Here is a 56111-nt window from a genome sequence, read left to right as displayed (position 1 = left end):
CGAAGGTGGCGTAGCCGCTGATCTCGCAGTACACGTGCGCGCCACGGGCGCGGGCGTGTTCCAGCTCCTCCAGGACGAGCACGGCGCCGCCCTCGCCCATGACGAATCCGTCGCGGTGCAGGTCGAAGGGGCGGGAAGCGTGCTCGGGGTCGTCGTTGTTGGGGGACGTGGCCTTGATGGCGTCGAAGCACGCCATCGTGATCGGAGAGATGGGCGAGTCGGACGCTCCTGCTATGCACACGTCGACACGGCCGTCCTCCACGGCCTGGAAGGCGTAGCCGACGGCGTCGAGGCCGGAGGTGCAGCCGGTGGAGACGGTCTGCACCGGCCCGTGGGCGCCGAACTGCTCGGCGACCACGGAGGCCAGTGTGCTGGGCGAGAACGCCCGGTGCAGATGGTCCCCGGCCTGGCGGTGGTCGACATCCCACCGCCGGCCGGTCTCACTGACGAGGACGTAGTCGTGCTCGAGGCGCGTGGTCCCGCCCACGGCGGTGCCGAGGGACACACCGATGCGCCACGGGTCCTCCTTCTCCGGGTCGAGCCCGGAGTCCTGCACCGCTTCGCGGGCGGCGACCATGGCGAACTGCACATAGCGGTCGGAGCGCTGGGCCTCCTCCGCGTCGATGCCATGGGCCGCCGGGTCGAAGTCGACTTCGGCGGCGATGCGCGAGCGGAGCCCCACCGGATCGAAGAGCGTGATGCCCCTGGTCGCGGTGCGGCCGCTTGCGAGGAGGTCCCAGAACGCCGGTACGCCCACGCCGCCGGGGGCCACAATGCCGACGCCGGTGACCGCCACGCGTCGGGTCATGACACGGCCTCGGTCGGTTCCGCGGTCCTGGCTTTCCCGGCGGTCTGCGAGGCGCAGGTCTCCTCGGTGTCGACGTGCCCGAGTTCCGGGCGCGGCGCCAGCGGTCCGAGGTGGAAGACCATGCGGGCCTCGGTGTCGCCCACATTGCGAAAGCGGTGCCGCATGTAGGGCGGAATCAGCAGACCCTGGTCGGGCCGGATGGGGTACGTCTCGTCGTCCAGGTCCACCTCGAGGGCACCGCTGACGACGTACACGAATTCCTCGGAGTACGGGTGGTAGTGCTCGCCGATGCGTTCGCCCGGCTGGACGATGGCGAGGCCCATGAAGCCGCTCGTGGCGCCCACCGCCGTGGGGGTGAGCATGGCGCGCAGGTCACCGCCGCGTCTGGTGTTGGGCTGGGTCTCGCTGAGGTCCACGATGCGTGGGCGCTGCGTGGTCATGTGTGCTTCCTCCAGGTGAACGGGTGTCCGATGACGTGTGCGTCCGGTCCCGGTGGGTCCGGCGGCCCGGTCAGTGCTCCGCGCGACGGTCGGTGATCAGCTGCATGTCGGAGTGGGCGAGGAAGCGCGAGACGTCCTTCTCGTTCGCCGGGGCGGCGTCCATGCCCAGTGCGTCGGTGTCGAGCAGCCGGGACAGGACGGCTGCCTTGCGGTCGCCCTTGAGGCCCAGGGAGAGGACCGGGTCGGACTCGATGCGCCCGTGGACGTCGACCAGACGGACCACGATGTCGTCGCGCTGGAAGATCGTGCTGCCGTGCAGCGGGCTGGTCGGGTCGTCCGCGGCGACCTCGTCCAGCTGGGCGAGGAGCTGGGCGAGGGACATGCCGCAGCCCTTCTTGGCCGGGTAGAGCAGGGCGTGCCGCTGGATGTCCGCGCTCTCGTCGGTGCCCATCGCCACGTGGTGCACGGCCGGCAGTGCGGCGCGGGTGAAGAAGACGCGGGCGGAGCCGGGGTCGTTGAGGTCCCGGTCCTGCTCGAGGTAGGGGTTGATGGCCTCCTCGACCGCCCGCACCTCGGGCTGCCTGGCCACGTGGCGCAGTGCGGCCATCAGGTCGCCCTTGACCTCGATCGCGCGGACGACGCGGTTCCCGTGCATGAAGAGGGAGGTACGGCACAGCTTGGTGTTCTCGTCGACCTGCGCCTTCGGCGAGGTGTAGCCGGCGAGGATCTCGGCGACGGTCTCCTCGCTGCCCGGCTTCACGGTGAAGGTGAGGGCGTGGCGCACGACGTTGTCGCCGAGGCGGGCCGAGGGCTGCAGATGCCCCTTGGCCGGCGCGGGCTTCGACGCGGTCGCCTTGCCGGTCTCGCGCAGGATGCTGAATCGCAGCGAGCGGGTGTCACGGACGCAGCTGTGCAGCGGCTGCACCGTCTGGACGTGCTCCTCGCTGTTCACCCAGGCCAGGAAGGGCGGCGCGCTCTCCCACTCGCTGGTGATGAGCCACTGAGAGGGGTTCTCGATGGACTGGCAGAGCTGGTCGCTGATGTGGCCGGGCACGGAGGCCACTTGATTGCGCAGGTGCTCGTAGGCCTCCAGGAACTGCTCCTGGGCTCCGTCGTGGAGGTCCAGCAGCAGGACGACCCGAAGCCGGGAGCCGTCGAACGCAGACTGCGACACTCGTGCGGACTGCGATACACGTTCCGTGATTGTCATCCGGACACATCTCCTTCGGGACCGCGTCGGCGCCACGCCCCTTGTGACGTGACGTCAGGCGTCGGGAATTCACAGTGGGTGATCCCCGGCTGCCCGGGGGCGTCCCCCGGTGGCGAGGGCGAGGATCAGCCCGGAATCCGATCGTGGGTCGGTGCCCGGGACCGCGCGAGTCGCATGAACCACGTGGGTGACGTGCTGGGGAATCCGGGTGAACCAGGTGGGTGACGTGCCGGGTGCGCCGGGCGGCGGGCCGGGGGACGCAGCCGGGTGAATGGGGCGAGCGGACCCTCTCCGGCCGGGCATGGACTCTCCATAGGCGGGGGGTCTGCGGCTGCTGGAGGTACTGATGAACGAACAAGTCGACCACCACGTCCCGGTCCTCATCGTGGGCGGTTCCCTGGTGGGTCTGTCCGCCTCGCTGTTCCTGGCCCGGCACGGCATCGAGCACATGGTGGTCGAGAAGCACGCGGGCACCTCGATGCATCCACGGGGGCGTGGGAACAACGTCCGCACGATGGAGCTGTTCCGGGTGGCGGGCGTGGAGGAGCAGATCCGTGACGCCGCGTCGATCCTCGCGGAGAACCACGGCATCCTGCAGACCCCGTCCCTGTCCGGCGACGAGGGCGAGTGGCTGTTCAAGGAAATCGACCCGGGCGGCGGGCTGGCCCGGATCACGCCCAGCGGCTGGTGCCTGTGCAGTCAGAACGACCTGGAGCCGGTGCTGCTGCGGTACGCGCGTGAGCTGGGCGGAGACATCCGGTTCTCCACCGAGATGCTCTCCTTCGACCAGGACCGGGACGGCGTCACCGCGGTGATGAAGAACCGGGACACCGGCGAGCACAGCACCGTGCACGCGGAGTACCTGATCGCGGCGGACGGGCCGCGCAGCCCGATCCGGGAGCGGCTGGGCATCGGCCAGACGGGTCCCGGGGACCTGTTCCACAACGTCAGCATCACCTTCAATTCCAAGGGCCTCGCGGATGTGGTGGGCGACCGGCGCTTCATCGTCTGCTATCTGACGAACCCCGATGCCGACGGGGCGCTGCTGCCGGTGGACAACGTGGAGAAGTGGGTCATCCACGCGCCCTGGCACCCCGAGAACGGCGAGACGCTGGAGGACTTCACCCCGGAGCGGTGCGCCGATCACATCCGCCGGGCCGTCGGCGCGCCGGACATCGACGTGGAGATCACCGGCAAGGCGCCGTGGCACGCCGCGGAGCGGGTCGCGGCGCGGTACGCGGCCGACCGGGTGTTCCTCGCCGGCGACTCCGCGCACGAGATGTCACCGACGGGGGCCTTCGGGTCCAACACCGGCATCCAGGACGCGCACAACATCGCCTGGAAGCTTGCCGCCGTGCTGAACGGCTGGGCGGGTCCGGGGCTCCTCGAGACCTACGAGGAGGAGCGGCTGCCGGTGGCGAAGGCGACGAGCGAGCGGGCTTCCGCCCGTTCCGTGGAGCACAGCCACCCCGGGTACGCGCCGCCGCCCGGTGCGGGCGGCGGCCCGCAGGGCAACCTGCTCAAGGTGGCGCTCGGCTACCGGTATCCGCGTGGCGCGGTGGCGGGCGCCGACTCGGGGCAGCCGGTGGTGCCCGAGCAGATGCGCTTTTCGGGCGAGCCGGGCAGCCGAGCCCCGCACCTGTGGCTGCTGCGCTCCGGGGTCCGTACGTCCACGGTGGACCTGTACGAGCGGTCCTTCGTGCTGCTCAGCGACGCCGACGACGACGCCTGGCACACGGCGGCGACCAATGTCGCCGAGCGGCTCGCCATCCAGCTGGAGTCGTACCGCATCGGCACCGGTCCGCATGCGGAGCTCGCCCCGGTGGACGGCGCCGACTGGGCCGAGGCCCACGGCGTGACGCGACGAGGGGCGGTTCTGGTACGTCCCGACGGCTATGTCGCCTGGCGCTCGGAGGGCTCCGTCGCCGACCCGCGTGCGACGCTGCACGATCTGATGGCGAGGCTGCTCGACCTGGCCTGACGGCCCGCTTCGGTCACCCCCAGGCCCTCGGAGGCAGTGCTTCCGGGGGCCTGGGCGCTGTGTCGCCGGCCCTCGGACCGCGGCGCTCAGCGCCGGCTGTTGTGGAAGCCGATGGCCACGGCGCCCCACCAGCAGACCTGGGAGACGAGGGCGGTGGCGGCGCCCCGGGCGAGCAGGCCCCGCGCGAGCGGGGCCGCCGGGTCCTGCTGGGCCATGCGTCTGTTGAGGAGACCGGCCTGGAGCCCGTTGAGAGTGAGGGCCACGACGAGGGCCAGCTTGGTACGGGTGAACGCCGAGGAGAGATCGGGCTCAAGTGCCATTCCGCTGACGACGAGGCCCGCCAGACCGGTCCATATCGGCACATGCAGGCGTCCTGCGGTGTCGAGGGCCTCCCGCAGGGTGCACCGGCCCGACATCCAGAGGAGCCCCCAGTAGTCGGCCATGAGCACGGCGCCGAAGCCGAGCACCAGCGAGGCGAGGTGGACGAAGAGGGCGGCGTCGTGCAGGGCCGCGTCGGCGCGGAGGTGCAGGGAGACCCAGGCGGAGGCCGCGAGCACCGCGCAGGCCACGACCGCGACGGCGGAAACGGTCCACCACGAGTCGCCACGCCGAGCCGTCGGCGGGCCGGACCGCTTCCGGCCGACCGGGGCGCGGAAGTGAGCGGAATCGTCGACTCCGAAGGCAGCGCGGACACAGGCTTCTCCCAGGCGGACCACAGAAAAATTTAGGTAAGCCTAACCTTCCCCCCTCCTGTTTCGGCAAGAGCGGTCCCGACCACCGGGACGCGGGCCGTCGGGACCCGCCCGTCCGGCCCCCGCCGCGGCGCCGCTCCACCGCCCCCGGACGGAGGGGCGCTCTCCCGACGACCCCTTGACACCGGTGTGTGGCGCGGGCCACAGTGCGCTCCAACCCCTCTACTGACTGCTCATTCAGTCAGTAGAGCAAGTGCCGTGCCAGGTACGAGTCCGCGCCGTACTGCCGCAGGAGTCCCCGTGACCCAAGCACCCCCGCACCGCTCGCCGTCCTCCCCGCAGACACCGGACCTCTCCCGGGGATGGGGCGAACAGCGCTCCAGGCTCCGCAAGGACCTGCGGCGGCTGGACGTCCTGTTCTTTCTGATCTGCACGCTCGTCGGCCTCGACACCATCGGCTCGGTCGCCGCCCAGGGGCCGCAGGGCCTGACCTGGATGGCCGTCCTCGCGCTGGCGTTCTTCCTGCCGTACGGACTGCTCGTGGCCGAACTCGGCTCGGCGTTCCCGGTGCAGGGCGGGCCGTACGTATGGACCCGGCTCGCGTTCGGACGCCTCACCGCCGGCCTCAACCAGCTGCTCTACTGGATCTCCAACCCGGTGTGGGTGGGCGGCAGTCTCTGCATCATCGCCCTGACCACGTGGGAGGAGTTCTTCACCCCGCTGCCGGGAGTCTGGAAGTACGTGGCCGGGCTGGTCTTCATCTGGGGCGGCGCGCTCGCCGTTGTGCAGTCCGTGCGGGTCGGCAAGTGGGTGCCGATCGCCGGGGCCGTCGCCCGGATCGTGCTGCTCGGCTTCTTCCTGGTGTCGGTGGTGGTGTTCGCACTCCGACACGGTGTGCACACGCTGCCCGCGGGTGACTTCGCACCGACGTACGCCGGGTTCGTGGCCCTCGTCCCCGTACTGATCTTCAACTACGTGGGCTTCGAACTGCCCAGTTCCGCGGCCGAGGAGATGAGGAACCCGCGCCGTGACATCCCCCTCGCCATCCTGCGCTCCGGCATCGCATCGATCGTCCTGTACGGCGGCCCCATCCTCGGCATCCTGTTCGTGCTGCCCAGCAGGAACATCGGCAGCCTCGGCGGGTTCATCGACGCGTGCAAGGCCGTCTTCACCGTGTACGGCGGGTCGATCGCCGCCGACGGCACGGTCACCCTGTCCGGCGCCGGGTCGGTCCTCGGCGGCATCGCCGCTGCCGGACTCGTGGTCGGTCTGCTCACCAGCGGCGTGACCTGGGCGATGGGGGCCCACCGGGCACAGGCCGTCGCCTGCGCCGACGGGGCCGGCCCGGCGTGGCTGGGGGCGATCTCCGAGAAGCACGGCACCCCGGTGCGGGTGAACCTGCTGTCCGCCGTCCTGGCCTCCGTCCTGTTCGTGGTCGCGCTCAACCTCACGGACGGCGACGGCGAGAAGTACTTCGCCGCCGGGCTCGGTCTGACCATCTGCACCACGTTCATCTCGTACGTCATCACCTTCCCGAGCCTCGCCGTGCTGCGCCGCAAGTACCCCGACACGCCCCGCCCGTACGCCGTGCCGGGCGGCCGGGCCGGGGTGTGGGCCGTGACCGCGCTCGCCACCGGTCTGGTCGCCTTCACGGTGGTCGTGCTGATCTGGCCCGGCTTCGGCGTGGGTTGGTTCGGCGCGCCGGGCTCGCCGGCCGACTCGCTCCCCCGGTCCTTCCACGGCCGGCGCCTTGCGTACACGCTCAGCCAGGTGGTTCCGCTCGCCCTGTTCATCGGGATCGGTCTGGTCTTCTTCGCCCTCGGCGCGAAGACACGGCGGGCGAAGGGATGACGCACCCCTTCCGGACGTGACGGGGTGCCGTGACCGCAGGGCGGTGACCGGCACCCCTGTTGCCGTGACCGCCGTCCCGCCTACGCCCGCAGGACGCCATGGGCATCGAGGGCGATCGCGCCGCCCGGGTGGACCTGCAGCGGATTGACGTCGAGTTCGGCCAGCTCCGGGTGCTCCGCGGCGGCCCGGGAGACCGCGCACAGCGCCCGGGCCGCGGCGTCGAGGTCGACGGCGGGGGCGCCGCGCCAGCCGGTCAGCAGGGGTGCGTGGCGCAGCGCGAGCAGCACGGCGCGGGCGCGGTCCGGGGTGAGCGGGGCAAGAGCCACGGCGGTGTCGGCGAGAAGTTCGGCGGTGACTCCGCCGATGCCCGCCATGACGACGGGGCCGAACGCCGGATCACGGCGCGCCCCGACGATGAGTTCGACGGCGTGGGGCGGCGCGCTCATCGCCTCCACGGCGTAGCGGTCGGCACCGGTCGCGGCCCGCATCCGGATGAAGGCGGCCCGCAACGCCTCCCCGTCGGCGAGCCCGAGGGCGACTCCGCCCGCCTCCGTCTTGTGGGCCTGCCCCATCGCCTTGAGGGCGAGCGGGTACCCCACGGACCGTGCGGCCCGTACCGCTTCGCCGGCGGTGGCCACGAACTCGGCTGCGGGGAAGGCGATGCCGTAGGACCGCAACAGGCTCCGCATGGTCTCGTAGCCGCCGTCCGGGACCGCCCGTCGCCCGGGCACGGTCGAGGGCACCCGGAGCTCGGCCTCCAACTCCGGCTCCGGGTGTGCATCGCACGGCGTCGGCGTGGTGGAGGCCAGTCGGGCCAGCGAGTGCAGGGCGGTCGCGGCCTGTTCGACCCGTTCGTAGACGGGTATGCCCCGCTCGCGCAGAACGGCCAGGGCGGGGGTGTCCCGGGCCATGGTGTGGACGACGAGCATCCGGCCCGACTCCTCGGCCGCGTCGGCGAGTTCGTGCGCAACGGCGCATTCCCGTCCGGCCTGGGCCGGGTTGGCGGAGGCGTAGTCGCCGAAGTAGCCGGTCAGGACGGTGGCGTCGGTGTCGCCGCCCGTGAGGAGGGCGCGGGCCACGGCGGTGTACGCCGAGAGGTCGGCCTCACCCGCGCCCGCCAGGTCGACGGGGTTGCCGTGGGCGCCGCGCCCGCGCAGCCGCGCGGCGACCGCGGCGCGGGTGCGCGCGTCCAGCGGCGGCACCTCGATGCCACGTGATGCGAGGACGTCCGCGGCGAGGGCGCCCTGGCCTCCGCTGTCACCGACGACGGCGGCGCGCAGCGCACGGCCCACCGCCCGGCATCGGGGGGCCGCGGGCGACAACAGCCCCACGGCGGTGTCCACCAGCTCGCCCGCCGTGCCGAGCAGGACGGCTCCGGTGTCCCGGCACACCGCTTCCACCGTCGCCCGGGCGCTCACCAGGGCACCCGTGTGGGAGGCCGCGGCCCGGCCCGCGGCCTCGCTGCGGCCGACGGTGAGGAGCAGGACGGGCTTACCTGCGGCGTGGGCGCGGGCGAACGTGCGGGCGAGGGTGCGGCCGTCGCGGAAGTCCTCGACGTACGCGGCGATGACACGGGTCGCCGGGTGGCCGACGAGGGCGTCCACGGCGTCCGCGGCGTCGATGTCACGCTGGTTGCCCAGGGAGACGAAGCGGGAGAAGCCCTGACCGGAGCGGGCCAGCAGTCGGCCGATCTCCAGCGCGAGGTTCCCGCTCTGCGAGACGAATCCGACCGCGCCCGCCGGGAAGTCGCCCCAGCTGAGGCGGAGTTCGCTGGTCGTGTCGACGACACCCATGCAGTTGGGGCCGAGCAGCCGGGCCCCGTGCGCGGTGACGAGGGCGGCCAGAGCGCGTTCGTCGTCGGGGGACGTGCCTCCCGATGTGATCACCGTGAAGCAGCGGGCGCCCGCCGTCAGGCCGTCCTCGACGACCTCGCGCACGGAGGCCGGCGGGACCGCGACGACCACATGGTCGGGCGGACTCGGCAGGGCGGCGAGATCGGGCAGGAACGGCTCGCCCGCGAGCCTTCCGCCACGCCGGTTGACCAGGTGGACGGCCCGGCGTGCGCGCCCGGCGAGCGCGCCGGACGCGAGCCAGTAACCCCACTTCTCGGGGTTCTCCGACGCACCGACCACAGCGACCGAGCGGGGGTCGAAGAGGGCTTCCAGGGAGGCGGCCCGGGCACTGCGCGACGTGGCCGTCCGCGGCGAGCGGACCGGGTGGGCGGTGGAACCCGGGAGGGCCGGGGAGGCCGGGGTGTTCGCGGCCGGGGGGTGCGCGGGGGCCGTCACCGGTACCACCCGAAGCGCTCCGCGATCACCGGCAGCCGGTCCGCGACGATCGCGTGCGCGGCGGCACGCGGCGTGGTGCCGTCGGTCTCGGCGCGCGCGAGCATCTGGTCGATGAGCGCGCGCATCGAGCGGCGGGTGTACGCGAAGGCCTCGTCCGCGTCGGCACCGATGTCGCCGAAGAGGGTCCACCACCACCAGGCGTTCGTACCGGAGTTGACGACGACGTCGGGCAGCACGGTGATGCCGCGTTCGGAGAGCAGGGCCTCCGCCTCGGGCAGGACGGGCATGTTGGCCGCCTCGACGATCCAGCGTGCCGTGATCCGCGCCTGGTTGGCGGTGTCGACCGCGTAGGAGACGGCCGCGGGCACCAGTACCTCCGCGTCCGCCTCCAGCCAGGCGTCGCCGGGGAGTTCGCCGTCGCCGGGGCGCAGGGCCGAGCGGTCCACCGTGCCGTAGGCGTCGCGGGCGGCGAGGAGCGCCTCGACGTCCAGGCCGTCCGGGTTGGCGAGGGTGCCCTTGACGTCGGCCACGGCGACGACCTTCAGACCGGCGCGGTGCAGAAAGCGGGCGGTCGCGCCGCCCATGGTGCCGAAGCCCTGGAGGGACACGCGCGTGCCGGCGTGCGCGACGCCCGCCCGGTCGAGCGCGGCGAGCGCGGCCTCGGCGACCCCGCAGCCGCCGACGAGTTCGTCGAGCCCGATGCCGTCCACGTCGAGGGCGAAGGCGTCGGCGAGCCGTCGCCGTGCCGCGGCCTCGTCGTCGAGGAGCGGGTAGACGGCCTGGACGGAGGAGACGAGGCCGGCCTCGGCGGCGGCACGGTCGACGAGGTCCTGGGTGAGGCCGAGGTCCTCGCCCGTGGTCCACATGCCCTCGATGTACGGCCGCATGGCGCGCAGATAGCGCACCAGGACGCCGTACGCCTGCGGATCCCGCGGGTCGCAGTCGATGCCGCCCTTGGCCCCGCCCAGGGGAACGTAGCGGCTCTCCGGGTTGTAGTGCAGCGCCTCCTTCATGGTCATGCCGCGGGCGAGCCCGGCGACCTCCTCGAGCGTGCAGCCGGCCCGCATGCGGAGCCCGCCGCTGCAGACGCCGCGGACGAGCCGGTCGACGACCAGATGGCCCCGGCGGCCGGTGACATGGTCGGTCCAGGTGATCGAGATCAGGGGGGAGGTCGGGTCGGGCGCGGTCATGTGAGGGGCTCCTCGGGAACGGTGATGACGGTCGGGCCTGGGGTGTCGAGTGCGCGGGCCAGCGCGTCGGCGAGTGCTTCGGGTGACCGGGCTTCGGAGCCATGGCCCCCGTAGGCACGGGAGAGGGCGGGCAGGTCGACGCGTGGCAGGTCGACCGCCGACGGTGTGTCGCCCCGCGCCGCCATCTCGTCGCGTATCTCGCCGTAGCCGCCGTTGTCGAACACGACGACGGGGAGCGGCAGACCCAGCTGGGCGGCGGTGGCGAGTTCCTGCACGGTGAACTGGAGTCCCCCGTCGCCGCTCAGTGCGAGGACCTGCCGGTCGGGGCAGGCGGTCCTGGCGCCGATCGCGGCGGGCAGCGCATAGCCGAGCGTCCCGAACCCGGTGGGGTGCAGATAGCGTCCGCGCGGGCCGATGGGCAGGTGCGGCAGGGCGCCGTAGTAGCAGCACTGGGCACTGTCCGATGTGACGACGGCGTCCTCGGCGAGGACGCCCCGGACCGCCGCGAGATACGGCACCCAGCGGGCGTCGCGCGTACGGCTCTCGTCGTCGCGGGTGCGGCGCAGGCCGCGGACGGCGGCGTGGACGTCGCCGGGGGCTCCGGTGCCGCCTCCGTGGATCCGTACCGCCGCGAGGAGTGCGCGCAGCGTCTCGCGGGCGTCGCCTGTCAGCGCCAGGCCGGCCGGCAGCGCCGCGTACATCTGCGCCGGATCGATGTCGGCGCGGATCAGCGTGCCGTTCAGGGCCGGCGGCGTGGTCCAGAAGTCGGACTCGGCGAGTTCGGAGCCGACGACGAGGACGGCGTCGCGCTCGCTCAGCCACTTCTGCACGGACGGACTGTGCAGGCCGACGCCGAGGGAGAGCGGGTGGCGTTCGTCCACGACACCCTTGCCGTTGGCGGTGGTCAGCACGGGGGCCGACAGTTCCTCGGCCAGTTCCAGGCATGCGGTCGCCGCGCCGCGCGCTCCGCCGCCCAGGACCATCGCGGGGCGGGACGCGGCACACAGCGCCTCGGCGGCGCGGCCGAGTTCGGCGGGCGGCGGCCCCACGGGCGCGAGCGGTGGGCCGAGCCGTACCGGGCCCACCGGCTCCGGGGCGTCGAGGAGATCGAGCGGTACCTCGATGTGCACGGGCCGGGGCCGGCCGGAGGTGAAGAGGGTGAACGCCCGGGCCACGGCGGCGCCGATCTCGTCGGCCGACGACACCCGGTGACTGACGGCCGCTACGCCGCGCAGCGCCTCCGTCTGGCTGCGCATCTCGTGCAGCAGCCCGGTGCTCAGCCGCGGGTGCCGCAGCGGCATCCCCGGCGAGACGACGAGCAGGGGCACACTGTCCGAGTAGGCCTGGCCCACGGCCGCGGCGATGTTGAGCAGGGCCGGACCGGTGGTCGTGATCGCCACGCCCGGCCGGCCGGAGACCCGGGCGTAGGCGTCGGCGGCGTAGCCGGCGCCCTGCTCGTGCCGGGGTGTCACATGCCTTACTCCGTAGGGGTGCAGATGGCGGTGGATCTCCAGGTTGTGCGTGCCGGGGATGCCGAAGACGGTCCGGACGCCGTGCGCGGCCAGTGCGCGCACGACGGCCTCGCCACCGGTCATGGCGGCCTCCGCTCCGAAGCGGCCGTGCCGCACGGGGGGTGGGGGTGTCGGCATGTCACAGGCTCCGCGAGATCACGAGCCGCATGATGTCGGAGGTGCCTTCCTCGATCTCCTCCAGTTTGGCGTCGCGCATCCACTGCTCGACCGGGTACTCGCGGGAGTACCCCCAGCCGCCGAGTGTCTGGACGGCCGCCCAGGTGCAGTAGGCGGCCGTCTCGGAGGCGGTGAGCTTGGCCATCGCCGCCTCGGCGGTCGCGTCGAGCCCGGCGTCCAGCCGCTTGGCCGCACGCCAGGTCATCAGCCGGGCCTGCTCCGTCCTGGTCCGCATGTCGGCGAGACGGAAGGCGACCGCCTGGTGCTCGATGATCGGCTTGCCGAACTGCCGGCGCGTCCTGGCGTAGTCGCGCGCGTACTCGTACGCGGCACGGGCCACCCCGGTCGCGGCCGCCCCGAGCACCACGCGGGAGGTGTCGAAGGTGCGCATGAGCCCGTGGAAGCCCCGGCCCTCCTCGCCGAGCCGGTCCCCCTCGGGGACATGGGCGTCGGCGAAGAAGATCTCCCGGCAGACGATGGCGCGCTGGCCCATCTTCCGCATCGGCTCGCCGAAGGTGACGCCCGGTGTGTCCTTGCGCAGCAGAAAGGCGGTCACACCGCGCGAGCGCTGTCCGGGGTCGGTCTTGGCGAAGACGACGTAGCTCTCGGCCTCGCCGGCGTTGGAGATCCACGCCTTCTGGCCGTTGAGCAGATAGCCCCCGTCGACACGGTGTGCGGTGGTCGTGATCGACGCGGCGTCCGAGCCCGCGCCTGGTTCGGTGGTCGCCAGGGCGGTCATCGGGGTGTCCGGGCCGGCGAGCGGGGTGAGCCAGGCGCGCTTCTGCTCCTCGGTGCCGAGCTCCAGCAGCGGGTCGGCGAAGAAGCCGTTGGAGCAGAGCAGATTGCCGATGCCGAGGTCCCCGACGCAGAGCTCCTCCTGCACCAGGCACTGGGTGAAGACGTCGGTGAAGCCCCCGCCGCCGTACTCCTCGGGCAGCATGAAGCCGGTGATGCCGACCTTGGCCGCCTTGCGCCACAGGTCCCAGGGGGTTTCGACGTCGGCCTCGTCCACGGCGCGTGCCCTGGGCCGTATCTCCTCGCGCGCGAAGGCGCGGCCGAGCTCGACGATGTCGCGCTGCTGCGCGGTGAGCGGGACGAGCTCGGTGGGGAGGTCGGACATGGTGCCTCCAGACGGGACGGGGCGGATCGGCCGGGTGGTGCGCGCTGCCAGAGGGATGCCAACTGAATCGCGAGTCAGTATCCGGAGTCCCCGACGACGCTGTCAACGAGGCCGTCGACTGAACGGGGGATCAGTTGCCCGGCCGGTATCCGCGGGACGGAATCCCCGCAGCGCGCCGCTCGTTGGTACAGGCATGACTGACACCGAAGGACAGGAATCGCTGCTGAAGCTGGTCGCCGACGTGGACGGCGGGGTACTGGCCACGATCAAGCGCGACGGAAGGCCGCAGCTGTCCAATGTGAACCACGCGTACTACCCGGAGGAGCGCGTCATCCGCATCTCGGTCACGGACGACCGCGCCAAGACGCGGAATCTGCGTCGCGACCCCCGGGCCGGCTACCACGTCACCAGCCCCGACCGCTGGGCGTGGACCGTCGCGGAGGGCACCGCGGAGCTGTCGCCCGTGGCGGCGGACCCGTACGACGCCACGGTGGAGGAACTGATCAGGCTCTACCGGGACGTCCGCGGCGAACACCCGGACTGGGAGGACTACCGGCGCGCGATGGTGCGGGACAGGCGGGTGGTGCTGCGGCTGCGGATCGAGCGGGTGTACGGGCAGGCGAGGGCCTGAGCCGGGTCGCGCGGGAACCGGGCCCGGGGCGGGAGGGACCCGTGTCGGCGGACCCACGGTTGTCGCGCATCGAGGTGCGGGAGAGACTGAGGTTCCCCGGCGGCGGTCCCGCCGTCGTCGCGTCCGGTGGCGGAAGCGAGGGTGCCTGTGAGGGTCAGGGACGGCCGCGACCAGCAGCTCGTCGAGGTACCTCGCGCCGGCCGCGCCCTGCTGCGGCTGCGCGTCCATGTCGCGTGCGCCGACGGCAGCGTCGGCTGGACGGACGTCCGCGCGCTGCTGATCGGCGACGTGCTGTGCCGTGCGGTGGAGACCGGCGGCCGCCAGGTCATGCACGACGTCGCCCGGCCCGCCCTGCCCCCCGAGCAGTCCGCGGCACTCGACCGCGTACTGGCCGCACTGGCCGTGCATCCGCCCACCGGGCTCTCCGGAAGCGCCGACGCGGACGTCTACGCGGGTGTGCGGCCGCAGGACGAGCCCGGCGTCCGTATCGAGGTGGGCGCCGTGCTCCCCGGAGACACACCGGCGCCGGCGGAGCTGCTGACGGACGGCGGCGTCGACCCGTTCGCCGTCAGGCTCGCGCTCCTCGCCCACCAGTACCGCATGACCGCGCCGCTCCGCGCGGAGCACACCGCCGACGCCGAGCGGCAGCTGAGCGGCTGGCGCTCCCGGGTGGCCGAGTGGGCGCGTGCGCCGTCCGGACCGGTGCCCGACACCTTCCGCCGGCACGCCGAGGACGCCCTGGCCGACGACCTCGACACGCCGGGCGTCCTCGATGTGCTGCGGGACGTCGAGGCGGCGCCCGATGTGACCGCCGGCGCGAAGTTCGAGACGTTCGCGCTGCTGGACCGGATCCTCGCCCTCGACCTCGCGCGGGAGGTGGGCCGTGACTGAGACACAGCGCCCGGGCCGGCTGATCGTGCTCCGCCACGCCAAGTCCGCCTGGCCGGAGGACGTACCCGACCACGAGCGCCCGCTCGCGGCCCGTGGCCGCCGGGACGCCCCGGAGGCCGGACAGTGGCTCAGGGCCGCCGGATACGCTCCGGATCTGGTGCTCTGCTCCACGGCCGTACGCACACGGCAGACCTGGGACCTGGTGGCGGGCACGGTGGACCGCGCGCCGACGGTGTCGTACGAGCCACGGGTGTACGCGGCGAGCGCCGACGGCCTGCGGAACGTCCTGCGCGAGGTGGCGGAGCGGCATCGAACCGTCCTGCTGATCGCGCACAACCCCGGCGCGCAGGACCTGGTGCTGTCGCTCGCGGGGGACGGGGAGGACGGGGCCCTGGCCCGGGCCCGCGAGAAGTTCCCCACGTCCGCGATCGCCGTCCTTGCGGTACCCGGTCCCTGGGCCGGGCTCGCGCCGGGCTGTGCGGCCCTCACCGACTTCGTCGTGCCCCGGGGCCGTCCCGAGCCCGACGCCGGGGCCGGCCCGGGACGATGACGGGCCGACCCGGGACGACGACGGGGGCGGACCTCGCCGGTGGCGCGGGCGCGAATCACCTCGGGTCCGGATATCGGACGAAACCTGGGGCCGATCTATTCTTGATCGTGAGGTCACCGGCCGCCGCCCCACGGGCGAGCTCCGGGCCTGCCCGTGACGCGCCCTCGCGGGTCCGTCCGGACCCTGCTGCGACGGGAGGCGGAAGATGCGGTTCGTCGATCGAGTGGATGCCGGGAAGCAGCTGGCCGATGCGGTGGCACAGCTGGACCTGCACGATCCGGTGGTGCTCGGGCTGCCGCGCGGAGGCGTCCCCGTGGCGTACCAGGTCGCCCATGCGCTCGGCGCGCCGCTGGACGTTCTCGTCGTGCGCAAACTGGGCGTTCCCTTCCAGCCCGAGCTGGGCTTCGGCGCGATCGGCGAGAACGGGGTCCGGCTCCTCAACGACGAGGTCGTCCGCATGGCCCGGCTCGGTGCCCGGGAGCGGGACGAGGTGGAGCGGCGTGAACGCGATGTGCTGGAGCGTCGGCTGACCCGGTACCGGCGCGAGCGACCGCGGGTTGCGCTGACCGGCCGGACCGCGGTGGTCGTCGACGACGGTGTGGCCACCGGTTCGACGGCCGCGGCGGCCTGCCAGGTGGCCCGCGCGCAGGGCGCCGCCCGGGTGGTGCTGGCCGTACCCGTCGCGGCGGCGGACTCCCTGGAGTGGCTGCGGCACGAGGCGGACGAGACCGTGTGCCTGAGTGCGCCGAAGATCTTCGTCGCGGTCGGCGAGTGGTACCAGGACTTCGCGCAGACCGGTGACGAGGAGGTCGAGGACCTGCTCGGCCGCGCGGCGTCCTGGACCGCCGACGACACCGGGACGCCCGGCGACCCCGAGGTGACGGTGAGCGCCGGTGACCACCGGCTGCCCGGCAATCTGCTCGTGCCGGACCGGGCGCCGGCCGTCGTGGCGTTCGCGCACGGCAGCGGCAGCAGCCGCCACAGCCCGCGCAACCAGTACGTGGCGAGCGCCCTGAACCGGGCCGGTCTCGGCACCCTGCTGTTCGACCTGCTCACCCCCGCCGAGGAACAGGACCGGAACCTCGTCTTCGACATCCCGCTGCTCGCCCGGCGTCTGGGCCAGGCGACGGCGTGGCTGCGCCGCGAACTCGACCTGCCCGTCTGTTACTTCGGCGCCAGCACCGGCGCGGCGGCCGCGCTCATGGCCGCCGCCGAGCCGGAGGCGGACATCACCGCGGTGGTCTCGCGCGGTGGCCGCCCCGACCTGGCCGCGGGCCGGCTCCCCCAGGTCCAGGCGCCCACGCTCCTCATCGTCGGAGGCGACGACCAGCAGGTGCTGGAGCTCAACCGGCAGGCCGCGGACCGTATGCGGTGCGAGCACCGGATCGCCGTCGTGCCCGGCGCCACCCACCTCTTCGAGGAGCCGGGCGCCCTCGAGGCCGTCGCGTCACTGGCCCGCGACTGGCTCATCCAGCACCTGTCCGCATCCCAGGCCGGGACGGTCTGAGCCCGCGCCGGGCGCCGTGGCACGGGCCTGCCCCTGTGATCTGCGTCCGTCCGCACCACAACCGTGATGGGTGATGCCGCTCAGCGGGAAGTGGCACAGGATGCGGAATGTACGTGGTGCGGCGGCCTCGGCGTGGGCCCGCTTCCTCGAGTGGCGCAAACGACCGGTCGTCGTGCAGACGCTGCGGTCCACCGCGGCCGCCACCATCTCCTATGTCGTCGCCCTCCAGCTGAGCGACGAGCCCGCGCCGCTGACCGCCCCGCTCACCGCGCTGCTGGTGGTGCAGGTGACCCTCTACGCCACGCTGACCACCGGCATCCGCAGGGTGAACTCGGTGGTCGTCGGGGTGCTCATCGCCACCGGGTTCAGTGTGCTGGTGGGGCTGACCTGGTGGAGCCTGGGCCTGATCATCCTGGCGTCGCTGACCGTCGGGCAGTTCGTCCGCGTGGAGGAGTTCGTGGCCGAGGTGGCGATCAGCGCCATGCTCGTACTCGGGGTGACCAGCGTGGCCTACTCCGCGTGGGACCGGGTGCTGGAGACGCTCATCGGCGCCGGGGTGGGAATGGCCTTCAACCTGCTGCTGGCGCCTCCGGTGTGGGTCGGTCCCGCGGGCGCGTCCATCGAGGACCTGGCCCGCCGTATGCGCCGGCTGCTGCTGCGCAGCGGCGAGCAGCTCGTCGTCCCGACATCGCCGGAGCGGGCCGCCGAGCGGCTTCACGAGGCACGGCAGCTCGACAACGACGTGTCCGAGGTGGACGCTGCGCTGCGGCAGGCGGAGGACAGTCTGCGGCTCAACCCGCGCGTGAAGGAAGGCCTGTTGTACCGGATCGTGCTGCGCACGGGGCTGGACACACTGGAGATCTGCACGGTCGTCCTGCGGGTGCTGTCCCGCACCCTCACCGATCTCGCCAAGGAGCGCACGGACCAGCCGCTGTTCCCGCGCGAGGTGGGGGTGGCTCTCCAGGAGCTGCTGGGGCATGTGGCGGATGCCGTCGTCAGCTTCGCCGTGCTGGTCACCACGCAGGTCAGCCGGAACGCCGAGGCCGCCGAGGCGCGGCTCGCGGGCGAGCTGGCAGCGGCGAACGCCAGCCGCGACAGGGTCGCCGAGCTACTGCTGGCCGAGGTGCGGCGCGACCCGCGGAGCTGGCATCTGCAGGGGGCGCTGCTCGCCGAGGTCAACCGCATCCTCGACGAGCTCGACCTGGAGCACCGCACCCGGCGCCTCATGGAGGAGCTGGACCGCAGCGCCCGTGCGCAGGGAGCGCGCTACGTCTGGCTGGGGCGCATGCGGCGACGCCTCCGCCGGGGCTGAGGGCGAGGGCTCCGGACACTGGGACCGGCGAGGGTGCCACGAGCCGACGGGCAGGGCGTCACAAGCGGACGGCAACGGCGACGGGCGTACCGGAACCTCGGGCGGCTTCAGAGGCCGCAGGTGCCTCAGAGGCCACACAGACCTCACCTGCCTCAGATTCCCACATGCTCCACACGGTGTTCAGGGGCCTCACCGGCTTCACCCACGCCCCGCGACCCGGCCCACGGCCGCGACCACCCTGCCCGCGCCGTCCTCCGCGGCCAGCAGCGCCGCCGCCGCCCGGGCCCGGCTCCGGTACCCCGGCTCGCCCACCACGCGGCGCAAGGCGTCCGCAAGCCGGTCGGCGGTCAGGTCCTTGAAGGGGATCGGAGTGGTCGCGGCGCCGAGGGCGGCGGCCCGGGCGGCCCAGAAGGGCTGGTCGGCCGTCACCGGCACGGGCACCGTGGGCACACCCGCACGCAGCCCGGCGGCGGTGGTGCCCGCGCCCGCATGGTGCACGACCGCGGCCATCCGCGGGAAGAGCAGCGCGTGCGGCAGATCGCCGACGACGGTCGTGTCGTCGTCCACCGCGGTCAGGCCCGCGTGCCCCGACTGCAGGACCCCGCGCAGCCCGGCACTGCGCAGGGCCCGCACGGCGAGTTCGCCGAGCCGTTCGCCCTGGCCGCCGGCCATGCTGCCGAAGCCGATGAACACGGGCGGCGGCCCGGCGTGCAGGAAGTCCTCCAGTGCGGACGGCAGCGCGCGGCCGTCCGGTGTGTGGGGCCACCAGTGGCCCACGACGTCGAGGCCCGCGCGCCAGTCGGCGGGGCGCGGCACCACATGGGGGCTGAAGCCGTGCAGGACGGGCCAGCCGCGCTCCTCGTACCGGCGACGGACCTGCCCCGGTGCGGCGGGTGGCAGGCCGAACCGGTCGCGCAGCCTGCGCGCAGCCTCCGCGTGGATACGGTCGACCACGCGCAGCGAGAGCCGGCCGGCGGCCCTGTTCCCCCAGGGGCCGAGCGACCGTGCCCCGCCGACCACGGGCGGGAACGACCCGGTGGGCGTCACCGGCTGCAGATACGCGCCCAGGCTCGGCACTCCCATGGCCTCGGCGACGTGCCAGCCCAGAGGGGCGGTCGTCGTGGACAGCAGCAGCAGTTCCGCCCCCTGTGCGGCGGCGTCGGCGATGCCGGTGCCCAGCTCCCGTACGAAGGCGGCCGCCTTGCGGGCCAGCGCCGCCGTGCCCCGCCCGTCGCCGGACGAGCCGTACGGGTCGCCGGGCAGGGCGCGGAACTCCAGGCCGCTCTCGGCGACCAGCGGCGCGAAGTGCTCGTGCGTGGCGACGGCGACGTCGTGTCCGGCCTCTCTGAGACGCACGCCGACCCCGGTGTAGGGGGCGACGTCCCCTCGGGATCCGGCGGCGGTGATGAGGATGTTCATCGCACTCCATGGCGTTCCGCGTTGGTGTGGGCCGCGGCCTGGAGGAACCGGGCCAGGCCGGGGCGTTGTTCGGGGGCGGGGACGTGCAGGGCGAAGGCGCGCGGGTCGCTGACGCAGTCGTCGACGATGCGGCAGTGCATGTCCGGCGGACAGGGCGTGAACCAGCGCTCGATGTGCCGGCGGTGCTCGTCGGCGAGGGCCGTGGCGCGGTCGCCTTCGGGGCTCTCGCCGGCCTCGAAGGCCTCGATCAGGCGGCGCCGCCAGGCGGCCGCCTCGGCCATGAGCCGGCGCCAGTCCTCCTTGGAGTGCGCGGCCGCGCTGGCCATGGCCTGTCGATGGCCGGGCCGGTCACCCCACTTCAGCTGCGCGTCCGTCGCGTAGCTGAGGTCGAAGGCGATGTCGCCGAAGACCTCGAAGCGCTCCTCGGGGGTGAGGGCGACTCCGGTCCGCTCCACCTCCATGGCGTGCTCGGCCACCTCCACGAGCCGCTGCAGCCGGGCGATCTCCTCGGTCAGGATCTCGGTGCGCGCCCGGAGGTGGTCGAGCGCATGGGTCCTGGGGTCGTCCAGGATGTCCGCGATCTCGTCGAGCGGGAAGCCGAGCTCCCGGTAGAAGAGGATCTGCTGGAGGCGTGCCAGGTCGGCATCGCTGTAGAGCCGGTACCCGGCGGGGCTGCGGTCGCTGGGAGTGAGCAGCCCCGACGTGTCGTAGTGGTGGAGGGTCCGCACCGTGACCCCCGCGAACCGCGAGACCTGCCCCACCGAGTAGCTCATGCCGCCCCTTCCGTTCCCCTGCATCCGCACCCTCGGCCCTGACGTCGGGTGAGGGTCAAGCATCCGTGACGCTCCGCGGCGGCCGGGAGGGGCCCCGCCAGGGGGTCAGGGCACCCGATACGCGGTGGTCCGGCTGCTATGTCGGCCGTTCGTCTCAGGCATCCGTGTCGTTGGGGCTGCGTCCTCGGGCGTTGCTGGAGGACGATGGGTACGGAACACGCAGCAGCATGCGTGGCGCAGGCCATGGACCGATGTCGTCGAGAAGTCACCCCGGCGGCCGGAGGGAGTGCCCGGGATGAAAGTGAGGGGAACCTTCACCGTGGGCGGTGAGAACCCCGACTCCCGGCCGTCGCAGGCCAGCGGGTTGATGGACCTGCTCGGCGTGGCGGCGGTCGTGGTGGACGCCGAGGGGCGCATCGTCCTGTGGAGCCCCCAGGCTCATGACCTCTTCGGCTACCCGCCCGAGGAGGCCCTGGGCGCGTACGCGGCGCGGCTGCTGGTCGACGAGGACCACCTGGGCCCCGTGATAGAGCTCTTCGGGGAGGTCATGGCGACGGGCCGGAGCTGGGCCGGAGCCTTCCCGATCCGCCACAAGGACGGCGGCACCCGGCTGGTGGAGTTCCGCAACATGCGCCTGGAGGACGACCTCGGCGACCTCTACGCGCTGGGACTCGCCACCGACCAGGAGACGCTGAGCCGCGTCGAGCGTGATGTGGCCCTGTCGACGAGCCTGATCGCCCAGTCGCCCATCGGGGTGAAGATCCTGGACAAGAACCTGCGGTACGTGTCCGTGAACCCGGCGCTGGAGCGGATCAACGGGATAACGGCCGCGGACCACGTGGGCCACACCCTCGGCGAGCTCCTGCCCGACCTCCAGGTGGAGCGGCTGGAAGGGGCGATGCGCAGGGTGCTGGCGACGGGCATCCCGGTGGTCGACCGGTACACCACCGGCCGCACCCCGGCCGACCCGGACCACGACCACTCCTGGTCGGTGTCGTTCTACCGGCTGGAGGACTCCAAGGGACGCATCCTCGGCGTGGCGGGCTCGGTCGTGGACGTCACCGACCGGCACCAGGCGTTCACGGAGGCCGCGCAGGCCCGGCGGCGGCTTGCCATCATCGCGGACGCCTCGGCGCGGGTCGGCACCACCCTGGAGGTCGAGCAGACCGCCCACGAGCTGGCCGGCGTGACGGTGCCGGAGCTCGCCGACGTCGTCGCCGTGGACGTACTGGACTCGGTGCTCGGCGAGCGGCGCCCTTCGCAGGACGGCGACGAGGCCGTGTTCCGGGCCCTCGCCGTGAAGTCGGCGTATCCGACCGACGCCGTGGTGGCGGCGGATCCTCCCGGTCGGATCGCGGGCTACGCCTCCGACCGGGTGGTCACGCACTGTGTACGGACCGGCCGTCCGCAGCTGATCCCGTACGTGGACGACGAGGCCCTGCTGCGGATCGCGCGGGACGGTGAGGCGGCGTCGGTGCTGGCCGATGCCGGAGTGCACTCCTATCTGGCGGTGCCGCTGATCGCGCGCGGCGCGGTCCTCGGCGCGATGAGCATGATCCGGGCCCGCAATCCGGTGCCGTTCGACGAGGACGACATGACGCTGGCCGGCGAGCTGGCCTCACGGGCGGCCGTGTGCATCGACAACGCACGCTGGTACCAGAGCGTCCGCAACACCGCGACGACCCTGCAGCGCAGTCTGCTGCCGGAGCACCCGGCCCATCACCCGGGCCTCCAGATCGCCTCCCGGTACCGGCCGGCGCAGGCCACCAGCGAGGTCGGCGGCGACTGGTACGACGTCATCCCGCTGTCCGGCGACCGGACCGCGCTCGTGGTGGGCGACGTGATGGGCAGCGGTATCGACGCGGCGGCCACGATGGGCCGGCTGCGGACCGCGACGTCCACACTGGCCGATCTGGACCTCGACCCGGGCCAGGTGCTCCAGCACCTCGACCGGATCACCACCGGCCTTGAGCACTACATCGCCACCTGTGTGTACGCCGTGTACGACCCGCGGCGCGGGGTGTGCGAGATCGCGACGGCCGGGCATCTGCCCCCGGTGCTCGTCCGCAAGGGCGGCGCGCCCGAACTCCTGGCACTGCCGCTGGGCGCCCCGCTCGGCGTCGGCGAGGTGGGCCAGGTCCCCTTCGAGACGACGGCCTTCGACCTCACTCCGGGCGACCGGCTCGTCCTGTACACCGATGGCCTGGTCGAGACCCGTCACGAGCCCATCGACGAGCGCCTTGACGCCCTCCTCCAGCAGCTCGACGGCCCGGCGCTGCCCCTGGAGGAGACCTGCGACCAGCTCATCAACTCGCTGCGCCAGCCGGACGAGCACGACGACGTGGCCCTGCTGATGGCCTGCGTGCAGCCCACACCGTTGGAGGAGCCGGAGGCGTCCGAGGCCTCGCAGGTGTCCGACGCGTAGGCGTGGCGCCACGGTGCCGGACGCCTCGCAGGCTTTGCGACGCGTAGCACGCCGTCGCAGGTGCCGGAGGCGGCGGAGGTGTCGCAGGCGCGGGCGCCGCCGTGGCCTCAGGCCGACTTCTCCCGGGCGTCGGGCGCGTCCGGTGCGTGGTGGTGGGGCACCAGGGTGGGGTTGACGTTGTCGAGGACGGTGGCGCGGTCCACGACGACGCGGGCGATGTCGGAGCGGCTCGGGATCTCGAACATCACGTTCAGGAGCACCTCTTCGAGGATGGTGCGGGCCGCGCGGGCGCCCGTGCGGCGCAGCAGCGCCAGGTCGGCGATCGCAGCGATGGCGTCGCCGGTGAACTCCAGCTCCACTCCGTCGAGTTCCAGGAGCCTCTGGTACTGCTTTACCAGTGCGTTGCGCGGCTCGGTGAGGATCCGCATCAGCGCCCTGCGGTCCAGCGGCCGGACGGTGGACACCACAGGAAGCCGCCCGACGATCTCCGGGATGAGCCCGAACTTCAGCAGGTCCTGCGGCATGACGCCGGCGAACGGATCGAGCTGCTCCGGGTCCTCACCGGTGTGCAGCACGGCCCCGAACCCGATGCCCCGGCGCTCGGTCCGCTGTTCGATGATCCGTTCGAGGCCTGCGAAGGCGCCGCCGACGATGAAGAGCACATTGCTCGTGTCGATGCGCAGGGTCTCCCCCTGCGGGTGCTTGCGCCCGCCGAGACGCGGAACGCCGGCGACGGTGCCCTCCAGGATCTTCAGCAGGGCCTGCTGCACGCCCTCGCCGGAGACGTCCCGCGCGGCGGAGAGGTTTTCGCTGCGGCGTGCGATCTTGTCGATCTCGTCGATGTAGATGATCCCGGTCTCGGCCCGCTCGATGTCGTGGTCGGCGGCCTGGATGAGCTTGAGGAGGATGTTCTCGACGTCCTCGCCGACGTAGCCCGCCTCGGTCAGCGCGGTGGCGTCGGCGATCGCGAAGGGGACGTCGAGCAGCCGCGCCAGGGTCTGCACGAGGTACGTCTTGCCGCAGCCGGTCGGGCCGATGAGCAGGATGTTCGACTTTCCGAGCTCGATCCGGTCCGCGGCGGGCACCGCCCGTCCCTCGTCGCGCGCTCCGCCGTCGGCGCCGCTCCCGCCGTTCAGGGTCGCCACGCGCTTGTAGTGGTTGTAGACGGCGACGGACAGCGCCCGCTTGGCGTCCGTCTGCCCGACGACGTACCGGTCCAGGAACGCGTGGATCTCCCGCGGGGTCGGCACCGAGCGCGGCCCGCCGGTGCGGGTCTGCTCGGCGGCCTCCTCGGCGATGAGCTCGTTGCACAGTCCGACGCACTCGTCGCAGATGCAGATCCCCACCGGCCCGGCGATGAGCCGCTTGACCTGCTTCTGGTCCTTCCCGCAGAACGTGCACTTCAGCAGGTCACCGCCGTCACCGATGCGAGTCACTGGGAACCTTCTCCTCGGGTGCATTTCAGATGCTGACACCATATGACGTCATCATGTGAAGAGGACGGTATCTTGAGCCGACACGGACGGCGACGCATGGACGAGTGAGGGCGATGGGCCGGCTCAGCAGGGCGGAGCAGCAGCAGCGCAACCGCGCCAAGGTGCTCACCGCGGCCAGGCAGGAGTTCGCCGAGCGCGGCTATCCCGGCGCCACCGTGGACGCCATCGCCGAGCGCGCGGGGCTGACGCGCGGTGCGGTGTACTCGAACTTCCCCGGCAAGCGGGCGCTGTACTTCGCCGTGCTGGCGGAGCGTGCGGAGCGCGGCGGGGACGCGGAGACGGCCGGTGAAGCCGCGGGGACGGCGCCGTGGGACCCCGGCCACCCGGGGCCCGGCCGCACGCCGGCCGATGCACTGGCCGCCCTCGCCCGCGCCTGGATGGCACTGCTGGAGCCGACCGCGGCCGACGACCGGCCGGTGTTCCCCGCGTCCCGTCGAAGATCCGCCGGTCCGACGCGCCTGGGCACGCATCTGCTGACCGAGGTGCTCGGCGACGAGGGCATCCGGCGCGCCCATGCCCAGCTGTTGAAGGTCGACGCGCTCCTGCTGGGCCTGGCCCTGGAGAGCCTGGCTCCCGGGGACCGCCCCGGACCGGCCGCGGCGCCCGCCCGGCAGGTGCGCACGGCCGAGACCGCCCTGACCCTGCTGCACGGCGCACGTCACCTGGCCGATGCCGCGCCGGGGTTCGGCGACCCGTTCCGCGTGGTGAGCGCCTGCGCGCACCTGGCGGACCTCGCCGACGGGGACGCATGGCCGCCGCCGTATCCGGCGTACGTCGACGAGGCGCTGCCGGCCGACGAGCCCTGGTCACCGCCCGACGGCGCGGTCGACGCGGTGCGCGGGGAACCCGCACGGCTCGCGGAGGACGGTGTCGTCGCGTACCTCGGGCTGCACCGGCTGGAGGCGGCCGAGGAGGCGGTGCGCGCGGCGCCGCCCGGCGCCGCGGTCACGGCCGTCCTCACCAGCGCCGACCCTGCCGAACTCCTGCCCCTGGCCCGGCTGACGGTCGCCGAACTGACCCACTGCATCCGCCGGGCGTTCCCCCGGGACGCATGGCCGCGTCTGCGCGTCGTGTACGACGAGTCGGGTGCCTTCGCCGACGCGGCCGGGTTGCCGTCCCCGGGAGACGCGACGGAGGCGGCCGTCTGCGTCATGGCGGGCCGGATCGTCGCCCGGGCCGAGGGCCGCGGAGCGTGCCATGCGGCGGCGATCGCGGCGACGCGGCTGCTGGGCAGCACGACCGGGCGGGCGGACGGCGCAGCGCCGTAGCGGGGCGGCGGCGCTCCCGCGCGCACGACGGGGCGCCGGGCGGACGGCGCAGCGCCGTGGCAGTCCGAGGGCGCGCTCCGGCGCCCCTGGCCCCCGGCACCGGGCGGCGCGGGCCCCAGGAGGCCGACCCGTGCCGCTCCGCGCGGCCCCGGCGGATCGCGTCATCCCAGACGGTGCTCGTGGACCCGCAGGTGCAGGGTGGCCAGGTCGAGCAGCGGGGTGTCCACCGACAGGGCCCGGGCGCGGGCGACCAGGTCGCCGAAGATGTGCTCGGCCTCGGTCGGCCGTCCGGCGACGACGTCGCGGTAGAGGGACGAGACGAGCGGGGTGTCCTTACGGGTCACCGCGCCCTCGACGAAGGCGAGTTCCCCGGCCGGGACGGTGAATCCGGCCGCGGCCGACACCGCGGCGGCCTCCGCCAGGATCGCGGGCCCGAGGTCCGTGCCCCCGGCGACGGCATTGACGTCGCCGACGGTTCCGCGCATCAGACAGGTCACCGCGCCGACGGTGACGATGAAGACCCACTTGTGCCACATCGCCGCCACGATGTCCTTCGACTCCTCCGCCTCGAACCCCGCGCCGTCGAGCACGGCATGGACGTCGTCGACGCGCTGCGACGCGCCGCCGTCCGTCTCGCCGACCGTCAGGCTCGCCAGTGGGCCGAGCCGGACGATGTCCCCGTCGTCGTTCAGCGTGGTGAGGACCTTGGCGACCCCGCCGAGGACGGGGCCGGCACCGAACCGGGCCTGAAGCCGGTCGAGATGGGCCATACCGTTGAGGAAGGGCATGACGGCCGTCCGCGGACCGATCGCGGGTGCGATGTCGTCGATGGCCCGGTCGAGGCCGGTGGCCTTGACCGACAGCAGCACGAGGTCGTACGGGCCGGAGAGCTCGGGGGCGGTCACGAGCCGCGGCGTCAGCACCTCGTCCTCACCGACGCGGGCGTCGACGATGCGCAGTCCGCGCTCTCGCAGGACGGCGGCGCGGTGCGGGCGGACCAGGAAGGTGACGTCCCGCCCCGCCCGGGCGAGACGGGCACCGAAGAAGCCTCCTGTGGCACCAGCGCCGACAACCAGGATCCTCATGAGTACGAGCCTTTCTACGCGAGCGGCAGCCGCCCCCCGGAGAGGCGACGCCCCCCACGAGCAGTGCTCCGACTTTAATCGAAAAGGTTCAATGATTGAACCCAGTCCGGATTTCGAAGATCCGGCCATCCACCGGCAACGTGGCCGAACTTCGTGTGGCCCCATAGGTGCCTCGGGCATCTAATGGTGATCGGTAAGGCACATCGATCCTTGCGAGGTACCCCCATGAACGAGACCGTTGCCTTTCCCCAGGACCGCACCTGCCCCTTCCACCCGCCGACCGCCTACGAGCCGCTCCGTGACGCGCGGCCGCTGGCCCGGGTCACGCTGTTCGACGGGCGGCCCGTGTGGGCCGTCACCGGACACGAGGCCGCACGCGAGCTGCTCGCCGACCCCAGGCTGTCCACCGACCGCAGCAACGATGCGTTCCCCAAGCCCTCCGAGCGCTTCGCCGCCATCCGCGACCGGCGCGTCGCCCTGCTCGGCGTCGACGACCCCGAACACGCGCAACAGCGCCGGATGCTGATCCCCCACTTCACGCTGAAGCGCATCACGTCCCTGCGCCCGCACATCCAGGAGATCGTCGACCGGCTGCTGGACGAGCTCGTCGCGCAGGGGCCGCCCGCGGACCTGGTCGGCAACTTCGCGCTCCCGGTCCCGTCCATGGTGATCTGCGCACTGCTCGGCGTCCCGTACGCCGACCACGAGTTCTTCGAGCTGCAGTCGCGCCGGCTGCTGCGCGGCCCGCGCGCGGCCGACGTCGAGGACGCGCGCGACCAGCTCGACGCGTATCTGGGCGCGCTGATCGACCGCAAACGCGAGAACCCGGGCGACGGGCTGCTCGACGACCTCGTACGCGAGCAGTACGAGCAGGGCGCGCTGGACCGGGAGGAGCTGCTCAGCCTGGCCACGATCCTGCTCGTCGCCGGGCACGAGACCACCGCGAACATGATCTCGCTGGGCACCTTCACGCTGCTGCGCCACCCGGAGCAGCTGGCCGAGCTGCGCGCCGACCCCGGGCGAATGCCCGGTGCGGTCGAGGAGCTGCTGCGGTTCCTGTCCATCGCCGACGGCATGCTCCGGGTGGCGAAGGAGGACATCGAGATCGCCGGGAGCACGATCCGGGCCGGGGACGGCGTGGTGTTCTCCACGTCGCTGATCAACCGTGACGACGGTGCCTATCCGGCCCCGGACTCGCTCGACTGGGACCGGCCGGCACGCCACCACCTCGCCTTCGGGTTCGGCGTCCACCAGTGCCTCGGCCAGAACCTGGCCCGTGCCGAACTGGACATCGCGCTGCGGTCACTCTTCGCCCGGCTGCCGCAGCTGCGACTCGCCGCGCCCGCCGACAAGATTCCGTTCAAGCCCGGTGACACCCTCCAGGGCATGATCGAACTGCCCGTCACCTGGTGACGGGCCGACCGGCGAGGAAAGGTGCGGCCATGACCGTGCACATCGACAAGGACACCTGTATCGGCTCGGGCATGTGCACGCTCACGGCGCCGAAGGTGTTCACCCAGGACGACGACGGATTCAGCGAACTCCTGCCGGGGCGCGGCGGTTCCGGCGACCCCGACCCGATGATCCGTGAGGCCGTGCGCGGATGCCCCGTGCAAGCCCTCACGCTGACGGAGGACTGAGCGGACCGGGTCCGCCGGCCGGGAGCACCTGGTACGAATCCGGGGCCGGGTCACGGGGTGCGGCTGTCCCAGCCGGGCCCCGTGCGCTCCCAGTCCTGTTCCCATTCGGCCATACGGTGGCGCTGGGCGACGCGCCGGACGACCAGATGAGTGGCGCCCGTCGCGAGGGCGACGGCCATCGCGGTACCGCCTGCCGCGGCGATGACGCGGTTGGCGATCTCGTCGGAGGTCAGCGGCGCGGAGGTGGGGCGGCCTCGGGCGTCGAGCCACACGTCCGCCGTGTCGCCCGTCTTCGCCCCCGCGGGTACCAGCGCGGTACCGGTGTGCGCGGCACCGCCGGGGTCCGTCCAGCTGACCGCGACGTGGTAGCGGTCCCGGGACTGGCCGCCGTCCTCGGACGGGGTGAGCGGCGGCGCGTCCTGTGTGAGCCGCGCGGGTATGCGATGGCGCTCGGCCGCCTGGGCCGCCGAGGTCGCGCGTCCGTCGGCGTAGGCGACCCGGCCCGCGACGTACGCCGCGACGGGCACCCCGATGAACAGGACCAGGCCCAGCAGCAGCGCCGTCCAGGCCTCGATCACGTCACAGCGGCGGCGGAGCGGATTGCGGCGCCAGCGCCACCAGCGGATCGGCTCCCCCGGGGGCTGTGGAGGCGGCGTCAGGGCCGCGCGCACCACATGGGTCACCGCACGGCGCACCCGGCCCAGCGCGGCCCATGCCCCGCCGCCGGTGCGCCCGTGCACACGGTCAGCGGTCCGGTGGCCGCGCCCGCCGGTTCCCGGGCGATGCCCTCCGCGCAGATGTCGGCGGGGTCGGGGGCCCGGAAGTCCCCGCCCGCGCCCGAAGGCTTTGCGGGTCATGGTGCGTCGCCTCCTCGATCGTTCCGGTTCCGGCGTTCCGCAGCCCGGGTTCCGGCTGCGGTGGCGGCACCACCGCCACCGGGCAGTCCGCGTGGTGGAGCAGAAAGTGCGTGACCCGGCCCACGTGCGCGCCGACATGGCCGTGGCGCCGGTGGGCGCCCAGGACCAGCAGGTCGGTGGCGGCCGAGTGATCGGCGAGCACCTTGTGGGGCGGCCCCTCCGCGATGACACGGTGCACCGTGGCCTCGGGGTGGTCGGCGAGGGCGTACCGCAGTGCCTCGTCGAGGACGTGGGACGCGTGTTCCTCGTGGACCCCGGCGGGTTCCCCGTCCGGGTCGCCCCCGCGCCAGCGCCGTGCGTCCGGCGGATGGTGTGCGGGGCGGAACCAGGCGCGCAGGGCGTCCAGCGCGGCCCCCCGCCCCGCGGCCTCGTGGACGGCGAAGTCGACCGCGGCCGGGGCGGCGTCGCCGATGCCGACCGCCACGCGGCCGTGCTCGCCGGCCAGTGCCGCATCGGTGCCGCGCACCACGATGACGGGGCAGTCGGCACGCGCCACGAGGACCGCGCTGACGGAGCCGAGGAACAGCTCGGCGAGCGGGCCGCGACCGTGCGAACCGGTCACCAGGGCCGTGGCGCGGTGTGCCTCGTCCAGCAGCGACTCCCCCGCGTTCTCGGGCAGCACCGCCATGGAGACGTCCAGGGTCGGGCGGCGGGCGCGGGCACGCTCGGCCGCGGCGGCCACGATGTGGTCGACGAAGAGGTGCCCCGGGGAGCGCTGCGCGTTGTACACGTGGACGGCCTCCTCGTAGCGCTGCCAGACGGAGGCGTGGACGACACGCAGCGCCAGCCCGAAGCGGTGCGCCTCGTCCGCGGCCCAGTCGACCGCGCGCAGGCTCGACTCCGAGCCGTCCACGCCGACGACCAGGGGAAGACCCATCACCGTCACCGCCCCTCGCTGCTCTCGCGAGCGACACCGCGCGGGGCCGGCCGTCCCGTCAGCGTCTTCACGGCGCCGCTTCCGGGGTATGCGGAGGACAGGGGACGCCCCCGGGCCCGGAAGCATGTCGGCGACGGCCCGCGGGGTGGTGGAGGCTGGGAAGGACAGGACGCACGAGCCGTCGAGGTGGTCGCATGCCCGGATCGCCGCACACCGTCAGCGACGTCATGACGCACACCGCGATCGCCGTGGGGCGCCGCGCCCCGTACAAACAGATCGTGGAGCTGATGGACCAGTGGAACGTCAGCGCCCTGCCGGTGCTGGAGGGCGAGGGCCGGGTGGTCGGTGTGGTCTCCGAGGCGGATCTGCTGCCCAAGGAGGAGTGCCGGCTCGACGACCCCGGCCGTCCGGATCCGGAGGTCTCCGACGACGCGAAGGCGGCGGGCGTCTTCGCCGAGGAGCTGATGTCCAGTCCGGCCGTGACGGTGCACGCGGGCGCCACGATCGCCGAGGCGGCACGCATCATGGCCCGTCGCCGGGTCAAACGTCTGCCGGTGGTGGACGACACGGGCCTGCTGGAGGGCGTCGTCAGCCGCGGCGACCTGCTGAAGGTGTTCCTGCGTCCGGACGAGGAGATCGCCGACGAGATCCGGCGCGTCATCGGGCAGGACCTGCCCGGCACGGCCGGCATCACGGTCTCCGTGACGGACGGCGTGGTCACCCTCGGCGGCCCGCTGCCCGACGGCCGCCTGTTCGCGCTGCTCGCCCGGGCCGTACGTGCCGTGGAGGGCGTCGTCGGCCTCGGTGTCGCCCCGCCTCCGCAGGCGCACTGAGCCGAGCCGTCCCGGCCAAGCCCGCCGGACGGTCCGGACGTCGTCGTTCCCGCGCATGAGCCCTCCGCCGCTGTTGAACGGACCTGGCGCATTCCCGCGCAACTTCACGGTAGCTCTCGTCCGCCGACCGGTCGCGCGGGCGGGCCACCACGCCCCGGTGCACGGCAGTGGGCCATCAGGCTTCCCGGCCACTCCCCCGCTCCCGGCGGGCGCACGCGGTCCGGCCCTCCGGAGCCTCGCGGCGCCCGCCGTGGACCCCGGGGCGCGCAGCGCCACCGATTGACGGGTGCGGCGGCCGGGCCCGGTCGCTCTAACTGGCCCCTGAGCGGGCTCCCTGGATGTGGAAGTTGAAGTCGGTGTGCCCGATCACGCCCCACAGGCGCAGCCAGATCGGCAGCAGCATCTCGGCGCCGCGGGCGGTGGTGATGTCGCCGAGGTCGACGACGTCCTGCTCGGACCATCCGAAGGACGTGAGCAGCCCGATGACGGCACGCTTGGCGCCGGCGTCGTCGCCCGAGACGAACACGTTGTGCTCACCCTTGACGCGTCCGGGGTCGACCATGACGCGGCAGTTCATGGTGTTGAGCGTCTTGACCACCTTCGCGCCGGGGAACGTGCGCTGGATCCGCTCGCCGAGGCTGTCGGTGTTGACCGGGTCGAGTGCCGGCGGCATGCCCTGTGAGAAGACCAGCGGATTGGCGATGTCGACGAGGATCTTGCCGTCGAGGTTCGGGGCGCCCGCCGCGTGCAGGGCGTCCAGGCTCACACCGCCGCTCGTGGCGTTGACGACCCGCTCCCCGAAGGCCACCGCGTCCGCGAAGGTCTCCAGGCGCGCCCGGTGGTGCGTGTCCTGCCACTGCGTGTAGGGCACCGTCCCCGAGGCGTCCGGCTCGGTGCGTTTCATGGTGTCCTCGGGGCTGCGGGTGCCCACGGCCACTTCGTGTCCGAGGTCGAGCAGCTTGGCGGCGACGGTTCGGCCGACCATGCCGGTGCCGAGCACGGCGTAACGCATGAGGGGTCCTTTCGCACGGGAGTGCCCGGGAGGCCCGCGGCGGCGGCTCCGGGGCGTTACCGACGCCTAACGGCCGCACCGCGCCCGAGGGCTCCGTGGGAGGGGCCGGACGGGTGACGCCCCGGATCCGCCGCCGGGAAGGTGCCGGCCGACCGATGAGTTTGCGGCCCGGCACCGGTCGGTACAGGTAGGACTCCCGCGTGCATGGAGGTGCGCATGACCACCGACGGATTCACCACGTGCCTGTGGTTCGACGGCCAGGCCCAGGAGGCGGCCGACTACTACGTCTCGGTCTTCAAGGACACCAAGCAGGGCGCCAGGCTGGGGCGCGTCGGCCGCTACTCCGAGGCGGGCCCGGGGCCCGCGGGCTCGGTGCTGGCCGTCGACTTCGAGATCAACGGGCAGAAGTTCGTGGCACTCAACGGCGGTCCGCAGTTCACGTTCGACGAGGCCATCTCGTTCCAGCTCTACTGCGACGACCAGGACGAGGTGGACCACTACTGGAGCAAGCTCTCCGCGGGCGGCTCGGAGGGGCCCTGCGGATGGCTCAAGGACAGGTACGGCGTGTCCTGGCAGATCATCCCCACCGGGCTGATCGAAATGATCTCCGACCCGGACCCGGAGAAGGCCGCGCGGGCCACCCGGGCGATGCTCTCGATGGGCAAGCTCGACATCGCCGCGCTGCGGAAGGCCCATGCGGGCGCGTGAGACGCGGCTCCGGCAGGTGAGCCGGAGTGGTCGGCCCGGCGGCCGGCGGGCGGCGGCCGCGAGCGGCGGGCCCGGGGCAGAGCGGGGCCGGCCGGCCCGGTGTGCGTGAAGGATTCGGGCCGGCCGGCTCTCCACGCCCGTCGGCGCGGCACGCCCGGCACCTCACGCCGAGCGAGGGCGCCGGGCGGGCGCAGTCGGGGACCGCCGCGGTCAGGTCCCGGGCGGCTTGTCCTGCCCCCGCTCGGTGCCGAACTCGTCCTTCAGCCGCTGCTGGGCCGTGTCGACCTGACCCTGGTACTTGCCCTGGGTCTTGTCGTCCACCATGTCGCCGCCCTTGTCGATGCCCTGGTCGGCCTGGTGCTCATGGCCCTTCAGCATCTGCTTGATCTTGTCCATCATGGACATGGGAGTCCTCCTGCTCGCGTCGTCCCCCGTGCTTCCAGGGTCGCCGCACCCCGGACGGTTCGCATCCGCGCCGGGAGCCGGGCCTACGGAATCAACGAGTTGTGGACCTCGGAGACCGTCACCTCGAACGGTGGGGCGCCCAGGCTCCGGGTGGCCGGGAGGAGGTCGCCGTCGGCGAAGGTCCGGTACGCGTCCTCCGACTCCCACACCTCGACGGCCTGCCAGCCGCCCCGGGGCCGCGGTCCGGCGAAATGGGCGATGAGGCCGACCGGATGGTAGGCGCGGTCCGGGATCACCTTCTCGAACACGGCCCGGTAGAGCTCCGGTGTCCAGTCGGCCCCCATGTAGTGCACCAGGACAGCCATACCGTCCACGCTACGCACCGGGAGGCGCCCCCGCAGCGGTCGCGGTCCCCGGGGTGTGCCGTCCGGGTTGATCCGCTGCTGTGGGCGCGCCCCGGACGGCCCCTTCCCATCGGCCCCGGGCACGCACGCGGGGCACTGCCGGACGCGAGGGGCCCGGCGCGCGGACCGGCTGCGGGACGACGGCCGGCCGGCTTACAGGGCCGCGCGGTCGACTTCCCGCACACGGTCGTCATCATGAGCAGCGGCATCGCGGCACAGCGGATCTTGGCGCAGCAGCAGGAGGCGGGTGGCAGCGGGGTGTTGAGCCCGGTCCCTGAAGGACGCGCGCTGATGGACGCTCGGCGGGACCGGTTCGGGCCGAAGGACGCGCTGCTGAGCCCGGTGCGCAGGGGCGGAAACACCGGCAGGGCGACCGAGAGCGCCGCGGCGCCCGGGACGGCCGGGGACGCCGGGGTGGCCGCCGAGCACCGGCGCTCCGCGGAATCCGTGCCCCGCGCGGGGAATTCCGCGCGGCAGGTGGACGATGGGGACGACGGACACCACACACGCGTACACGAGGAGCGGACTGATGGGCGAGCACTACGATGTCGTGGTCCTGGGAGCGGGCCCGGGCGGCTACACGGCGGCGGTCCGCGCAGCCCAGTTGGGGCTGCGGACGGCCGTGGTGGAGGCGAAGTACTGGGGCGGCGTGTGCCTGAACGTCGGCTGCATCCCGTCCAAGGCGCTGCTGCGCAACGCCGAACTGGCCCATATCGTCACCACGCAGGCCGCCGCGTTCGGCATCGAGACGCAGGGACCCGTACGGGTCGACTACGGCGCCGCGTTCAAGCGCAGCCGGAAGGTGGCCGACGGCAGGGTCGCGGGCGTGCACTACCTGATGCGCAAGAACAACATCACCGAGTACGACGGCCGGGGCAGCTTCATCGACGAGCACACCCTGCAGATCGCCCTGTCCGCAGGCGGTTCCGAGTCCGTGACGTTCGACCACTGCATCATCGCGACGGGCGCCACCACACGGCTGCTGCCGGGAACCCGGCTGAGCGACCGGGTCGTCACCTACGAGGAGCAGATCCTGACCGAGGAGCTCCCCCGCAGCATCGTCATCGCCGGTGCCGGCGCGATCGGCGTGGAGTTCGCGTACGTGCTGCACAACTACGGAGTGAAGGTGACCCTGGTCGAGTTCCTGGACCGGGTCGTACCGCTGGAGGACCCGGAGGTCTCCAAGGAGCTGACGCGCCACTACAAGAAGCTCGGCATCGAGATCCTCACGTCGACGCGCGTCGACGCCATCGAGGACTCCGACCCCGCGTCGCCGGTGCGGGTGACCGTGACGCGCGACGGGGCCCAGCAGGTCCTGGAAACCGACAAGGTGCTCCAGGCCATCGGCTTCGCGCCGCGCACCACCGGCTACGGCCTGGAGCAGACCCGGGTGCGGCTCACCGATCGCGGGGCCGTCGAGGTGGACGGCCGGGGCCGCACCTCCGTCCCGCACATCTTCGCGATCGGCGACGTCACCGCACAGCTGATGCTCGCGCACGCCGCCGAGACGATGGGTGTCATCGCGGCGGAGACCATCGGCGGTGCGGAGACCATGGAGATCGACTTCCGTATGGTGCCGCGGGCGACGTACTGCCAGCCGCAGATCGCCAGCTTCGGCTACACGGAGGAACAGGCCCGCGCCGCGGGCTTCGACGTGCGGGTGCAGAAGTTCCCGTTCTCGGCGAACGGCAAGGCGCACGGGCTCGGCGACGCGGTCGGATTCGTGAAGCTGCTCAGCGACGGGACGCACGGCGAACTGCTGGGCGCGCATCTGATCGGCCCCGAGGTGACGGAGCTGCTGCCGGAGCTGACGCTGGCCCAGCAGTGGGATCTGACGGTCCATGAGGTCGCGCGCAATGTCCATGCGCACCCGACGCTGGGCGAAGCCGTCAAGGAGGCGGTCCACGGACTGGCGGGGCACATGATCAACATGTGAGCGTCGCGGGACCGCGGGCCGGACGCGCGCCGGCACCGGAGTGAACCGGTGCGCGTCCGGCCGGTCCCGTCGACCGGCGCGTCCTGAAGGGACCGTCGCGCCGGTACCCGTATCGGTGACCGTTCCCCGCCCCGTTCCCAGGGGTCCCTTCCACAGGCCGGCCCGGATGGCGTCCGCCCCGTGCACGTTCCTCGGCCAGGTCCGGACGTCGACAGTCGGGTCCGGACAGTCCGTTGCGGTGTGACCGAAAGAGATCGTTCCGCGGCCGCGTCCGCCGGGTCCGCCCAACTGCCGTGCCCTGAAGCCCCGTCCGACGAGAACGCCCGTACGGCCGTTTCACCGTTCGCGCGGGGCGGTCCGTTCACCGGCCATGGATCTCCTCGATACAAACCGGCTTGACGGTTTCTGGAGCTCCTACCTCAGGCCTCACACCTCAACATGCCCGTACCCGGGCCGAAGAACCACCCAGGGAGCACCAATTCGGGCAGCCCACTGGATATAAAACCGGCATGTTGGTTTGATAGTGCAGGCATGAGCAACTGTCGAGTTCCGGAACGGGAGTCACGGTGACCAAACAGGAACGGGCCGCCCGTACCCGCGACGCCCTCATCCACTCCGCGGCCGAGCTCTTCGAGCAGCGCGGATACGTCAAGTCGCGTCTGGCCGAGATCAGTTCGGGTGCGGGGGTCAGTGCGGGGGCGCTGCACTTCCACTTCGAGAACAAAGAAGCCATCGCCGAGGCCGTCGAGGGCGCGGCCTCGGCTCATCTGCACCGGGCGGCGCGCACGGTCCGGGACGTCGGCGGGCCCGCACTCCAGGCGCTCACGGACACCTCGCACGTCTTCGCGCATCTGCTGCGCCGGGACACGGTGGTCCGCGCCGGATTCCGGCTGAGCGGCGACGCCACCCGGACCAAGCGCCTGGACCTGTACCACGACTGGCACAGGTGCGTGCGGCGGATGATCACCGACGCCTCCCACGAGGGCACGCTGAGCAGGGACTCGTCCCAGGAGAAGCTGACCACGGCCATCGTCGCCGCGACGGTCGGCCTGGAGACGCTGGGGCGCGAGGACAACGAATGGCTGTCGCGCCGTTCGGTCGCCGGGCTCTGGCAGCTGCTGCTTCCCCGGGTGAGCACCCCGCAGGCGCTCAAGGCGCTGGACCCGACCGGCAGCGACGCGGTGCTCGCCCGGTTCGCCGCCCTGCCCACCCAGGGCGTGGCCCGCGGACCGCACCGGCCCACGGCTGCCCGGCCCCTGGCCGTGCCGCGGGACCGGCTGCGCCGCCGCTGACCCGCGCCCCCCGCCGCCGGCGGCGCCGTGGCCGGCGCGTCGTCGGTGCGGGTCAGGCGCCGCCCGCGAAGGCGTCGGCGTGGTCACGCGCCCAGTCGGCGTACGACCGCGCCTGATGCCCGGTCACCTCGCGCACGGTGTCCGTCACCTGGGCCTTCGCCCCGGCGAGTTGCCGCAGCGCGCTGCTGAGCAGGGCGTCGGCGAGGGGCTCCGGGTAGCGCGCGCGGTAGCGGGCGCGCGCCTCGTCCGGGTCCAGTTCCTCGAACCGCAGGGGCCGGCGCAGCGCCCGTGCGAGCTGCTCGGTCTGCTCGACGGCGGTGACGGCGGCCGGTCCGGTGAGGGTGTGCACCGCGCCCTCGTGGCCGTCCCCCGTGAGCGCGGCGGCGGCGACCTCGGCGATGTCCCGCGGGTCGACGGACGCGTTCGCCGATGCCCCGTACAGCGCCCGGACCACGCCGTCGGAGCGGATGGAAGGGGCCCAGGACAGGGTGTTGGACATGAAGGAACGCGGACGAAGCAGCGTCCAGGCGCAGCCTGCGGACCGCACGATGTCCTCGTTCTCGCGCTGCCAGCGGGTGATGAGGTCGTCGGCGGCCGGGTCCTCGACGGCAGCGGCCGACAGCTTCACCAGACGGCGCACTCCTGCGGCACGGGCCGCCGCGACGAAGCGGACGTCGTCGTCACCGCCCGGCCGGGCGGTGACGAGGAGGGCGGTGCGCACCCCGCGCAGCGCCCGTTCCAGGGAGTCCCGGTCGGCGTAGTCCCCGCGGACCACCTCCACCGAGGGCCCGGTGACGGTGACCCGTGCGGGGTCCCGGGCGAGGATGCGCAGCGTATGGTCCCGGGCCAGCAGCCGGGCGGTCTCCCGCCCGATGGTGCCGGTGGCCCCCGTCACGAGAATCATCGTGCTCCCTGCCCTGTCGGGCGATGTCCGGACACGGCGGCGGGACGCCCGGCGGCTCGGGCGACGGGGTCCCGGAGGGTGGCCCGGAAGACGACCCGGTCGTGCTGTCGCCCGGTCACCCGCACCGTCCGCGCGCCGGATTCCGGGTCCGGGTCGGCCTCGATCCAGCAGGGCTCGCCGAACTCCGCGTAGCTGTGGAAGGCGACCTCGGCGCCGAACGGCGCGAAGGGGACGGGCGCGAAGGCCGCGTGGGCGGCCTGCCGGGCCGCCTCCAGCAGCAGCATGCCGGGGATGTGGTCCTTGGGGCTCTGGAACAGCGTCGGGTGACCGGTGTCCACGCGCAGCCGCCAGGTCCGCTCCCGTCCGGTCGCGGAGAGCAGGACGTCCTCGGAACGGGTTCGCCCCACGAGCGGGGCCGGTACGGCCGCCGTGAGCGGTGCGGCGGAGACGGGCACCGCGTCTGCTCCGCGCAGCCGCCGGTAGACCGCGGGGCTGGTGACCTGGACGTCGATGGCGCCGGTCGCCAGGAGACGGCCGTCGAGACGCACGGCGAGGTCGATCAGCTGCGGGGAGGCGGAGGCGCCGCGTCGGTTCACCTCGGTGCAGTCGAGGGTGACCTCCACCTCGACGGGCCGTTCGCGCGCGGTGAGACTCTCAGGGACGCAGGTGTACGACAGAGTCCTCAGGAGGAACGGATGGCCCACCGGGACGCCGTACCCGGCGTGGGTGACCAGGGCGACCGACTGCCGGAGCGTCTCGGCGACGAGCAGCGGGTCGTACCACCCTCCCCGGACCGGCCCGAAGAACGGGTGTGCGGCCGGCCATCGGGCGGTGACGGAGAACCGGTCCTGGCCGACCCGCGCCCACCGCACCGGCCATGCGTCGGCCGCCCGTGCCCGGTGCACCTGCGCCAGCGTCGCCTCGCCTCCGTCCACGGCCGCACGCCGGTCCAACGTCGCGGTGCCGGTGGTGGGTTGCAGGTGTATGTCTTGGCGTTTTGTGTGCGGTGCTGTGTGGACCATGGATCCCCCAGGGGGTCAAGAGTGGGTCGTGGGCGGCTGTACAGCCCATCGACCGCCCTAGTAAAATACGGACCGCGCGGTTTTTTCCAGTCCCAGTGCACCCTGCACGTCCCGCCCAGTGGAGCCACCCGAAGGTTTACGAGCCGGCCCGGGGGCCGGAGAGGAGGAGGCATGCCCAAGCAGGACCGGGCGATCCGGACCCGGCAGACGATCCTGGAGGCCGCTGCGCAGGTCTTCGAGGAGCACGGCTACCAGGCCGCGACGATCACCCAGATCCTGAGAGTGGCAGGGGTGACGAAGGGTGCGCTGTACTTCCACTTCCAGTCGAAGGAGGAACTGGCCCAAGGGGTGCTCGCCGCCCAGGACCGGAGCCTCCAGGGGCCCCGCAGACCGTGCCGGATGCAGGAGCTGGTGGATGTGATCGCGCTGCACACGTACCAGCTCGAGACCAGCCCCATGGTCCGCGCGAGCGTGCGGCTCAGCATGAACCAGCACGCGGGTGAGCTCGACCGCAGCGGCCCCTTCGCCCGCTGGGGCGATGTGGTGCGCGAGCTGCTCGAAGGGGCGCGGGCACAGGGCGAGTTGCTGCCGCACGTCGACACCGCCCAGACGGCGGACGTCTTCGTCGGCGCGTATGCCGGTGTGCAGGCCATGTCGGATGCGCTCAGCTCCTACCAGGACCTGGGGGTCCGGGTGGCCGCGCTGCTGCGGCACGTGATGCCGAGCGTGGTGGTGCCGTCCGTGCTGCCGTCGCTGGACTTCTCGCCGGACCGCGGAGCGCGGGTCTTCGAGGAGATCGGGGCGCCGTCCGGCACGACGGCCGCCTGATCCGTCACGGTGCCGCCGGGCACCGTCGGTGCCCCGTCCCCGGGCGCCGCCCCCGTACGGACGGCCCGTCATCGGGCCTCACCGAACCACACGGTCAGCGTCTCGGCGAGTCCGTCGCCGTCCGCCGCCCAGGCCAGATAGCCGTCCGGCCGGAGCAGCAGGGCGTCGCTCGGCAGCCCGGACGGAGCGGTGACCCGGACCGTGCGCAGCACGTGCCGCCAGCCGCGGGCCTCGTGCGCATACCGGTCGCCGTCCCCGCCGCCGAGCAGCAGCAGCGGACGGCCGTCCCTGAGCAGGCCGATGACGTCCGTGGGACCGGAGTCGGTCACCACCGGGGTGTTGTCCAGGAAGCGCCCTTCCCACGCGGAGGGACGCGCGGACCTGGCCGGCTGGACGGTGTCCTGCGCGCTCACCAGCCCTGCTGCGTACGCGGCGTCGCCGCCCCCGGCGGCGAGCATGTCGGCGAGGAGCGCGCGTACCGGGTCGAGTGCGGGGTCGGGCCGCATCAGCGCCAGCTGGGCACGCGTGTTGTCGACGACGCGCTGCCCGGCGGGCCTGCGTTCCTCGTCGTACGTGTCGAGGAGGTCCTTGCCCGCCGTGCCCCGCAGCGTATGGGCCAGTTTCCAGGCGAGGTTGAACGCGTCGAGCAAGCCGGTGCCCAGCCCCTGCCCGCCGACCGGGAAGTGTGTGTGGGCGGCGTCGCCCGCGAGGAGGACGCGTCCGCTGCGGTAGGTCCGTGCGAGCCGTGAGAAGTCGCTGAACCGGGTGAGGCTGAGCGGATCCGCCATCGGGATGTCGCGCCCCTCGATCCGGGAGGTCTCGCGGCGCAGCTCGTCGAGCGTGACCGCGGCGTGCCGGTCGGGGTGCGGGCCCGTGCAGTCGAGGGTGCGCAGCAGACTGTGGCCCTGCGGGGTCGGCGTGGTGATGGTCCAGCCGCGCGGGGTCATCCGCCAGCCGCGCAGGACGGCGTCGGGGTCGGTGAACCGGACGAGGCCCATCATCACGGACACGGTCGCCGGATGGGTGTCGGACGCGATGCCGGCCAGTTCGCGCACGATGCCGCGGGAGCCGTCCGCCCCGACGACGAAGTCGGCGTCCAACTGCACCGTGCCCGACGGCCCTTCGGCCCTCACCCGCGCTCGGTCCGGCTCCTGACGCACGTCGACGACCCGGTGTGCGCGCAGCACGAGCACGCCCCGCTCCCGGGCACACGCCTCGAACTGCCGCTCCAGATCGGCCTGGGAGCGCTTGAGCAGCGGCTCCGGCTCGGTCGCGGGGGCAGTGAGGAGAAGACCGGGCAGGCCCGCGAAATGGAACGGCCGGCTCACGCTCTCCCCGGTCACGGGTTCCGCCGGTCCGTCCAGATGGCCTCGCCTCGCCAGTGACTGCACGACTCTGGCGTGCAGTGTGCCCGCCTTCGGCAGGTCGGAGGTGACCTCCCTGGTCTCGATGACCACGGTGTCGACTCCGTACGCCCCCAGTTCGGCGGCGAGCAGCATGCCGACCGGCCCGCCCCCGACGATCGCGACCTCGACGCGGCGCGCGCGTGCCATGTCCCCGTTCCCCTCACCCTCGGTCGCCGTCCCCGCGGCTCCGTTCCATCTGTCCCTTCCGCCCCACCGTATCCCGTCGTCTCCTCGCACCCGCCCGCAGTGGGGCCCGGCCCGCGCTCCGGCACCACAACGGCTCGATTGCGCCGTTGCGGTGACCACACGGCCGCAGGGGCACCGCATCGCGGCACGACCGGTGTGAGATGCCCGTGTGACAGTTGAGCGAAGGACGTCCCTGCGGGGCCTGGGGCCTGCGCGGCTGCTGCTCGGGGCCCTGAGCGGAGTGATCGCGGGGTTTGCGGGGCTGTGCCTGGCGGAACTGGTGTCGGCGGGCGTACGGCCGGAGGCCGGCCCGGTCGCGGCGGTGGGCGGCGTGGTGATCGATGCGACGCCGCCGGGCGTGAAGGACTGGGCCATCAAGGAGTTCGGCACCTCGGACAAGCTGGTGCTGGAGCTGGGCATCGTGCTGATCCTCACGGCCTGCGCTGCGGTGGTCGGGGTCGGGGCGCTGCGCCACCGCCCGGCCGGCGCGGCGGCCGCCTTCTTCTTCGGTCTCGCCGGGGCCGCTGCCGCGGCGGTCCGGCCGGGCGCGTCGCTCGCCGACACCGTGCCCTCGCTGCTCGGCGGTCTGGCCGCGGCGGGCGTGCTGTACCTGCTCATCGGGCTGCTGCTGCCGGCTCGGGCCCGCTCCGCCGGGGACGCGGACACCGCGCGGGGCGGCTCGCGCGCGGTCGACCGGCGCGGATTCGTCGCGGTCGCGGGCACCACGGTGGTGGCGTCCGCCGCCGCGGGCGCACTGGGACTGCGGCTGAACTCCACGGGGAACGCGGCGGCGACGGCGTCCCGCGCCGGACTCGTGCTGCCGAAGCCCGCGTCGCCCGCGGCGCCCGTACCCGCGGGGGCGGACCTCCGGGTACCGGGACTCGGCCCGTTCATCACGCCGAACGGCGTCTTCTACCGCATCGACACGGCCCTGGTGGTGCCGCGTGTCGACGCCGCGCGCTGGACGCTGCGCATCCGCGGCCTGGGTGTGTCACGGCCCATGACCCTGAGCTTCGCGGAGCTGATCCGCCGTGAGATCGTCGAGCGGGACATCACGCTGACCTGTGTGTCGAACGAGGTCGGGGGCGACCTCGTCGGCAATGCCCGTTGGCTCGGGGTCCGGTTGGGGGATCTGTTGCGCGAGGCCGGGGTCCGGCCGCCGTCGGAGGGAGGCCCGGCCGATCAGCTCGTCGCGCGTTCCGTCGACGGGATGACCATCGGCAGTCCCGTCGAGACGGTCATGGACGGACGGGACGCGCTGCTCGCCATCGGCATGAACGGCGAGCCGCTGCCCTTCGACCACGGTTTCCCCGTCCGCATGGTCGTGCCGGGCCTGTACGGATACGTCTCGGCCTGCAAGTGGCTGAGCGATCTCGAACTCAGCACGTTCGCCGCCTTCGACGCCTACTGGGTACGGCGTTCGTGGGCCCAGCAGGCCCCCGTCAAGACGGAGTCGCGCATCGACACGCCGAAGGCCTACTCGTCGGTGCGGGCCGGGACGGTCCCGGTGGCCGGGGTCGCCTGGGCCCAGCACAAGGGCATCGAACGGGTCGAGGTGCGCGTGGACGGCGGCACGTGGCACACCGCGCGGCTCGCCACGCAGGACAGCGCCGACACCTGGCGGCAGTGGGTGTGGCCCTGGCCCGCGACGCCGGGCAGCCACACCCTCCAGGTCCGCGCGACCGACGGCACCGGCGCGACACAGACGCAACAGCAGGTACCTCCGGTGCCGGACGGGGCGACGGGGTGGCACACCGTGGACGTCAACGTGAAGTGAGGTGCCCGCAAGGGGATGTGACGGAACGCCGTCCGGGCCGGATCACGGGGCCGCGGCGCGGCCGGTCGCCTTCCCGGGCCGGGCGCACGTACCGGGAGCCGCCCCGTGGGCGACGGCCCTCGTGGGAGGCTTCGCCGTGCGGACCGGCGGCCCGGCCGCGCGCCCTCCCACCCTCTCTCCCACTGGACTCGTGACCCCGCCGCAGCGGGCGTAATGTGGACATCTGTACGAGCGCAGGCGCTGAGCACTCCGATGGGACGGCCGTCGCCGAGAGTTCTCCGGACGGTCACCGCCGTGCTCGCGCCCACTTCGCGCGTCCCCCGGCCGGGGCGGACCCGGCCAGTGGGTCCGCAGCAGGGCCACGGGCGCGCCGGTACCTCACACCCTCGCGGAGTCCTGAGGGACTTCTCACCGACCCTTCCGATCGAAGGGACTTCCCATGCGGACCACCACCACACGGATACGCCGTCTCTGCGCCGCCGCCTGCGCGGCCCCCCTGCTGGTGCTCGCCGGAGCGGCCGGCGCCGGAGCGACTGCGCCGACGACCGTCCCTGCCGCCGCGTTTGCCGCACCGCACGCCCCGAGGGCAACGTCCGGCGAGATCCTGCAACTGGTCAATGCAGAACGCGCCAAGGAGAACTGCCCCGCTCTCAAGGAGAACTCGCAACTGCAGGAAGCCGCACAGAGCTTCGCCGACGACGCGTACAAGAACAAGCTGCAGAACCACACGGGCTCGGACGGCTCCAGCCCCGAGAACCGGATCCAGAAAGCCGGCTACAACGCGAGCAGGACCGGCGAGAACATGTACTACGGCTCCACCGACGCCAAGGACATCGTCGACTGGTGGATCGGCAGCTCGGGCCATCACGCCAACATGGTCGACTGCCGGTTCACCGACACAGGTGTCGCCGTCAGCGGCAACTATGCGGTGCAGGTCTTTGCGGCGCCGTCCTGACCGGCCGGCTCCCTGACGGACAGTCACCGGAGCGAGGAGTGATCCTCCGGGGGAGGGTCGCCGTGCCCGGCCGCCGCAGCCTCGCCGGCCGGGCCGTGCCCGTCATCGGCCCCGCAGTTCCGTGATCGCCGCGGCTCATGTTCCGATGTGTCCCGGTCAGCGCATTGCGACAGGTTCGCAGGTGCTGACGGTCATGCAGATGCACACGTCGGCGCAGGTGGGACGGGGTGTGCAGATGCGTTGCGGGCCGCAGGTGAGAGGTGCATGCGTACGCTCGTACGCACATAATGGTGCCGGGCGCGGCCCTCCAGCCGCGACGTTCTCCGATACGCAGGAGGCCGGTGCCGTGAGCGACGACGAGCACGGACATGCGGGCGCGCCGGAAAGCGGAGCCGGGGGCGGCCATGAGCACGGGCACGGACACGGGCACGGCCATGAGCACGGGCCCGGGCACGGGCACGGGCACGGGCACGGGCACGGACACGGGCACGGCCATGAGCACGGGCCCGGGCACGGGCACGGGCACGGGCACGGACACGGACACGGGCACGGGCACGGGCACGGGCACGGGCACGGACACGGGCACGGGCACGGGCAGGAAGGCGGTGGCCCACACGGCCGGGGGCGCCCCCCTGGTACCGGCCCGTGGACCCGCACGCGGCACCGCCTCGCCCACGTGCTGGCGCCGCACTCCCACGACTCGGCCGACAGGACCGACCGCGCCCTGGAGGCGTCGGCACGCGGAATGCGGGCTCTGTGGGTGTCGTTGGCCGTCCTGGGCGTCACCGCGCTGGTGCAGGCGGCTGTCGCGGTGGTGTCCGGTTCGGTGGCGCTGCTGGGCGACACCGTGCACAACGCGGCCGACGCGCTCACGGCGGTCCCTCTCGGCGTCGCGTTCGTACTCGGCCGGCGCGCGGCGACCCGGCGGTTCACCTACGGCTACGGCAGGGCCGAGGACATCGCGGGTCTGGCCGTCGTCGCGGCCGTCGCCGCGTCGGCCGGCTTCTCGGCCTGGGCCGCGATCGGCCGGCTGATCCATCCTCAGGCCGTCGACCACCTGCCCGCGGTCGCGGCCGCCGCCCTGGTCGGCTTCGCCGGCAACGAGTGGGTGGCCCGGCACCGGATCCGCGTCGGTCGCGAGATCGGCTCGGCCGCCCTGGTCGCGGACGGTCTGCATGCGCGTACCGACGGATTCACCTCGCTCGCCGTGCTGTTGGGCGCAGGGGGTGCCGCTCTCGGGTGGCGGCTGGCGGACCCGGTGGTGGGACTGGCCATCACGGCCGCGATCCTGCTGGTGCTGCGCGACGCGTGCCGTGAGGTGTTCCGGCGCATCATGGATGCCGTCGACCCCGCCGTCGTCGACGCCGCCGAGCGCGCCCTGACACGGGTCCCGGGGGTGCGGGAGGTCGGTGAACTGCGGTTGCGGTGGGTCGGCCACCGGCTGCGGGCCGAGGTCGCGATCGTGGTGGACGGGCAGCTGAGCGTGCGGGAGGCGCACGGGGTCACGGTCGCGGCGGAGCATGCGCTGCTGCATGCGGTTCCCCGGCTGTCGGGTGCGACGGTGCACGCGGATCCGGCTCCGGGGCCGGGGGTGCCGGACCCCCACGAGTTGCTGGCGCACCACGCGCACTGACCGGCCGCTGTCCGCGCCCGTCCCTCTCGCGGCCGGGAGCGCCTCGGCCTCCTCGGCCCCGGGGCAACGGCTTCGACGGTCGGGGGCCACGAGCCGGCCACCACGTGCTGCCCGGGCCGGGGTAGCGCCGGCACCGGGGTCTTCACCTGGCCAGTCTCGGCAGCAGCGCCGACGCCGCCGTGATCCCGGCCGCCGCCGCGAGGGCCAGGACGCCGAAGTCGAGGGCGAGATGGGACGCGGTGCCGAGGAGGAGGCCGCGCAGGGCGTCGACCTGGTAGCTGAGGGGGTTGGCCCTGCTCACGGCCTGGAGCCACCCGGGCATGACGGAGACCGGATACAGGGCGTTGGAGCCGAAGAAGAGCGGCATGGTGATGGCCTGGCCGATGCCCATCAGACGGTCGCGGGTGAGCACGATGCCGGCGATGGTCATGGAGAGGCACGAGAAGAAGGCGGACCCCAGGACCACCGCGGCGGCGACTCCCAGCAGTCGCAGGGGATTCCAGGTCATGGCCACACCGAGCAGCGCGGCGATGACGATGACGACGACGGCCTGGATGAGTGCCTTCACGCCCGCCGCGAACGCCTTGCCGGTGATCAGGGCGGACCGTGGGGTCGGCGTCACGAGCAGCTTGGTGAGGATGCCGGCGTCCCGCTCCCAGATGATCATGATGCCGTAGAAGATGGCGATGAACATCGCGGACTGGGCGATGATCCCGGGGGCGAGATAGTCGATGTACGGGACGCCGCCGGTGGGGATGGCCCGGATCCGCGTGAAGGTCTCCCCGAAGATCACGAGCCAGAGCGCGGGCTGGACGGCCCGGGTGTACAGCTCGGTGCGGTCGTGGCGGAGCTTCTGGAGTTCGACGGCGCACATCGCGAGGACCCGGGCGGGCACCAGACGCCAGCCCGTGCGGGCCCGGGGCGGGGCGAGCAGCAGATCGAGGCCGGCGGGGTGGCGGGCGGTCTCAGCCGACGCGGCCGGCGGTGCGGCGGGTGCTTCGGACATCGCGGAAGTCTCCTGACTGCTCGTCGAGGCCGCTGCCGGCGACGTCCCGGAAGACGTCCTCCAGCGTCGGCCGGGAGGCGGCCCCCTCCCCTCCGGGCCGGCCGCCCGGGGCGCCCCTGGCGCGACGGCGTTCTCTCAGGTCGGACCGGAGTTCGTCGGGGGTGCCCACGGCGCGTACCCGGCCGCGGTGCATCAGCGCGACCCGGTCGCAGTACTGGTCGGCCTCGTCCATGTAGTGCGTGGTGACGAGGACCGTCATGCCGGTGGCGGCCCGCACGGCATTGATGTGCTCCCACACGCCGGTGCGGGCGATGGGGTCCAGGCCGATGGTCGGCTCGTCGAGGATCAGCAGCCGGGGCGCGCTGACCAGGGCCTGGGCGAGTTCGAGCCGGCGGACCATGCCCCCGGAGTACGTCTTGGCGAGCCGGTCGGCCGCGTCACCGAGGCCGACCGCGGCGAGCGCCTGGCCGACCCGGGCGGCCCGTTCCCGGCGCGGTACGTCGAAGACACGGGCGAACAGCGCGACGTTCTCACGGCCGGTGAGCCCCGAGTCGGCGGACAGCTGCTGCGGTACGTACCCCAGCAGGCGGCGTACGTCCATGCGCTCCGTCGCGGTGTCGTGCCCGAAGACCCGCACCATGCCGCGCGGCACCGGCAGCAGGGTGGTGATGCACCGGATCGCGGTGGTCTTGCCCGCGCCGTTCGGGCCGAGCAGGCCGAAGACCTCGCCGACGCGGACGGACAGGTCGAGGCCGTCGACGGCCTTGGTCTCGCCGAAGGCGTACGCGAGTCCGCTGCACTCGACGGCGTCGGGTACGCCCTGTTCGTACGGGGTGGCTCCACGGGTGCCGGTCATGGTCGTCCCTCCGCCTCCTCGTGCAGGGTGCGGGCGAGGTTCCGCAGCGCCGGAAGAGCCGCCTCGAGCGCCGCCCGGTCCTGCTCGCTCAGCCGGGCCACATGCCCGCGGACCAGTGCGGTCCGCCGCTGCTGCCAGTCCCGCAGTCGTGCCTCGGCCGCCGGGGTGGGCAGCAGCAGCGCGGACCGCCGGTCGTCCGGATCGGTCTCGCGGCGCAGATATCCGGCCCGGCAGAGCTGGTTGACCAGCGTGGATACCGAATTGCCCGCGAGATACAGCTCCTTGGCCGCCGTCGACACACGGATGCCCGGCCGTGCCACGACCAGCCGCAGCAGCTCCACCTGTGCGCCCCGCAGCGGCGGCGCGGTGAGGCCGCTGCGCAGACTGCGTCTGATCAGCCTCTGCACGCCGGCGAGCACATCCGCCAGCGAGTCGGGGAACGCCTCCGACGCCATGCGGCCATTTTACCTCTCAGTGAGAGCTAAGCGGAAGATGTGCGGTACATGCACGGACGCGGGCCGCTGAGCAGCGGCGCAGGTGTACCCAGGGCCTGCCGGGCAGCGGGTGGACCCGGGATGGAGCCGTTCGGGCCCGGGGCTGCACGGCTTCACCCGCCGTACGGACCGGTCCCGCGGTGCCGGGCCGCGTTCACGGCGCGGACGACCTCGACGGGGTGCCGGGTCGACAGATACAGGTAGCGGAAGGGCAGTGCCGGGTCGGCGGCCTGGAGCCTGACGGCGGTGGCGATGTAGGGGCGGAGCACCAGACGGGCGTGGGGGCCGGCCCGGAAGGTGCGCCACTCCAGCGCCTCGTCCTCGTCGAGGATCTCGGCCCAGCCGAGCCGTTCCACGCGCAGCGCCATCCGGTCAGCGACGAGGACGCCGTCCTCGACACGGAGGCGGGCTCCGCCGTAGCCGATGAGCGTGCCGCCGAGGAGCACTGCGCTGACCGCAGCGGCCACGAGCGCCGCCGCACCGCCCAGCGGCAGGAACAGCAGCCCGACCGCCAGGCAGCCCGCGAGGGCCAGCAGCCACCAGCGCACCGGGACGGTCAGACGCTCCTCGTAGACATCGCAGACAGCCATGACGCGATGGTGTCACGCGCGCCCCGGATCCCCGCGCCCCACCCGCCGGACGCCCGGTCTCCCCCGCTCCGGGCCGGCTTCTTCCCGCCGCGGGCCGGCCCGGAGAGTCGGGCGCCGGTGCCCCGCCCGCCCCCACACCCGGGCAGGCGGGCGGGCTAGGCGTCCTGTGCCGCGTACACCCGCTCCCCTCCGACATACGTCTGGAGCACCCGGCCCTGTCCGATCTCCTCCGCGGGTACGGCGAACAGGTCGCGGTCCAGGACGGCGAGGTCGGCGAGGTTGCCGGGCCGGATGACGCCCGTGTCGTCGAGGTGGTTCACATGGGCGCTGCCCGCGGTGTAGGCGGCGAGGGCGGCGCCCAGGCCGATGCGCTGCTCCGGGAGGAAGGCCGGGTCGTCGGCCGCGGGGAGCCGGCGGTTCACGGCCACATGGAGCGCGGCGATCGGGTCGGGGCTGCTGACCGGCCAGTCGCTGCCCGCGGCGAGCGTCGCTCCGGTGCGGAGCAGATCCGCGAACGGGTACTGCCGTGCGGCGCGTTCGGGGCCGAGGAAGGGGATGGTCAGTTCGTCCATCTGCGGTTCGTGCGCGGCCCACAGCGCCTGGATGTTGGCGGCGGCGCCGAGCGCCCGGAACCGGGGCACGTCGGCACGGTCGACGACCTGGAGGTGGGCGAGGTGGGGGCGGGTGCCGGTCCGGCCGTTCGCGCGCCGCGCGGCCTCCACGGCGTCCAGCGCCTCGCGCACCGCGCGGTCGCCGAGGGCGTGGAAGTGGACCTGGAAGCCGTCGGCGTCGAGCTCGGTGACGTACGCGGCGAGCGCGGCGGGGTCGATGAAGGAGGTGCCGCTGTTGCCGGAGGGGCAGCCGCATGACGTGAGGTAGGGGCCGAGCATCGCGGCGCTGTGGTTCTCGGCGATGCCGTCCTGCATGATCTTGACGGAGGTGGCGCGGAACCGTCCCCCCGTCAGTTCCTCGCGGCGCCGCCTCAGTTCGGGGATCTGCTCCGCGCCACGCGCCCGGTCCCACCACAGGCAGCCGGTGACGCGCGCGGTCAGCAGGCCCTCGTCCCGGGCCGCGACGTAGGCGGGCCCGGGGTCGGGCATGCCGTTGCCGTCGCCCACGAGGGCGTCCTGCCAGGCGGTGATGCCGTGGGAGTGCAGGAGTTCCTGGGCCCGGAGGAGACCCGCGAGACGCTCCGGCACGGTCGCCTCCGGGACCAGGACGGAGACCAGGTTCATGGCGCCTTCCTGGAGCATCCCGGTGGGGTTGCCGTCGGCGTCCCGCTCGATGCGCCCGTCGGCCGGGTCGGGGGTGCCTGCGGTGATGCCGGCGAGTTCGAGGGCGCGGGTGTTGGCCCAGGCGCCGTGGTGGTCGCGGTTGACCAGGTACACCGGCCGGTCGGGCACGACGGCGTCGAGGAGGCTGCGGTCCGGGGTGCCGCCCGGGAAGGCCTCCATGGACCAGCCGCCGCCGGTGATCCACGTCGCTCCGGGGTGGGCGCGGGCGTAGTCGTGGATGAGCTCCCGGTACACGGCGGCGGTGACCGCGCCGCTCAGATCGCACTGGCCGAGTTCGATGCCGCCGACGACCGGGTGCACGTGGGCGTCCTGGAAACCGGGGACGAGCAGCTTGCCGCGCAGGTCGACGACCTCGGTGCGGGGGCCGACGAGTTCGCGGATCTCGTCGTCCCCGACGGCGACGATGCGCTCGCCGCGTACGGCCACGGCGGTGGCGCGCGGCCGGACGGCGTCCATGGTCTCGACGGGCCCTCCGACGAGGACGAGGTCGGCTGCGTGCGGATGGGACATGGGGGTGGGTCTCCCTCGTGGGTGTGGGTTGGTACGGGTCGGTGCGGTGCGATCGGGCTGCGCCGCGGGGCCGGGGCGGTGGGGGTGGGGTGCGGCCGGGCGGCCGGCATCGCGGGTGGAGGTCGGCCGGTGCCGTGCGGACGGGCGCGCCATGGGGCGGAGGCGGGTGAGGTCAGGCGGCCGGATCGTGGTCCATGGGCAGGCGCAGCGCCTCGGCGTCCGTACCCCGTCCCGTCGTGAAGTACGGCGAGTGCCGCCGCCACTTGGCCCACGCCGCCACGACCAGTCCGGAGAGGATGAACAGCGCGGGTACGAGCAGCATGAACCAGCCGTTGTCCGGGGTGGCGGCGAAGTGGTCGCTCATCGTCGCGTACTGACGGGCGAGGTAGCAGCCGAGGCCGAGCAGCACCAGCGCGCTGAGGGCGGGGACGATCACGGCGGCGAGGGCCTCGCGCGGTCCGGCGCGCAGAGCGTGCCGGAAGCGGACCGCGCAGGCCAGCGCCGTGAGCCCGTAGTAGAGGGCGACGACCAGCCCGATGGAGTTCACCGCGGCGAGGATCATCTCGTTGAGCTTGGGGATGCCGACGGCGAGGACGGCGACGGCGGCGGCGATCGCCATGACGACGACGGTACCGGCCGCCGGCGTCCCGTACTTGGGGTGGATCCTGGTCCACAGGGCACCCAGCGTGCGGTCGCGCCCCATGGCGAGATTGCCCCGGGCGGTGGGGATGACAGCGGCCTGGAGCGAGGCGAAGGCGGAGCACATCAGCGCGGCGAGCGGCAGTGAGGCCCACGGCTCGGGGGCGAGGCGCGCGCCGAGGAAGGTGAGCGCCTGGGGGCCGTTGCGCACCAGCTCGTCCTGGCCCATGACGCGCTGGAAGGAGATCGCGGCGAAGACGAACAGGCCGAGCATGGCGAGCAGTGCGATCCGGCCGCCGCGTGCCGCGTCCTCGGCGTCGCGGGTCTCCTCGTTGACGGTGAACGCGGCGTCCCAGCCCCAGTAGATGAACACCGCGAGGACCATGCCCTGGGCGAGCGAGGTGAACGAGCCGATCGCGAAGGGGTTGAGCCAGGACAGGGAGAAGGGCTGGTCGCCGACGACCAGTGCCCGGCCGCAGAACACGAGCAGGACCGCGTACTCGAAGACGAGCAGCCAGAACTGGAGCCGGGTCGCCGAGCGGACGCCGGTCACCGCGGTGATGGTGACGGCGACCAGCGCCACCAGGCCGACCACGGTGCTCAGTGCCGTGGAGTTGGGGTCGAGGGTGACCCCGAGAACCGTGTGCAGACCCGCCTTGCCGAGGAACTGCAGGACGACAGAACCGGTGACGGCGCCCGTGTACGCCATGAAGACGATGTTGCCGACGATGACGACCCAGCCGGTGAGGAAGCCGGGCCAGGGGCCGAGGGTGCGGCCGACCCATGTGTAGCCGTTGCCGCAGTTGGGTTCGGTGCGGTTGAGGCGTGCGTAGGCCAGGGCGATCCCGGCGATGGGCATGAACGCGAGGATAAGCAGGGCGGGGGTCTGCCTGCCCGCGTAGACGGCGAGGGTGCCCATGCCGATGCCGATGCTCGTGGTGGCGGCCGTGCTCGACGCGGCGATCGCGACGCCGTCCTTGACACCGAGCGCACGGCGCAGGCGTGCGCCGTTCCGGGGGTCGTCCATGCGTTGCTGACTGGTCTGGGCCACGCGTCAACTCCTTGATCGGGTACGGAGGGCGGAGCCGTGCTCCCTGCCCGCGGGCCACCGGTGTGCGCCGATGAAACAGGCGGCGTCAGGCTTACGTCAATAGTGTTGACGTAAATGGAGGCGTGGTGCCGGACGGCTCGACGCGGCGGTCCGTGGCCCGGGCCCGTGGCCCGGGGCCGGCGACCTGCGGCCAGGGCCGGTGGCCGGGGGCCGGAGATGATTGACTGCTTCAGGGCCGGGGCCAGGACCGGCGGAAGGGCGGAGTGGGGCGATGGCGGCTCAGGACCGGGTGGCGACTGAGCGCAAGCGGCGCCGTCCGACCAGATCGGGCGTGGTGCTCTCGGAAGAGATGATCATCGAGCGCGCGGTGCGGCTCGTCGACGAACACGGCGCCGACGCCCTGACGGTGCGGCGACTGGGCGCCGCGCTCGGCGCCGACCCGAGCGCGATCTACCGCTATTTCCGCGGAACGGAGGACCTGCTGCTGGCGCTGGCCGACCGGATGATCGGCGAGGCGCTCGACGACTTCGAAGCGGACGACGACTGGCGAACGGCGCTGCGGGAGCTGGCCTTCCGCGTGTACCGGTCCGCGCTGCGCCACCCGCGCGTGGCGACGCTGACCGGCTTCCGGGTGACGCGGCGCCCGAACGAGCTGCGGGCCGTGGAGAACGGCATCGGGATCCTGCGCGGCGCCGGATTCGACGAGGAGTCCGCGGTGCGGCACTACCACGTCTTCATCGACACGGTCCTCGGGCACGCGGCCCTCGACGCGGCCGTGGCGAACCTGCCGGAGGACCAGCGCGCGGGCGACGAGCGGGCCTGGCGCGAGACGTACGCGGAGGCACCGGCCGACCGCTATCCGCATCTGCGTGCCGCGCGCGACCACCTCCCGGTGATGGCGGGCTCCGCCTTCGAGGCGACGCTGGATCTGCTGCTGGCGGCGTTCAGCGCCCGGCTGCCGGGGGCCGGGGCGCGCTGACCTCCGACGGCGGGACCGTGGCCACGACCATGCGGCAGCGGGGACTGCCGTCGGAGCGCAGGCCGAGGCCGGGCAGGGCGTGGAGCCCCACGTCGAAGCCCGCACCCGCGAGTTCGGCGCGGACGTCGGCGAGGCGGAAGCGGCGGTAGTACATGACGAACGGGGGACGCCAGACGGCGTTGCGCACCCGCATCGCCGTGTCGAAGGCGAGCAGGGTCCAGTAGCCGCGCGAGCCCGGGCGCGGGGCCGCGGCGACGGGGAAGACGAACCGTCCGCCGGGGCGCAGCACGGAGCGGACCTGGGCGAAGAGCCCCGGCCGCTCGCGCGGCAGGAAGTGGCCGAAGGCCCCGAAGCTCACCACCAGGTCGAAGGCGGGCCCGAAGGGCAGGGCACGGGCGTCGCCCCGCACCCAGTCGACGGGCACCGGCCCCGGCGGCGTGGCGGCGCGGGCCACCGCGAGCATGCCGGCACTGACGTCGACGCCGGTGACCCGCTCCCGGCACACCGAGCGCAGTACGTCCAGGCCCGCTCCGGTGCCGCAGCACAGGTCGAGGCCGCGGTCGAACGGGCCGAGCGGGCGCACCGCGCGCGCCACCGCGTCCAGCACGTCGTCCGGAGTGCGGAAGGGCGTGTCGTCGAACTTCGGCGCGAGCAGGTCGTAGCCGTGCTCGACGGACGACAGCGCCTGGACGGCGAGTTCGCGGAGCGTGGGACCGTTCGGGGAGAACATCGCCCTCAGCATAGGCGGGTGCCCGTCGTTGCACGCCCGTCGGCCACGACCCGGGCACCCGCAAAGGGGAAGCAGAACGCCACGCGGTGACCGGGAGAAGCGGCGCCGGGAGAAGCGGACCGCCGCGCGCTGCCCGGCAGGAGCCGTACGCCGGGCGGCGGGACCCCGCGGCGGCACCCCGTGGCGCATCGTTCCGCCGACGGCGAACACCCGGGGAAAAGAGGGGAGTTCGTCGACGTATCGCTCGTCACATCCGCCCCATGGGGCATCACACGTCGCATAGATCATTTACAGCCGGGGCAGCCTGTTGCACGGATCAAGTGAATGGCCATGACAAGCACGGTCACGACTCCACCCACCCGCCCGGCTCGCGGGTTGACCGCCGCGAGCCCCGTCACAGCGAGGAAGCGCATGCCGCAGGACGTACGGTTCGACCTTCCCTTCACCACACCCGTCAGCGAGCACCTGGAGGAGGCCCGCGCCCGGCACCTGCGCTGGGTGTGGGACAGGGAGCTGGTGAAGAGCCAGGCCGGATTCGAGGAGTACCGGTCCTGGGATCTGCCGCAGGCCGCCGCACGCACGTACCCCCACGCATCCGCCGACGACATGGTCGTGCTGATGAACTGGTTCTCCCTCGCCTTCCTGTTCGATGATCAGTTCGACGCCGGACAACCCGACCGCGCCGACCGGATAGCCGAGGTCGCGCGGGAACTCATAGCCACGCCCCTGCGCCCGTCCGGGAGCCGTCCTCGGGTGGTCTGCCCGATCACGGCGGCCTGGGCGGAGGTGTGGGGGCACCTCGCCGACGGGATGTCGCTGACCTGGCGCACGCGGTTCGCCGCGTCCTGGGGGCGCTTCCTCGTCGCACACTCCGAGGAGGTCGACCTGGCGGCCCGCGGGGCGCGGCTCGGTCTCATGGAGTACGCCGCGTTCCGCCGCCGGACCGTGGGCATCCACCACAGCATCGACGCGGGCGAGCGCAGCCGCCGCTTCGAGGTGCCCGCGCAGGTGCAGGCACACCCGGTGATGACCGGGATGCGGGACGCCGCGGCTGACGCCATCGGCTTCATGAACGACATCCACTCCTACGAGCGCGAGAAGCGCCGGGGCGACGGGCACAACCTGATCGCGGTGCTGCGCCAGGAGCGCGGGTACGCCTGGGAGGACGCCTTCGACGAGGCGTACCGGATGACGACGGACAGCCTGGAGCGGTATCTGCACCTGGAGGCCCGGGTGCCCGCGATGTGCGACGAGCTGCTGCTCGACACCGCCGAGCGGGAGCGGGTGCGGATGGGCGTCGAGGCCATCCAGCACTGGATCAACGGCAACTACGAGTGGGCACTGCGCACCGGCCGGTACGCCGCGGCGAAGGAAGGACCCGCGGCCGCCGCCGAGATGGCGGGCCGGGGCTCCCTGGACGACCTGCTCGCGGTGTGACGAGGCTCCGCGGGCCGGCCCTCCGGACGGAGGGCCGGCCCGCGGGCGCTCAGACCTCGGCCGGCTGGGCCGTGAACGCGACGGGAAGGCGGTCGAGCCGGGTCTCCCAGGTCGACGCCGTGGACGTGAGGTCCTCGGGCGCGGCGGCGAGGCGCAGGCCGGGCAGCCGGTGCAGCAGCACGTCGACGGCCGTCTCGATGATGGCCTGGCCGATGCCCTGGCCGGGGCATTCGTGCGGGCCCCCGCTGAAGGCGAGATGGGCCTCGTTCCCGTGCACCGAGACGCCGGCGTCAGGGCGGATCGCCGGGTCGAGGTTGCCCGCGGTGAGGCCGAGGACCAGCAGGTCGCCCCTGCGGACCCGCTGGTTGCCCAGTTCGGTGTCGGCGGTCGCGAACCGTCCGGGCAGCACCGCCAGCGGCGGCATGTTCCACATGACTTCCTCGACCACCGCGGTGATGTTCAGCTGGCCGCTCACCAGCCCGGCGAGGTGGGAGGGGTGGGTGAGGATCAGCTGGAGGACACGTGCCAGCAGATTGCTGGTGGTCGTGTGCGCGGTGATCAGCACCAGCCGCAGGTGCTGCAGGATCTCGTCGTCGTCGAGGCATGCCTCGTGGTCGAGCAGTCCGGTGGTGAAGTCGGCGCCCGGCTCGGTGCGTTTGCGCGTGGCCAGCTCGTCGAGGACCCGCACGATGCGGTCGTTGTGCGCGAGCGCGTCCTCGCCGCCCTTGATCACCTGGGCGCAGGAGGCGGCCAGCCTCTGTCCCTCGCCCTCGGCGAGGCCGAAGACACGGGTCAGCACCAGCATCGGCAGATGCTCGGCGAAGTCGGCGACGAGATCGGCGCTGCCCCGGTCCGCGAAGCCGTCGATCTGCTTGTTGGCGAAGTGGGTGACGTGCCGGCGGATCCCGCGCCGGGCGGCGGCCCGCAGATTGTCGGTGACCGCGCCGCGCAGCCGCCGGTGCGGCTCGCCGTCCTGGGAGACGCAGTCGGGGCGCCAGCCGACCACCTGCATCAGCGGTGACGTGCTGTCGACCCGGCCCTCCTTCCAGTCCCGCCAGATCCGTGAATCACGCGTGAAGTGCAGCGGATTGTCCAGCACCCGGCGGTTCTCCTGGTACCCGAGCACCAGCCAGGCGGGGACATCCCCCTCGAGCAGTACCGGGG

Annotated in this window: 49 protein-coding genes (2 of these 49 running past the window's edge); 21 read left to right on the top strand and 28 right to left on the bottom strand. The window is 73.1% G+C overall.

Annotated features, from left to right (window positions below; all coding sequences use genetic code 11):
- The 3 genes from ACWCP6_RS21455 to ACWCP6_RS21445 all read right to left on the bottom strand — a co-directional run.
- Nucleotides 1-808: the 5' portion of a beta-ketoacyl-[acyl-carrier-protein] synthase family protein gene (locus ACWCP6_RS21455; RefSeq protein ID WP_450934065.1), read on the bottom strand. It extends 461 nt beyond the left edge of the window; 808 of the gene's 1269 nt are visible here — the first part of the coding sequence; its start codon is at nt 806-808; its stop codon lies beyond the left edge, outside the window.
- Nucleotides 805-1248: a cupin domain-containing protein gene (locus ACWCP6_RS21450; protein ID WP_450934064.1), complete on the bottom strand. Its 444-nt coding sequence runs from the start codon at nt 1246-1248 to the stop codon at nt 805-807. Before ACWCP6_RS21450 ends, ACWCP6_RS21455 begins: the two co-directional genes overlap by 4 nt.
- Before the next feature lie 70 nt (nt 1249-1318).
- The gene (locus ACWCP6_RS21445) at nt 1319-2458 is read right to left on the bottom strand and encodes a SchA/CurD-like domain-containing protein (protein ID WP_450934063.1); all 1140 of its coding nucleotides are present in this window, start codon (nt 2456-2458) and stop codon (nt 1319-1321) included.
- 346 nt (nt 2459-2804) lie between these two features.
- Here ACWCP6_RS21445 and ACWCP6_RS21440 point away from each other — a divergent pair, with 346 nt between their 5' ends.
- Nucleotides 2805-4439: an FAD-dependent oxidoreductase gene (locus ACWCP6_RS21440; RefSeq protein WP_450934062.1), complete on the top strand. Its 1635-nt coding sequence runs from the start codon at nt 2805-2807 to the stop codon at nt 4437-4439.
- A gap of 86 nt (nt 4440-4525) precedes the next feature.
- Here the strand turns inward: ACWCP6_RS21440 and ACWCP6_RS21435 are convergent, their stop codons facing one another.
- A complete protein-coding gene (locus tag ACWCP6_RS21435) occupies nt 4526-5008 on the bottom strand; it encodes a hypothetical protein (protein ID WP_450934061.1) in 483 nt (160 codons plus the stop codon).
- A gap of 423 nt (nt 5009-5431) precedes the next feature.
- Here ACWCP6_RS21435 and ACWCP6_RS21430 point away from each other — a divergent pair, with 423 nt between their 5' ends.
- Complete coding sequence (locus tag ACWCP6_RS21430) at nt 5432-6982, top strand: APC family permease (protein WP_450934060.1); 1551 nt, start codon at nt 5432-5434, stop codon at nt 6980-6982.
- 80 nt (nt 6983-7062) lie between these two features.
- Here the strand turns inward: ACWCP6_RS21430 and ACWCP6_RS21425 are convergent, their stop codons facing one another.
- From ACWCP6_RS21425 to ACWCP6_RS21410, 4 genes are read right to left on the bottom strand one after another with little or no spacing between them, the layout of a single operon-like run.
- Nucleotides 7063-9270: an acetate--CoA ligase family protein gene (locus ACWCP6_RS21425; protein ID WP_450934059.1), complete on the bottom strand. Its 2208-nt coding sequence runs from the start codon at nt 9268-9270 to the stop codon at nt 7063-7065.
- Nucleotides 9267-10460 (bottom strand): Glu/Leu/Phe/Val dehydrogenase dimerization domain-containing protein, encoded by a 1194-nt coding sequence (locus ACWCP6_RS21420; protein WP_450934058.1) that lies wholly within the window; start codon nt 10458-10460, stop codon nt 9267-9269. The genes ACWCP6_RS21425 and ACWCP6_RS21420 overlap by 4 nt, the downstream gene beginning before the upstream one ends.
- On the bottom strand, nt 10457-12055 hold the full coding sequence (locus ACWCP6_RS21415) for a thiamine pyrophosphate-binding protein (protein ID WP_450934057.1): 1599 nt from the start codon (nt 12053-12055) through the stop codon (nt 10457-10459). Before ACWCP6_RS21415 ends, ACWCP6_RS21420 begins: the two co-directional genes overlap by 4 nt.
- 55 nt (nt 12056-12110) lie before the next feature.
- A complete protein-coding gene (locus ACWCP6_RS21410) occupies nt 12111-13268 on the bottom strand; it encodes an acyl-CoA dehydrogenase family protein (protein ID WP_450934056.1) in 1158 nt (385 codons plus the stop codon).
- 193 nt (nt 13269-13461) lie between these two features.
- Here ACWCP6_RS21410 and ACWCP6_RS21405 point away from each other — a divergent pair, with 193 nt between their 5' ends.
- The 5 genes from ACWCP6_RS21405 (at nt 13462) to ACWCP6_RS21385 (ending at nt 18159) form a co-directional block, all read left to right on the top strand.
- On the top strand, nt 13462-13899 hold the full coding sequence (locus tag ACWCP6_RS21405) for a PPOX class F420-dependent oxidoreductase (RefSeq protein ID WP_450934055.1): 438 nt from the start codon (nt 13462-13464) through the stop codon (nt 13897-13899).
- A gap of 147 nt (nt 13900-14046) precedes the next feature.
- Nucleotides 14047-14790 carry a hypothetical protein gene (locus ACWCP6_RS21400; RefSeq protein ID WP_450934054.1) on the top strand — a complete coding sequence of 248 codons (744 nt, stop codon included), beginning with the start codon at nt 14047-14049 and terminating at the stop codon, nt 14788-14790.
- Nucleotides 14783-15340, top strand: coding sequence for a SixA phosphatase family protein (locus ACWCP6_RS21395; RefSeq protein WP_450934053.1), 558 nt, complete (start codon nt 14783-14785; stop codon nt 15338-15340). Before ACWCP6_RS21400 ends, ACWCP6_RS21395 begins: the two co-directional genes overlap by 8 nt.
- Nucleotides 15341-15545: 205 nt before the next feature.
- Nucleotides 15546-16847 (top strand): phosphoribosyltransferase family protein, encoded by a 1302-nt coding sequence (locus tag ACWCP6_RS21390; RefSeq protein ID WP_450934052.1) that lies wholly within the window; start codon nt 15546-15548, stop codon nt 16845-16847.
- Nucleotides 16848-16947: 100 nt separating this feature from the next.
- Nucleotides 16948-18159 carry an FUSC family protein gene (locus tag ACWCP6_RS21385; RefSeq protein WP_450934051.1) on the top strand — a complete coding sequence of 404 codons (1212 nt, stop codon included), beginning with the start codon at nt 16948-16950 and terminating at the stop codon, nt 18157-18159.
- A gap of 198 nt (nt 18160-18357) precedes the next feature.
- Here the strand turns inward: ACWCP6_RS21385 and ACWCP6_RS21380 are convergent, their stop codons facing one another.
- Nucleotides 18358-19578 carry a glycosyltransferase gene (locus ACWCP6_RS21380; RefSeq protein WP_450934050.1) on the bottom strand — a complete coding sequence of 407 codons (1221 nt, stop codon included), beginning with the start codon at nt 19576-19578 and terminating at the stop codon, nt 18358-18360.
- Nucleotides 19575-20351 carry a MerR family transcriptional regulator gene (locus tag ACWCP6_RS21375; protein ID WP_450934049.1) on the bottom strand — a complete coding sequence of 259 codons (777 nt, stop codon included), beginning with the start codon at nt 20349-20351 and terminating at the stop codon, nt 19575-19577. The genes ACWCP6_RS21380 and ACWCP6_RS21375 overlap by 4 nt, the downstream gene beginning before the upstream one ends.
- 295 nt (nt 20352-20646) lie before the next feature.
- On the opposite strand from ACWCP6_RS21375, the gene ACWCP6_RS21370 reads away from it, so the two are divergent.
- Complete coding sequence (locus ACWCP6_RS21370; RefSeq protein WP_450934048.1) at nt 20647-22776, top strand: SpoIIE family protein phosphatase; 2130 nt, start codon at nt 20647-20649, stop codon at nt 22774-22776.
- Between the two features lie 107 nt (nt 22777-22883).
- Here the strand turns inward: ACWCP6_RS21370 and clpX are convergent, their stop codons facing one another.
- The gene (gene clpX / locus ACWCP6_RS21365; RefSeq protein ID WP_450934047.1) at nt 22884-24212 is read right to left on the bottom strand and encodes an ATP-dependent Clp protease ATP-binding subunit ClpX; all 1329 of its coding nucleotides are present in this window, start codon (nt 24210-24212) and stop codon (nt 22884-22886) included.
- Nucleotides 24213-24325: 113 nt separating this feature from the next.
- Between clpX and ACWCP6_RS21360 the strand changes: the two genes are divergently transcribed.
- Nucleotides 24326-25540 carry a TetR/AcrR family transcriptional regulator gene (locus ACWCP6_RS21360; protein ID WP_450934046.1) on the top strand — a complete coding sequence of 405 codons (1215 nt, stop codon included), beginning with the start codon at nt 24326-24328 and terminating at the stop codon, nt 25538-25540.
- A gap of 161 nt (nt 25541-25701) precedes the next feature.
- Here the strand turns inward: ACWCP6_RS21360 and ACWCP6_RS21355 are convergent, their stop codons facing one another.
- Nucleotides 25702-26625, bottom strand: coding sequence for a ketopantoate reductase family protein (locus ACWCP6_RS21355; protein ID WP_450934045.1), 924 nt, complete (start codon nt 26623-26625; stop codon nt 25702-25704).
- Between the two features lie 225 nt (nt 26626-26850).
- Between ACWCP6_RS21355 and ACWCP6_RS21350 the strand changes: the two genes are divergently transcribed.
- Complete coding sequence (locus tag ACWCP6_RS21350) at nt 26851-28038, top strand: cytochrome P450 (protein WP_450934044.1); 1188 nt, start codon at nt 26851-26853, stop codon at nt 28036-28038.
- A 29-nt stretch (nt 28039-28067) separates the two neighbouring features.
- Entirely contained in the window at nt 28068-28265 is a 198-nt protein-coding gene (locus ACWCP6_RS21345; RefSeq protein ID WP_450934043.1) for a ferredoxin, read from the top strand.
- Nucleotides 28266-28315: 50 nt separating this feature from the next.
- Here the strand turns inward: ACWCP6_RS21345 and ACWCP6_RS21340 are convergent, their stop codons facing one another.
- Nucleotides 28316-29005: an Rv1733c family protein gene (locus ACWCP6_RS21340; protein ID WP_450934042.1), complete on the bottom strand. Its 690-nt coding sequence runs from the start codon at nt 29003-29005 to the stop codon at nt 28316-28318.
- Nucleotides 29006-29009: 4 nt separating this feature from the next.
- A complete protein-coding gene (locus tag ACWCP6_RS21335; protein ID WP_450934041.1) occupies nt 29010-30059 on the bottom strand; it encodes a universal stress protein in 1050 nt (349 codons plus the stop codon).
- A 194-nt stretch (nt 30060-30253) separates the two neighbouring features.
- Between ACWCP6_RS21335 and ACWCP6_RS21330 the strand changes: the two genes are divergently transcribed.
- Complete coding sequence (locus ACWCP6_RS21330) at nt 30254-30892, top strand: CBS domain-containing protein (protein ID WP_450934040.1); 639 nt, start codon at nt 30254-30256, stop codon at nt 30890-30892.
- 310 nt (nt 30893-31202) lie between these two features.
- Here ACWCP6_RS21330 and ACWCP6_RS21325 read toward each other — a convergent pair whose 3' ends face one another.
- A complete protein-coding gene (locus ACWCP6_RS21325) occupies nt 31203-31904 on the bottom strand; it encodes an NADPH-dependent F420 reductase (protein ID WP_450934039.1) in 702 nt (233 codons plus the stop codon).
- A gap of 216 nt (nt 31905-32120) precedes the next feature.
- Between ACWCP6_RS21325 and ACWCP6_RS21320 the strand changes: the two genes are divergently transcribed.
- Nucleotides 32121-32612, top strand: a complete 492-nt coding sequence (locus ACWCP6_RS21320; RefSeq protein ID WP_450934038.1) for a VOC family protein — start codon at nt 32121-32123, stop codon at nt 32610-32612.
- Between the two features lie 210 nt (nt 32613-32822).
- Here ACWCP6_RS21320 and ACWCP6_RS21315 read toward each other — a convergent pair whose 3' ends face one another.
- Nucleotides 32823-33017 carry an antitoxin gene (locus ACWCP6_RS21315; protein WP_450934037.1) on the bottom strand — a complete coding sequence of 65 codons (195 nt, stop codon included), beginning with the start codon at nt 33015-33017 and terminating at the stop codon, nt 32823-32825.
- 83 nt (nt 33018-33100) lie between these two features.
- On the bottom strand, nt 33101-33382 hold the full coding sequence (locus tag ACWCP6_RS21310; protein ID WP_450934036.1) for a hypothetical protein: 282 nt from the start codon (nt 33380-33382) through the stop codon (nt 33101-33103).
- A 568-nt stretch (nt 33383-33950) separates the two neighbouring features.
- Between ACWCP6_RS21310 and lpdA the strand changes: the two genes are divergently transcribed.
- Together lpdA and ACWCP6_RS21300 are read left to right on the top strand one after the other, a co-directional pair.
- Nucleotides 33951-35357, top strand: coding sequence for a dihydrolipoyl dehydrogenase (lpdA, locus tag ACWCP6_RS21305; protein WP_450934035.1), 1407 nt, complete (start codon nt 33951-33953; stop codon nt 35355-35357).
- A gap of 566 nt (nt 35358-35923) precedes the next feature.
- On the top strand, nt 35924-36649 hold the full coding sequence (locus ACWCP6_RS21300) for a ScbR family autoregulator-binding transcription factor (RefSeq protein WP_450934034.1): 726 nt from the start codon (nt 35924-35926) through the stop codon (nt 36647-36649).
- A 52-nt stretch (nt 36650-36701) separates the two neighbouring features.
- Here ACWCP6_RS21300 and ACWCP6_RS21295 read toward each other — a convergent pair whose 3' ends face one another.
- Both ACWCP6_RS21295 and ACWCP6_RS21290 read right to left on the bottom strand, forming a co-directional pair.
- The gene (locus ACWCP6_RS21295; protein WP_450934033.1) at nt 36702-37553 is read right to left on the bottom strand and encodes an NAD(P)H-binding protein; all 852 of its coding nucleotides are present in this window, start codon (nt 37551-37553) and stop codon (nt 36702-36704) included.
- Nucleotides 37550-38488 carry a ScbA/BarX family gamma-butyrolactone biosynthesis protein gene (locus ACWCP6_RS21290; protein WP_450934032.1) on the bottom strand — a complete coding sequence of 313 codons (939 nt, stop codon included), beginning with the start codon at nt 38486-38488 and terminating at the stop codon, nt 37550-37552. Before ACWCP6_RS21290 ends, ACWCP6_RS21295 begins: the two co-directional genes overlap by 4 nt.
- Nucleotides 38489-38746: 258 nt before the next feature.
- Between ACWCP6_RS21290 and ACWCP6_RS21285 the strand changes: the two genes are divergently transcribed.
- A complete protein-coding gene (locus ACWCP6_RS21285) occupies nt 38747-39403 on the top strand; it encodes a ScbR family autoregulator-binding transcription factor (protein WP_450934031.1) in 657 nt (218 codons plus the stop codon).
- Nucleotides 39404-39471: 68 nt separating this feature from the next.
- On the opposite strand, the gene ACWCP6_RS21280 is transcribed toward ACWCP6_RS21285, so the two are convergent.
- The gene (locus tag ACWCP6_RS21280; RefSeq protein WP_450934030.1) at nt 39472-40956 is read right to left on the bottom strand and encodes an FAD-dependent monooxygenase; all 1485 of its coding nucleotides are present in this window, start codon (nt 40954-40956) and stop codon (nt 39472-39474) included.
- Between the two features lie 208 nt (nt 40957-41164).
- On the opposite strand from ACWCP6_RS21280, the gene ACWCP6_RS21275 reads away from it, so the two are divergent.
- The 3 genes from ACWCP6_RS21275 to ACWCP6_RS21265 all read left to right on the top strand — a co-directional run bounded on the left by ACWCP6_RS21275 (nt 41165) and on the right by ACWCP6_RS21265 (nt 45360).
- Nucleotides 41165-42772 (top strand): molybdopterin-dependent oxidoreductase, encoded by a 1608-nt coding sequence (locus ACWCP6_RS21275; protein ID WP_450934029.1) that lies wholly within the window; start codon nt 41165-41167, stop codon nt 42770-42772.
- A gap of 439 nt (nt 42773-43211) precedes the next feature.
- On the top strand, nt 43212-43727 hold the full coding sequence (locus tag ACWCP6_RS21270; RefSeq protein ID WP_450934028.1) for a CAP domain-containing protein: 516 nt from the start codon (nt 43212-43214) through the stop codon (nt 43725-43727).
- 346 nt (nt 43728-44073) lie between these two features.
- Nucleotides 44074-45360, top strand: a complete 1287-nt coding sequence (locus ACWCP6_RS21265; RefSeq protein ID WP_450934027.1) for a cation diffusion facilitator family transporter — start codon at nt 44074-44076, stop codon at nt 45358-45360.
- A gap of 142 nt (nt 45361-45502) precedes the next feature.
- Here ACWCP6_RS21265 and ACWCP6_RS21260 read toward each other — a convergent pair whose 3' ends face one another.
- The 6 genes from ACWCP6_RS21260 to ACWCP6_RS21235 all read right to left on the bottom strand — a co-directional run bounded on the left by ACWCP6_RS21260 (nt 45503) and on the right by ACWCP6_RS21235 (nt 51777).
- Nucleotides 45503-46366, bottom strand: coding sequence for an ABC transporter permease (locus ACWCP6_RS21260; RefSeq protein ID WP_450934026.1), 864 nt, complete (start codon nt 46364-46366; stop codon nt 45503-45505).
- Nucleotides 46326-47222 (bottom strand): ATP-binding cassette domain-containing protein, encoded by an 897-nt coding sequence (locus ACWCP6_RS21255; RefSeq protein WP_450934025.1) that lies wholly within the window; start codon nt 47220-47222, stop codon nt 46326-46328. Before ACWCP6_RS21255 ends, ACWCP6_RS21260 begins: the two co-directional genes overlap by 41 nt.
- On the bottom strand, nt 47219-47677 hold the full coding sequence (locus ACWCP6_RS21250; RefSeq protein WP_450934024.1) for a MarR family winged helix-turn-helix transcriptional regulator: 459 nt from the start codon (nt 47675-47677) through the stop codon (nt 47219-47221). Before ACWCP6_RS21250 ends, ACWCP6_RS21255 begins: the two co-directional genes overlap by 4 nt.
- A 152-nt stretch (nt 47678-47829) precedes the next feature.
- Nucleotides 47830-48306 (bottom strand): DUF3093 family protein, encoded by a 477-nt coding sequence (locus ACWCP6_RS21245; protein WP_450934023.1) that lies wholly within the window; start codon nt 48304-48306, stop codon nt 47830-47832.
- A 155-nt stretch (nt 48307-48461) separates the two neighbouring features.
- Nucleotides 48462-50111 (bottom strand): amidohydrolase, encoded by a 1650-nt coding sequence (locus ACWCP6_RS21240; protein ID WP_450934022.1) that lies wholly within the window; start codon nt 50109-50111, stop codon nt 48462-48464.
- 172 nt (nt 50112-50283) lie between these two features.
- On the bottom strand, nt 50284-51777 hold the full coding sequence (locus tag ACWCP6_RS21235) for an APC family permease (protein WP_450934088.1): 1494 nt from the start codon (nt 51775-51777) through the stop codon (nt 50284-50286).
- A 295-nt stretch (nt 51778-52072) separates the two neighbouring features.
- Between ACWCP6_RS21235 and ACWCP6_RS21230 the strand changes: the two genes are divergently transcribed.
- A complete protein-coding gene (locus tag ACWCP6_RS21230; RefSeq protein WP_450934021.1) occupies nt 52073-52780 on the top strand; it encodes a TetR/AcrR family transcriptional regulator in 708 nt (235 codons plus the stop codon).
- Here ACWCP6_RS21230 and ACWCP6_RS21225 read toward each other — a convergent pair.
- On the bottom strand, nt 52746-53510 hold the full coding sequence (locus tag ACWCP6_RS21225; RefSeq protein ID WP_450934020.1) for a class I SAM-dependent methyltransferase: 765 nt from the start codon (nt 53508-53510) through the stop codon (nt 52746-52748). The two genes, ACWCP6_RS21230 and ACWCP6_RS21225, sit on opposite strands and share 35 nt — an antisense overlap.
- 411 nt (nt 53511-53921) lie before the next feature.
- Between ACWCP6_RS21225 and ACWCP6_RS21220 the strand changes: the two genes are divergently transcribed.
- Nucleotides 53922-54947, top strand: a complete 1026-nt coding sequence (locus ACWCP6_RS21220; protein WP_450934019.1) for a 7-epi-alpha-eudesmol synthase — start codon at nt 53922-53924, stop codon at nt 54945-54947.
- Between the two features lie 49 nt (nt 54948-54996).
- On the opposite strand, the gene ACWCP6_RS21215 is transcribed toward ACWCP6_RS21220, so the two are convergent.
- Nucleotides 54997-56111, bottom strand: the 3' portion of a protein-coding gene (locus ACWCP6_RS21215) for a cytochrome P450 (RefSeq protein ID WP_450934018.1). The gene runs 172 nt beyond the window's last position; 1115 of the gene's 1287 nt are visible here — the last part of the coding sequence; its start codon lies off the right edge, out of view; the stop codon is at nt 54997-54999.

The organism is Streptomyces sp. NPDC002004, assembly GCF_053593975.1.
The sequence above is the reverse complement of the archived record's forward strand: the minus strand, read 5'-3'. Positions and strand labels throughout refer to the sequence as shown.

What these genes read in the sequence shown, in the direction of transcription:
- ACWCP6_RS21450 (WP_450934064.1), bottom strand. Translation starts at nt 1,248, where the DNA reads ATGACCACGCAGCGCCCACGCATCGTGGACCTCAGCGAGACCCAGCCC.
- ACWCP6_RS21445 (WP_450934063.1), bottom strand. Translation starts at nt 2,458, where the DNA reads ATGACAATCACGGAACGTGTATCGCAGTCCGCACGAGTGTCGCAGTCT.
- ACWCP6_RS21440 (WP_450934062.1), top strand. Translation starts at nt 2,805, where the DNA reads ATGAACGAACAAGTCGACCACCACGTCCCGGTCCTCATCGTGGGCGGT.
- ACWCP6_RS21420 (WP_450934058.1), bottom strand. Translation starts at nt 10,460, where the DNA reads ATGACCGCGCCCGACCCGACCTCCCCCCTGATCTCGATCACCTGGACC.
- ACWCP6_RS21415 (WP_450934057.1), bottom strand. Translation starts at nt 12,055, where the DNA reads ATGACCGGTGGCGAGGCCGTCGTGCGCGCACTGGCCGCGCACGGCGTC.
- ACWCP6_RS21410 (WP_450934056.1), bottom strand. Translation starts at nt 13,268, where the DNA reads ATGTCCGACCTCCCCACCGAGCTCGTCCCGCTCACCGCGCAGCAGCGC.
- ACWCP6_RS21405 (WP_450934055.1), top strand. Translation starts at nt 13,462, where the DNA reads ATGACTGACACCGAAGGACAGGAATCGCTGCTGAAGCTGGTCGCCGAC.
- ACWCP6_RS21390 (WP_450934052.1), top strand. Translation starts at nt 15,546, where the DNA reads ATGCGGTTCGTCGATCGAGTGGATGCCGGGAAGCAGCTGGCCGATGCG.
- ACWCP6_RS21385 (WP_450934051.1), top strand. Translation starts at nt 16,948, where the DNA reads ATGCGGAATGTACGTGGTGCGGCGGCCTCGGCGTGGGCCCGCTTCCTC.
- ACWCP6_RS21380 (WP_450934050.1), bottom strand. Translation starts at nt 19,578, where the DNA reads ATGAACATCCTCATCACCGCCGCCGGATCCCGAGGGGACGTCGCCCCC.
- ACWCP6_RS21375 (WP_450934049.1), bottom strand. Translation starts at nt 20,351, where the DNA reads ATGAGCTACTCGGTGGGGCAGGTCTCGCGGTTCGCGGGGGTCACGGTG.
- ACWCP6_RS21370 (WP_450934048.1), top strand. Translation starts at nt 20,647, where the DNA reads ATGAAAGTGAGGGGAACCTTCACCGTGGGCGGTGAGAACCCCGACTCC.
- ACWCP6_RS21360 (WP_450934046.1), top strand. Translation starts at nt 24,326, where the DNA reads ATGGGCCGGCTCAGCAGGGCGGAGCAGCAGCAGCGCAACCGCGCCAAG.
- ACWCP6_RS21355 (WP_450934045.1), bottom strand. Translation starts at nt 26,625, where the DNA reads ATGAGGATCCTGGTTGTCGGCGCTGGTGCCACAGGAGGCTTCTTCGGT.
- ACWCP6_RS21350 (WP_450934044.1), top strand. Translation starts at nt 26,851, where the DNA reads ATGAACGAGACCGTTGCCTTTCCCCAGGACCGCACCTGCCCCTTCCAC.
- ACWCP6_RS21345 (WP_450934043.1), top strand. Translation starts at nt 28,068, where the DNA reads ATGACCGTGCACATCGACAAGGACACCTGTATCGGCTCGGGCATGTGC.
- ACWCP6_RS21335 (WP_450934041.1), bottom strand. Translation starts at nt 30,059, where the DNA reads ATGGGTCTTCCCCTGGTCGTCGGCGTGGACGGCTCGGAGTCGAGCCTG.
- ACWCP6_RS21330 (WP_450934040.1), top strand. Translation starts at nt 30,254, where the DNA reads ATGCCCGGATCGCCGCACACCGTCAGCGACGTCATGACGCACACCGCG.
- ACWCP6_RS21325 (WP_450934039.1), bottom strand. Translation starts at nt 31,904, where the DNA reads ATGCGTTACGCCGTGCTCGGCACCGGCATGGTCGGCCGAACCGTCGCC.
- ACWCP6_RS21320 (WP_450934038.1), top strand. Translation starts at nt 32,121, where the DNA reads ATGACCACCGACGGATTCACCACGTGCCTGTGGTTCGACGGCCAGGCC.
- ACWCP6_RS21315 (WP_450934037.1), bottom strand. Translation starts at nt 33,017, where the DNA reads ATGTCCATGATGGACAAGATCAAGCAGATGCTGAAGGGCCATGAGCAC.
- ACWCP6_RS21310 (WP_450934036.1), bottom strand. Translation starts at nt 33,382, where the DNA reads ATGGCTGTCCTGGTGCACTACATGGGGGCCGACTGGACACCGGAGCTC.
- lpdA (WP_450934035.1), top strand. Translation starts at nt 33,951, where the DNA reads ATGGGCGAGCACTACGATGTCGTGGTCCTGGGAGCGGGCCCGGGCGGC.
- ACWCP6_RS21295 (WP_450934033.1), bottom strand. Translation starts at nt 37,553, where the DNA reads ATGATTCTCGTGACGGGGGCCACCGGCACCATCGGGCGGGAGACCGCC.
- ACWCP6_RS21285 (WP_450934031.1), top strand. Translation starts at nt 38,747, where the DNA reads ATGCCCAAGCAGGACCGGGCGATCCGGACCCGGCAGACGATCCTGGAG.
- ACWCP6_RS21280 (WP_450934030.1), bottom strand. Translation starts at nt 40,956, where the DNA reads ATGGCACGCGCGCGCCGCGTCGAGGTCGCGATCGTCGGGGGCGGGCCG.
- ACWCP6_RS21270 (WP_450934028.1), top strand. Translation starts at nt 43,212, where the DNA reads ATGCGGACCACCACCACACGGATACGCCGTCTCTGCGCCGCCGCCTGC.
- ACWCP6_RS21260 (WP_450934026.1), bottom strand. Translation starts at nt 46,366, where the DNA reads ATGTCCGAAGCACCCGCCGCACCGCCGGCCGCGTCGGCTGAGACCGCC.
- ACWCP6_RS21255 (WP_450934025.1), bottom strand. Translation starts at nt 47,222, where the DNA reads ATGACCGGCACCCGTGGAGCCACCCCGTACGAACAGGGCGTACCCGAC.
- ACWCP6_RS21250 (WP_450934024.1), bottom strand. Translation starts at nt 47,677, where the DNA reads ATGGCGTCGGAGGCGTTCCCCGACTCGCTGGCGGATGTGCTCGCCGGC.
- ACWCP6_RS21245 (WP_450934023.1), bottom strand. Translation starts at nt 48,306, where the DNA reads ATGGCTGTCTGCGATGTCTACGAGGAGCGTCTGACCGTCCCGGTGCGC.
- ACWCP6_RS21240 (WP_450934022.1), bottom strand. Translation starts at nt 50,111, where the DNA reads ATGTCCCATCCGCACGCAGCCGACCTCGTCCTCGTCGGAGGGCCCGTC.
- ACWCP6_RS21235 (WP_450934088.1), bottom strand. Translation starts at nt 51,777, where the DNA reads ATGGACGACCCCCGGAACGGCGCACGCCTGCGCCGTGCGCTCGGTGTC.
- ACWCP6_RS21230 (WP_450934021.1), top strand. Translation starts at nt 52,073, where the DNA reads ATGGCGGCTCAGGACCGGGTGGCGACTGAGCGCAAGCGGCGCCGTCCG.
- ACWCP6_RS21225 (WP_450934020.1), bottom strand. Translation starts at nt 53,510, where the DNA reads ATGTTCTCCCCGAACGGTCCCACGCTCCGCGAACTCGCCGTCCAGGCG.
- ACWCP6_RS21220 (WP_450934019.1), top strand. Translation starts at nt 53,922, where the DNA reads ATGCCGCAGGACGTACGGTTCGACCTTCCCTTCACCACACCCGTCAGC.